This window comes from Azospira sp. (genome assembly GCF_030247495.1).
Lineage (GTDB): Bacteria > Pseudomonadota > Gammaproteobacteria > Burkholderiales > Rhodocyclaceae > Azospira > Azospira oryzae.
In genome coordinates, this window is sequence record NZ_JAOTRW010000008.1 from 165,913 (window position 1) to 220,905 (window position 54,993).

The 54,993-nt window shown below is 65.7% G+C and carries 61 protein-coding genes (2 of these 61 cut by a window edge); 7 read left to right on the forward strand and 54 right to left on the reverse strand.

The annotated features are described in order from the left end of the window. The 10 genes from OEL49_RS13270 to OEL49_RS13315 form a co-directional block, all read right to left on the reverse strand. Window positions 1-55: the beginning of a hypothetical protein gene (locus OEL49_RS13270; RefSeq protein WP_287875108.1), read on the reverse strand. Its footprint begins 728 nt before the window's first position; 55 of the gene's 783 nt are visible here — the first part of the coding sequence; it begins with the start codon at window positions 53-55; its stop codon lies off the left edge, out of view. A gap of 250 nt (window positions 56-305) precedes the next feature. Continuing rightward, the gene (gene sfsA, locus OEL49_RS13275) at window positions 306-1,025 is read right to left on the reverse strand and encodes a DNA/RNA nuclease SfsA (protein ID WP_287875110.1); all 720 of its coding nucleotides are present in this window, start codon (window positions 1,023-1,025) and stop codon (window positions 306-308) included. Window positions 1,026-1,089: 64 nt separating this feature from the next. Next, window positions 1,090-1,968: an ion transporter gene (locus tag OEL49_RS13280; RefSeq protein WP_287875112.1), complete on the reverse strand. Its 879-nt coding sequence runs from the start codon at window positions 1,966-1,968 to the stop codon at window positions 1,090-1,092. Window positions 1,969-2,044: 76 nt separating this feature from the next. Continuing rightward, on the reverse strand, window positions 2,045-2,539 hold the full coding sequence (locus OEL49_RS13285; protein WP_287875114.1) for a GNAT family N-acetyltransferase: 495 nt from the start codon (window positions 2,537-2,539) through the stop codon (window positions 2,045-2,047). Between the two features lie 4 nt (window positions 2,540-2,543). Beyond that, on the reverse strand, window positions 2,544-4,169 hold the full coding sequence (locus tag OEL49_RS13290) for a tetratricopeptide repeat-containing response regulator (RefSeq protein ID WP_287875116.1): 1,626 nt from the start codon (window positions 4,167-4,169) through the stop codon (window positions 2,544-2,546). A 31-nt stretch (window positions 4,170-4,200) separates the two neighbouring features. Beyond that, window positions 4,201-4,890 (reverse strand): sensor histidine kinase, encoded by a 690-nt coding sequence (locus OEL49_RS13295; RefSeq protein ID WP_130459209.1) that lies wholly within the window; start codon window positions 4,888-4,890, stop codon window positions 4,201-4,203. A gap of 160 nt (window positions 4,891-5,050) precedes the next feature. Further along, on the reverse strand, window positions 5,051-6,526 hold the full coding sequence (gene ubiD / locus OEL49_RS13300; protein WP_205230461.1) for a 4-hydroxy-3-polyprenylbenzoate decarboxylase: 1,476 nt from the start codon (window positions 6,524-6,526) through the stop codon (window positions 5,051-5,053). Between the two features lie 7 nt (window positions 6,527-6,533). Continuing rightward, the gene (gene ubiA, locus OEL49_RS13305; protein WP_014235423.1) at window positions 6,534-7,445 is read right to left on the reverse strand and encodes a 4-hydroxybenzoate octaprenyltransferase; all 912 of its coding nucleotides are present in this window, start codon (window positions 7,443-7,445) and stop codon (window positions 6,534-6,536) included. Between the two features lie 36 nt (window positions 7,446-7,481). After that, complete coding sequence (locus OEL49_RS13310) at window positions 7,482-7,730, reverse strand: hypothetical protein (protein ID WP_287875120.1); 249 nt, start codon at window positions 7,728-7,730, stop codon at window positions 7,482-7,484. 53 nt (window positions 7,731-7,783) lie between these two features. After that, window positions 7,784-8,677, reverse strand: coding sequence for a LysR family transcriptional regulator (locus OEL49_RS13315; protein ID WP_130459212.1), 894 nt, complete (start codon window positions 8,675-8,677; stop codon window positions 7,784-7,786). Window positions 8,678-8,814: 137 nt separating this feature from the next. On the opposite strand from OEL49_RS13315, the gene OEL49_RS13320 reads away from it, so the two are divergent. Continuing rightward, window positions 8,815-9,603, forward strand: coding sequence for a sulfite exporter TauE/SafE family protein (locus OEL49_RS13320; RefSeq protein WP_287875123.1), 789 nt, complete (start codon window positions 8,815-8,817; stop codon window positions 9,601-9,603). 30 nt (window positions 9,604-9,633) lie between these two features. On the opposite strand, the gene OEL49_RS13325 is transcribed toward OEL49_RS13320, so the two are convergent. The 6 genes from OEL49_RS13325 to OEL49_RS13350 all read right to left on the reverse strand — a co-directional run bounded on the left by OEL49_RS13325 (window position 9,634) and on the right by OEL49_RS13350 (window position 17,159). After that, window positions 9,634-11,241, reverse strand: a complete 1,608-nt coding sequence (locus OEL49_RS13325) for a methyl-accepting chemotaxis protein (protein WP_205230447.1) — start codon at window positions 11,239-11,241, stop codon at window positions 9,634-9,636. Between the two features lie 132 nt (window positions 11,242-11,373). After that, window positions 11,374-12,702 carry an MFS transporter gene (locus OEL49_RS13330; RefSeq protein WP_287875126.1) on the reverse strand — a complete coding sequence of 443 codons (1,329 nt, stop codon included), beginning with the start codon at window positions 12,700-12,702 and terminating at the stop codon, window positions 11,374-11,376. A 2-nt stretch (window positions 12,703-12,704) separates the two neighbouring features. Next, on the reverse strand, window positions 12,705-14,057 hold the full coding sequence (locus OEL49_RS13335; protein ID WP_287875128.1) for a DEAD/DEAH box helicase: 1,353 nt from the start codon (window positions 14,055-14,057) through the stop codon (window positions 12,705-12,707). 29 nt (window positions 14,058-14,086) lie between these two features. After that, a complete protein-coding gene (locus OEL49_RS13340; protein WP_205230445.1) occupies window positions 14,087-14,587 on the reverse strand; it encodes an acyl-CoA thioesterase in 501 nt (166 codons plus the stop codon). A 101-nt stretch (window positions 14,588-14,688) separates the two neighbouring features. Further along, window positions 14,689-16,764: an ATP-dependent DNA helicase RecG gene (gene recG, locus OEL49_RS13345; RefSeq protein ID WP_287875130.1), complete on the reverse strand. Its 2,076-nt coding sequence runs from the start codon at window positions 16,762-16,764 to the stop codon at window positions 14,689-14,691. 14 nt (window positions 16,765-16,778) lie between these two features. Then, the gene (locus tag OEL49_RS13350) at window positions 16,779-17,159 is read right to left on the reverse strand and encodes a RidA family protein (protein WP_014235432.1); all 381 of its coding nucleotides are present in this window, start codon (window positions 17,157-17,159) and stop codon (window positions 16,779-16,781) included. 45 nt (window positions 17,160-17,204) lie between these two features. Here OEL49_RS13350 and OEL49_RS13355 point away from each other — a divergent pair, with 45 nt between their 5' ends. After that, window positions 17,205-17,558 carry a tetratricopeptide repeat protein gene (locus OEL49_RS13355; RefSeq protein WP_014235433.1) on the forward strand — a complete coding sequence of 118 codons (354 nt, stop codon included), beginning with the start codon at window positions 17,205-17,207 and terminating at the stop codon, window positions 17,556-17,558. Window positions 17,559-17,767: 209 nt separating this feature from the next. Here OEL49_RS13355 and OEL49_RS13360 read toward each other — a convergent pair whose 3' ends face one another. The 6 genes from OEL49_RS13360 to OEL49_RS13385 form a co-directional block, all read right to left on the reverse strand. Then, window positions 17,768-18,613, reverse strand: a complete 846-nt coding sequence (locus OEL49_RS13360; protein WP_287875133.1) for an SPOR domain-containing protein — start codon at window positions 18,611-18,613, stop codon at window positions 17,768-17,770. Window positions 18,614-18,654: 41 nt separating this feature from the next. Then, on the reverse strand, window positions 18,655-19,221 hold the full coding sequence (locus tag OEL49_RS13365; RefSeq protein ID WP_287875135.1) for a DUF2802 domain-containing protein: 567 nt from the start codon (window positions 19,219-19,221) through the stop codon (window positions 18,655-18,657). A 92-nt stretch (window positions 19,222-19,313) separates the two neighbouring features. Next, on the reverse strand, window positions 19,314-19,817 hold the full coding sequence (locus OEL49_RS13370) for a DUF4442 domain-containing protein (RefSeq protein WP_014235436.1): 504 nt from the start codon (window positions 19,815-19,817) through the stop codon (window positions 19,314-19,316). A 170-nt stretch (window positions 19,818-19,987) separates the two neighbouring features. Beyond that, window positions 19,988-21,187 carry an acetyl-CoA C-acyltransferase gene (locus OEL49_RS13375; protein ID WP_130459221.1) on the reverse strand — a complete coding sequence of 400 codons (1,200 nt, stop codon included), beginning with the start codon at window positions 21,185-21,187 and terminating at the stop codon, window positions 19,988-19,990. Between the two features lie 17 nt (window positions 21,188-21,204). Continuing rightward, on the reverse strand, window positions 21,205-23,592 hold the full coding sequence (locus OEL49_RS13380) for a 3-hydroxyacyl-CoA dehydrogenase/enoyl-CoA hydratase family protein (protein WP_287875139.1): 2,388 nt from the start codon (window positions 23,590-23,592) through the stop codon (window positions 21,205-21,207). A gap of 16 nt (window positions 23,593-23,608) precedes the next feature. After that, entirely contained in the window at window positions 23,609-25,252 is a 1,644-nt protein-coding gene (locus OEL49_RS13385) for a fatty acid--CoA ligase (RefSeq protein ID WP_287875141.1), read from the reverse strand. Window positions 25,253-25,513: 261 nt separating this feature from the next. Between OEL49_RS13385 and OEL49_RS13390 the strand changes: the two genes are divergently transcribed. Further along, window positions 25,514-26,521: an AraC family transcriptional regulator gene (locus OEL49_RS13390; RefSeq protein ID WP_287875143.1), complete on the forward strand. Its 1,008-nt coding sequence runs from the start codon at window positions 25,514-25,516 to the stop codon at window positions 26,519-26,521. A 159-nt stretch (window positions 26,522-26,680) separates the two neighbouring features. On the opposite strand, the gene OEL49_RS13395 is transcribed toward OEL49_RS13390, so the two are convergent. The 7 genes from OEL49_RS13395 to OEL49_RS13425 all read right to left on the reverse strand — a co-directional run bounded on the left by OEL49_RS13395 (window position 26,681) and on the right by OEL49_RS13425 (window position 35,854). After that, window positions 26,681-27,979: an OmpP1/FadL family transporter gene (locus OEL49_RS13395; protein WP_287875145.1), complete on the reverse strand. Its 1,299-nt coding sequence runs from the start codon at window positions 27,977-27,979 to the stop codon at window positions 26,681-26,683. A 63-nt stretch (window positions 27,980-28,042) separates the two neighbouring features. Beyond that, complete coding sequence (locus OEL49_RS13400) at window positions 28,043-28,441, reverse strand: acyl-CoA thioesterase (protein WP_014235442.1); 399 nt, start codon at window positions 28,439-28,441, stop codon at window positions 28,043-28,045. Then, window positions 28,434-30,365: a 3-hydroxyacyl-CoA dehydrogenase NAD-binding domain-containing protein gene (locus tag OEL49_RS13405; protein ID WP_414635388.1), complete on the reverse strand. Its 1,932-nt coding sequence runs from the start codon at window positions 30,363-30,365 to the stop codon at window positions 28,434-28,436. Before OEL49_RS13405 ends, OEL49_RS13400 begins: the two co-directional genes overlap by 8 nt. A gap of 15 nt (window positions 30,366-30,380) precedes the next feature. Beyond that, window positions 30,381-31,325, reverse strand: coding sequence for a DegV family protein (locus tag OEL49_RS13410; RefSeq protein ID WP_014235444.1), 945 nt, complete (start codon window positions 31,323-31,325; stop codon window positions 30,381-30,383). A gap of 7 nt (window positions 31,326-31,332) precedes the next feature. Beyond that, window positions 31,333-32,631, reverse strand: a complete 1,299-nt coding sequence (locus OEL49_RS13415; RefSeq protein WP_130459227.1) for an acetyl-CoA C-acetyltransferase — start codon at window positions 32,629-32,631, stop codon at window positions 31,333-31,335. Window positions 32,632-32,732: 101 nt separating this feature from the next. Then, on the reverse strand, window positions 32,733-35,069 hold the full coding sequence (locus OEL49_RS13420; RefSeq protein ID WP_287875151.1) for an acyl-CoA dehydrogenase: 2,337 nt from the start codon (window positions 35,067-35,069) through the stop codon (window positions 32,733-32,735). An 86-nt stretch (window positions 35,070-35,155) separates the two neighbouring features. After that, window positions 35,156-35,854: a TetR/AcrR family transcriptional regulator gene (locus OEL49_RS13425; protein ID WP_287875153.1), complete on the reverse strand. Its 699-nt coding sequence runs from the start codon at window positions 35,852-35,854 to the stop codon at window positions 35,156-35,158. Window positions 35,855-36,136: 282 nt separating this feature from the next. Here OEL49_RS13425 and OEL49_RS13430 point away from each other — a divergent pair, with 282 nt between their 5' ends. The 4 genes from OEL49_RS13430 to OEL49_RS13445 are packed head-to-tail and all read left to right on the forward strand — an operon-like array spanning window position 36,137 to window position 43,149. Beyond that, window positions 36,137-37,966 (forward strand): ABCB family ABC transporter ATP-binding protein/permease, encoded by a 1,830-nt coding sequence (locus OEL49_RS13430; RefSeq protein ID WP_014235448.1) that lies wholly within the window; start codon window positions 36,137-36,139, stop codon window positions 37,964-37,966. A 49-nt stretch (window positions 37,967-38,015) separates the two neighbouring features. Next, window positions 38,016-40,724, forward strand: a complete 2,709-nt coding sequence (locus tag OEL49_RS13435) for a CHASE domain-containing sensor histidine kinase (protein ID WP_287875155.1) — start codon at window positions 38,016-38,018, stop codon at window positions 40,722-40,724. After that, a complete protein-coding gene (locus OEL49_RS13440) occupies window positions 40,721-41,614 on the forward strand; it encodes an ATP-binding response regulator (RefSeq protein WP_287875156.1) in 894 nt (297 codons plus the stop codon). The genes OEL49_RS13435 and OEL49_RS13440 overlap by 4 nt, the downstream gene beginning before the upstream one ends. Then, entirely contained in the window at window positions 41,611-43,149 is a 1,539-nt protein-coding gene (locus OEL49_RS13445) for a SpoIIE family protein phosphatase (protein ID WP_014235451.1), read from the forward strand. The genes OEL49_RS13440 and OEL49_RS13445 overlap by 4 nt, the downstream gene beginning before the upstream one ends. Before the next feature lie 94 nt (window positions 43,150-43,243). Here the strand turns inward: OEL49_RS13445 and rplQ are convergent, their stop codons facing one another. From rplQ to rplB, 25 genes are all read right to left on the reverse strand, one after another. After that, entirely contained in the window at window positions 43,244-43,642 is a 399-nt protein-coding gene (gene rplQ, locus OEL49_RS13450; RefSeq protein WP_014235452.1) for a 50S ribosomal protein L17, read from the reverse strand. A 28-nt stretch (window positions 43,643-43,670) separates the two neighbouring features. After that, on the reverse strand, window positions 43,671-44,645 hold the full coding sequence (locus tag OEL49_RS13455) for a DNA-directed RNA polymerase subunit alpha (protein ID WP_014235453.1): 975 nt from the start codon (window positions 44,643-44,645) through the stop codon (window positions 43,671-43,673). A gap of 37 nt (window positions 44,646-44,682) precedes the next feature. Then, window positions 44,683-45,312: a 30S ribosomal protein S4 gene (gene rpsD, locus OEL49_RS13460; RefSeq protein WP_014235454.1), complete on the reverse strand. Its 630-nt coding sequence runs from the start codon at window positions 45,310-45,312 to the stop codon at window positions 44,683-44,685. Window positions 45,313-45,322: 10 nt separating this feature from the next. Further along, on the reverse strand, window positions 45,323-45,712 hold the full coding sequence (rpsK, locus tag OEL49_RS13465) for a 30S ribosomal protein S11 (protein WP_014235455.1): 390 nt from the start codon (window positions 45,710-45,712) through the stop codon (window positions 45,323-45,325). Between the two features lie 11 nt (window positions 45,713-45,723). Beyond that, a complete protein-coding gene (rpsM, locus tag OEL49_RS13470; RefSeq protein WP_014235456.1) occupies window positions 45,724-46,086 on the reverse strand; it encodes a 30S ribosomal protein S13 in 363 nt (120 codons plus the stop codon). Window positions 46,087-46,184: 98 nt separating this feature from the next. After that, on the reverse strand, window positions 46,185-46,298 hold the full coding sequence (rpmJ, locus tag OEL49_RS13475) for a 50S ribosomal protein L36 (RefSeq protein ID WP_014235457.1): 114 nt from the start codon (window positions 46,296-46,298) through the stop codon (window positions 46,185-46,187). A 79-nt stretch (window positions 46,299-46,377) separates the two neighbouring features. Continuing rightward, window positions 46,378-46,596, reverse strand: coding sequence for a translation initiation factor IF-1 (infA, locus tag OEL49_RS13480; RefSeq protein WP_014235458.1), 219 nt, complete (start codon window positions 46,594-46,596; stop codon window positions 46,378-46,380). Between the two features lie 27 nt (window positions 46,597-46,623). Further along, the gene (secY, locus tag OEL49_RS13485; RefSeq protein ID WP_014235459.1) at window positions 46,624-47,949 is read right to left on the reverse strand and encodes a preprotein translocase subunit SecY; all 1,326 of its coding nucleotides are present in this window, start codon (window positions 47,947-47,949) and stop codon (window positions 46,624-46,626) included. Window positions 47,950-47,981: 32 nt separating this feature from the next. Continuing rightward, a complete protein-coding gene (gene rplO / locus OEL49_RS13490) occupies window positions 47,982-48,416 on the reverse strand; it encodes a 50S ribosomal protein L15 (RefSeq protein ID WP_014235460.1) in 435 nt (144 codons plus the stop codon). Between the two features lies 1 nt (window position 48,417). Next, window positions 48,418-48,600: a 50S ribosomal protein L30 gene (gene rpmD, locus OEL49_RS13495; protein ID WP_014235461.1), complete on the reverse strand. Its 183-nt coding sequence runs from the start codon at window positions 48,598-48,600 to the stop codon at window positions 48,418-48,420. Between the two features lie 3 nt (window positions 48,601-48,603). After that, on the reverse strand, window positions 48,604-49,128 hold the full coding sequence (rpsE, locus tag OEL49_RS13500; RefSeq protein ID WP_014235462.1) for a 30S ribosomal protein S5: 525 nt from the start codon (window positions 49,126-49,128) through the stop codon (window positions 48,604-48,606). 29 nt (window positions 49,129-49,157) lie between these two features. Further along, entirely contained in the window at window positions 49,158-49,511 is a 354-nt protein-coding gene (rplR, locus tag OEL49_RS13505) for a 50S ribosomal protein L18 (RefSeq protein ID WP_043798613.1), read from the reverse strand. A 12-nt stretch (window positions 49,512-49,523) separates the two neighbouring features. Continuing rightward, window positions 49,524-50,054, reverse strand: a complete 531-nt coding sequence (gene rplF / locus OEL49_RS13510; RefSeq protein WP_014235464.1) for a 50S ribosomal protein L6 — start codon at window positions 50,052-50,054, stop codon at window positions 49,524-49,526. A gap of 9 nt (window positions 50,055-50,063) precedes the next feature. Continuing rightward, a complete protein-coding gene (gene rpsH, locus OEL49_RS13515) occupies window positions 50,064-50,459 on the reverse strand; it encodes a 30S ribosomal protein S8 (protein WP_014235465.1) in 396 nt (131 codons plus the stop codon). A 15-nt stretch (window positions 50,460-50,474) separates the two neighbouring features. Continuing rightward, the gene (rpsN, locus tag OEL49_RS13520; RefSeq protein ID WP_014235466.1) at window positions 50,475-50,780 is read right to left on the reverse strand and encodes a 30S ribosomal protein S14; all 306 of its coding nucleotides are present in this window, start codon (window positions 50,778-50,780) and stop codon (window positions 50,475-50,477) included. A gap of 7 nt (window positions 50,781-50,787) precedes the next feature. After that, window positions 50,788-51,327: a 50S ribosomal protein L5 gene (gene rplE, locus OEL49_RS13525; RefSeq protein ID WP_014235467.1), complete on the reverse strand. Its 540-nt coding sequence runs from the start codon at window positions 51,325-51,327 to the stop codon at window positions 50,788-50,790. A gap of 9 nt (window positions 51,328-51,336) precedes the next feature. Then, on the reverse strand, window positions 51,337-51,657 hold the full coding sequence (gene rplX / locus OEL49_RS13530) for a 50S ribosomal protein L24 (RefSeq protein WP_238526322.1): 321 nt from the start codon (window positions 51,655-51,657) through the stop codon (window positions 51,337-51,339). Between the two features lie 6 nt (window positions 51,658-51,663). Further along, a complete protein-coding gene (gene rplN / locus OEL49_RS13535) occupies window positions 51,664-52,032 on the reverse strand; it encodes a 50S ribosomal protein L14 (RefSeq protein WP_014235469.1) in 369 nt (122 codons plus the stop codon). A gap of 161 nt (window positions 52,033-52,193) precedes the next feature. After that, complete coding sequence (rpsQ, locus tag OEL49_RS13540; protein ID WP_014235470.1) at window positions 52,194-52,460, reverse strand: 30S ribosomal protein S17; 267 nt, start codon at window positions 52,458-52,460, stop codon at window positions 52,194-52,196. After that, window positions 52,457-52,651 (reverse strand): 50S ribosomal protein L29, encoded by a 195-nt coding sequence (rpmC, locus tag OEL49_RS13545; protein ID WP_014235471.1) that lies wholly within the window; start codon window positions 52,649-52,651, stop codon window positions 52,457-52,459. The genes rpsQ and rpmC overlap by 4 nt, the downstream gene beginning before the upstream one ends. Before the next feature lie 3 nt (window positions 52,652-52,654). Further along, on the reverse strand, window positions 52,655-53,068 hold the full coding sequence (rplP, locus tag OEL49_RS13550) for a 50S ribosomal protein L16 (RefSeq protein WP_014235472.1): 414 nt from the start codon (window positions 53,066-53,068) through the stop codon (window positions 52,655-52,657). After that, window positions 53,055-53,891: a 30S ribosomal protein S3 gene (rpsC, locus tag OEL49_RS13555; protein WP_014235473.1), complete on the reverse strand. Its 837-nt coding sequence runs from the start codon at window positions 53,889-53,891 to the stop codon at window positions 53,055-53,057. Before rpsC ends, rplP begins: the two co-directional genes overlap by 14 nt. Before the next feature lie 9 nt (window positions 53,892-53,900). Next, entirely contained in the window at window positions 53,901-54,230 is a 330-nt protein-coding gene (gene rplV, locus OEL49_RS13560; protein ID WP_014235474.1) for a 50S ribosomal protein L22, read from the reverse strand. 10 nt (window positions 54,231-54,240) lie between these two features. Then, window positions 54,241-54,516, reverse strand: a complete 276-nt coding sequence (rpsS, locus tag OEL49_RS13565; protein ID WP_014235475.1) for a 30S ribosomal protein S19 — start codon at window positions 54,514-54,516, stop codon at window positions 54,241-54,243. A 13-nt stretch (window positions 54,517-54,529) separates the two neighbouring features. Continuing rightward, window positions 54,530-54,993 carry the 3' portion of a 50S ribosomal protein L2 gene (gene rplB / locus OEL49_RS13570; protein ID WP_014235476.1) on the reverse strand. Its footprint extends 364 nt past the window's final position, so 464 of the gene's 828 nt are visible here — the last part of the coding sequence; its start codon lies beyond the right edge, outside the window — the gene reads right to left on this strand; its stop codon occupies window positions 54,530-54,532.

Below are 54,993 nucleotides of genomic sequence, written 5' to 3' on the forward strand. Positions count from 1 at the left end.
CCAGCAGGGCAAGGCAAAGGGAATGGCGGAAGGCGGCGATGGCAGAGGGATGCATGGCGTTCTCCTTGGCAGCGAATGGGCCGACGGGTCGGGAAAATCCATTATGGATAACCGTAAGGGTTTTTCCATTAAGCCATTTGGCATAGCCAAAGAATCACGGCGTCAGCCGCCGGCCGCCGGGCCAGTCCCGGAGCGACTTTCCCCGCACCGCCCCAGGAAGCGCGCCCCTATTGAATGAAAAAGCCCCGCCATCCCTTTAGGGACGCGGGGCCTGGCCCAGCATAGAAATTTCTGCTGACGCCGGTTCAGCACACCACCGTCAGGGGCCGCCACAGCCGGATGCCCTCGGGGCGGACGTCAGCGCCGTAGGCCAGCACCTCCACTCCCAGCCCCAGGACCCGGCGCAGGGTGCGGCCGTATTCCGGGTCGATGTGGTCCGCCGGCCGCACTTCATCCACGTCGCCCCGCTGCACGCAGAAGAACAGCACGGCCCGGTTGCCCTTGGCCACCTCGTCGGCCATTTCGTTGAGGTGCTTGGTGCCGCGCTCGGTGACGGCGTCGGGAAAATAGCCGATGCCGCCGGCGACGGCGGCGGTGACGTTCTTCACCTCCACATAGCATGGGGGACGACCTTGTTCCGTCAGCAGCAGGTCGATGCGGCTGCGCTTGCCGCCGCGGCCGTTGTCGCCGCCGTAGGGCACCTCGCCGCGGATCGCCCCATAGCCCGTCAGCTCGGCCACCGCGCCGGCCTCGATGGCCTCCCGCACCAGGGCATTGGTGCGGCCGGTGTGCAGGCCCACCAGGACGCCATCCGCCTCCACCAGTTCCCAGGTCCAGGCCAGCTTGCGCTGGGGGTTGTCGCTGGGGGACAGCCAGACCCGGCTACCCGGATCCTTGCAGCCCTGCATGGAGCCGGTGTTGGGGCAGTGGGCGGTGACCACGCTGCCGTCGGCCAGTTCGACGTCGGCGAGAAAACGCTGGTAGCGCCGCAGCAGGCGGCCTTCGGTGAGCAAGGGCAGTTGCATGGGGAATGCTCCGGCGGCGGCTCCGGGGCCGCGGCGTGGGCGGGTGGCAGAAAAGGGAAAAGGCTCAGGCCGGATCGCGCCGGTATTCCGGCAGGCGGGCGCCGCAGGCCTGGCAGTAGGCGGCCTCCGGCGCCAGCCCTTCGGTCAGGCAGTCCGGACAGGTGCGACTGGTGGGCGTGACCTGCAGGCGCTGGGCGGTGATCTCGGAGGTGACGATGCCGGTGGGCACCGCCAGGGTGCCCCAGCCGAGCAGCATCATGGCCGAGGAGATGAGACGGCCCACGTCGGTCTTGGGCGTGATGTCGCCGAAGCCGACGGTGGTCATGGTGGTGATGGCCCAATAGACGGCGGTGGGAATGCTGGTGAAGCCGTTGGCCGGGCCTTCCACCACATACATCAGGGTGCCCATGACCAGCACGATCATGAGCACCACCGAGAGGAACACCAGGATCTTGCGCCGGCTGGCCAGCAGGGCGCTGCCCAACATCTGGTACTCGCCCAGGTAGGCGGTGAGCTTGAGCACCCGGAACATGCGCAGCAGGCGCAGGATGCGCACGTCGATGAGCAGGTGGGCCTCGGGCACCAGCAACGCCAGGTAGGTGGGCAGGATGGCCAGCAGGTCCACCAGGCCGAAGAAACTCAGGGCATAGCGCCAGGGCCGGCGCAGACAGGCCAGGCGGGCCAGGTATTCGGCGGTGAACAGCAGGGTGAAGCCCCACTCCAGGGTGGCGAAGAGGTCCTGGTGGCGGACGTTGAGGCTATGCACGCTGTCGGCCATGACCACCGCGACGCTGGCCAGGATGGCGAAGATGAGGCACTGGTCGAACAGGCGACCGGCCCGGGTCTCCGACTCGAATACCACCGAGTAGAGGCGCAGGCGCCAGCCGGCGAGGGGCTTGCCCAGGGAATCGGCGGCGGAATGGACGGCGGCGGCAGGGCTCATGGGCGGTCGCTTCGGGAATTCGGGAAATCAGCCTGCCATCTTAGCGCCGGCCGCCCGCCCGGGGAACCGGCCGGCCCTACAGCAGCTTCTGCAGGAACAGGGCCTGGCCGGCGGCCGGATCGAGCACGTAGGGGGCGAAGCCGGCCCGCTCGTAGGCGGCCAGGGCGCGCCGGTTGTTGGACAGCACTTCCAGGGTCAGCTTGCAGCAGCCCAGTTCCCGGGCCCGCCCCTCGGCCCAGGCCAGCAGAGCCTGGCCGATGCCGGCACCGCGGCGGGCGTCGCGTACGGCGATGTCGTGGATGTTGAGCAGGGGCTTGGCGGCAAAGGTGGAAAAGCCGGCGAAGCAGTTGATCAGGCCCACCGCCTCTTCCCCCTGCCAGGCCAGGGCGCTGTGGAAATGGGGCACGCCGGCCAGGGCCGGCACCAGGGCCTGCCGCACCGCCGGGTCCAGCCCGCTGCCGCCGCCCATGGGGTCCCGGGCGTAGTGGTCGAGCAGGTCGAGCCAGGCCGAGGCCTGCTGCGGCTGGCTCAGGTCGGTGAGGCGAACCTCCACGGGCGGCATGGTCGGCATGGCGTCAGCCGGCCAGGGACTTGAGTTTGCCCAGCAGCTGGGGATAGCGCTTGTCGGCGGGAGCCAGGCGGTGGGCGGTTTCCAGGTACTGGCGGATTTCCTCCACCAGGGCGGGGCTGACCACGGTGCGCTGCATGAAGGTGATGCCCATGTGGGCGAAGTTGAACAGCACCCGCACGTTGCCCGGCAGGCGCTCGCAGGCGGTGCGCATGGCTTCCATGGCCTCGTCGAACTTGCCGTCCCGGGCCAGCAGCACGCCCTGGTTCATCAGCTGCACCGCTTCCTTGCGCGAGGCTTCCACCAGGGCCACGCCCTCCTCGCTCATGGCGCCGGTGTCGAACACCTGCTGGATGCGCTGCAGCAGGATGGCGTCGTCCGGGTTGTTGCGCACTTCGCCCTGGAGCAGGGCGGCGGCCTTTTCCTTCTCGCCGGAGACCATCATCAGTTCGGCCATCTCCACCACCGCGGCGCTCTCCAGGCGGGGCGCGCCGGGCTGGGCCAGCACCTCGTCCAGCTTGAGGGCCACCTTGCGCGCGGATTCCAGGTCGCCGGCCCGGTGGTAGACCATGCCTTCGGTGGCCATGGCCTTGACCTTGACCTCCTCGGCGTCGAACTGCTTGGTCAGGGTGGACAGCACCTGCAGGGCTTCCTTGCTGTTGTTCTGGGCGCTGCAGGCCCGGGCCAGGCCCAGGTAGGCGTCCGGCGTTTTCAGCACCGAGTGCTCGCCCAGGGCCACGCTCTTGCGGAAGGCCTTTTCCGCGTTTTCCACCTTGCCCAGCTGCAGGGACACTTCGCCCAGGTTCTTCTGCCGCATCACCGACAGGGGCGAGAGGCGGGCGGCGTTTTCCAGCACCTCCTCGGCCTTCTGCAGGTCGCCCCGGGCGTTGTGCACATTGGCCAGCCAGTCGTGGGCTTCCAGGTAGGTGCGGTTCTCCGCCACCAGGGTTTCCAGCAGGGCCTGGGCGTGGTCCAGCTCGCCGGCGGCCACATGCACCCGGGCCAGGCCCAGCTGGGCCCAGGGCACGTCCCGCTTGGCCAGCAGGGCGTTGTAGAGCAGGCGGGCCTGCTCGTGTTCGCCGGACACCAGCAGCAGGTGGCACTTCAGGCGCAGCAGTTCGCCCGCATTGGCCTTGTCCACCGCCAGGCGCTCGTCGCAGAGGCGGATGGCCAGGGGGAAGTCCATGGCCATGACGGCCTGGTCGATGTCCACGAAGGCGGCCTTCTTCACCCAGATCTTTTCCAGGCGCAGGCGCAGGGTGGATTCGGTGATGGGTTTGAGCAGGTAGGCGTCCGGCTGGTATTCGGCGGCGCCCATGACCACGTCGGCGGTCTTCTCGGCGGTGATCATGACCCAGGCGCAGCTGGGTCCCACCAGGTTGCGGTACTTGGCCTCCTCCAGCACCTGCTGGCCGTTCTTGCCGGCGCCCAGGTTGAAGTCGCAGAGGACGCCGTCGAAGCGGGTCTGGCTGAGCTGGCTGATGGCCTCGTTGCCGTTGGCGGCGGTGGCGATGACCTTGGGGTTCACCCCCATGGAGCGCAGGATGTCGCGCAGCACGGTGCGCATGCCCTGGAAGTCGTCGATGACGAGGAAGCTCTTGCTGCCGAAGTCGATGTTCTGGAAGTTGCTCATTGTTGTTCTGTTTTCCCTGGAGATGGGCCGCTCAGGGCAGGGTCAGGACGAAACAGCCGCCGCCCCAGGCGCCGCCGTTTTCCAGGCGAATGGCGCCGTGGCGCCCCTTGTTGCGGTGCAGCCGGGCGGCCATGGCGGAGAAGTAGAGGCCCAGGCCGGTGCTGCCGCCCTGGAAGTCCACCCCGTTCATGGCAGCGACGCCGTCATCCAGCATCTTCTGGGGATAGCCGCGGCCGTCGTCCTCGACGCGCATTTCCAGGCCCTCCTCCGTCTCCCGCACCACCAGGCGCACCTTGCCCTTGGTGTAGTGGATGGCGTTGTTGAGGGCGTGGCCGATGATGCCGCCCACCAGGTCCGCATCGAAGGGCCACACCAGGTCCGACTCCACCACGGCCTCGAATTCCAGGCCGCGGAAACGCAGCAGGGGCAGGTGCTGGGACACGGTCTCGGCGACGAAGTCCTCCAGCACCCAGTCCTCCGGAGCGAAGGGATAGAGGTGGTTGCCCAGCTTGTAGAGGGCCAGCAGCTGGATCAGGTTGCCGTTGATCCGCTTGGTCTCGTACATCATGTGGGTCATTTCGCCGAACTCGGGCCGGCTGGGGTCGCTGTCGGCCAGCAGCTTCTCCATGCTGCCGATGAGAATGCTGATGGAGTTCTTCATGTCGTGCACCGACGAAGCGAGGAACACCGACAGGTCGGGGGAAGTATCGGGCGGGTTCATGGGCAGTATCCTGGCGTCACCGGAAGCGGAAAAATGCCAATTTTGTCACAGAGCAGCACTAATACCAAAGTAATATCGAACGCCCTGCACCGGACCGGACCGCGCCGCCTCCCCGGGCTCTGGGGCCCAGGCGGGGCGCGGCCCTGCCCTCAGCGGCCGCTTACAGCCCGAGGCGCTGCCACAGTTCGTCCACCCGGGTCTTCACCGCCTCGTCCATGACGATGGGGCGGCCCCATTCCCGGCTGGTCTCGCCGGGCCACTTGTTGGTGGCGTCCAGGCCCATTTTGGAGCCGAGGCCGGCCACCGGGGAGGCGAAGTCCAGATAGTCGATGGGGGTGTTGTCCACCAGGGTGGTGTCCCGGGTGGCATCCATGCGGGTGGTGAGGGCCCAGATCACTTCCTTCCAGTCCCGGATGTTCACATCGTCGTCCACCACGATGATGAACTTGGTGTACATGAACTGGCGCAGGAAGCTCCAGATGCCGAACATCACCCGCTTGGCGTGGCCCGGGTACTGTTTCTTGATGCTGACCACGGCCAGACGGTAGGAGCAGCCTTCCGGCGGCAGGTAGAAATCGACGATCTCGGTGAACTGCTTCTGCAGCAGGGGCACGAACACCTCGTTCAGCGCCACGCCCAGCACCGCGGGCTCGTCCGGCGGTTTGCCGGTGTAGGTGCTGTGGTAGATGGGGTTCTTGCGCATGGTGATGCGCTCGACGGTGAACACGGGAAACTCGGCCTGCTCGTTGTAGTAGCCGGTGTGGTCGCCGTAGGGCCCTTCCAGGGCCGTCTCGCCGGGGTGGATCACCCCTTCCAGGACGATCTCGGCGGAGGCCGGTACCTGCAGGTCGTTGCCGATGCATTTGATCAGCTCGGTCTTGGCGCCCCGCAAAAGGCCGGCGAACTGGTATTCGGAGAGGCTGTCCGGCACCGGCGTCACGGCGCCGAGAATGGTGGCCGGATCGGCCCCCAGGGCCACCGCCACCGGATAGGGCTGGCCGGGATTTTTCTGGCAGTGGTCCCGGTAATCCAGGGCCCCGCCCCGGTGGGCCAGCCAGCGCATGATGAGCTTGTTGCGGCCGATCACCTGCTGCCGGTAGATGCCCAGGTTCTGCCGCTTCTTGAAGGGGCCCCGGGTGATGGTCAGGCCCCAGGTGATCAGGGGTGCCACGTCGCCGGGCCAGCAGTGCTGGATGGGCAGGCGGGAGAGGTCCACCGCGTCGCCCTCCCACACCACCTCCTGGCAGGGCGCGGAGGACAGCACCTTGGGCGCCATGTTGAGCACCTGCTTGAAGAGGGGGAATTTCTCCCAGGCATCCTTCAAGCCCTTGGGCGGTTCCGGCTCCTTCAGCATGGAGAGCACCGTACCCACCTCGCGCAGGGCCGAGACCGAATCCTGGCCCATGCCCATGGCGACGCGCCGGGGGGTGCCGAAGAGGTTGGCCAGCACCGGAATGGTGAATTCGCCGTTAGGCCCCACCGGCTTCTCGAAGAGGATGGCCGGCCCCTCGGCCCGCAGCACCCGGTCGCAGATTTCGGTCATTTCCAGGCGGGTGTCCACGGGCACGCTGACCCGCTTCAGTTCGCCCTGCTGTTCCAGTTGCGCGATGAAGTCGCGCAGGTCGCGGTATTTCATGGGAAGCCTATTTCAGGGGCAGCACGCCGAAGGGGTGAAGCCAGAAGTCCACGGCGATGCCGGCGAAAATGCTGGCACCGACCCAGTTGTTGTGCAGGAAGGCCTTGAAGCAGGGGCCGCCCTCCCGGGTGCGGATCAGGGTGTAGTGGTAAATGGCCAGGGCCACCGCCCCCAGCAGGCCGGCGTAGAAGGCCCAGCCCCGCTGCAGGCCGTAGCCGACCCAGGCGATGAGGGCGAAGGTGGCGCCGTAGCAGAACATCACCGCCGCCACGTCGAAGCGGCCGAAGGTGATGGCGGAGGTCTTGATGCCGATCTTCAGGTCGTCGGGCCGGTCCACCATGGCGTACTCGGTGTCGTAGGCGACGGCCCAGAAGACGTTGGCCAGCAGCAGCCACCAGGCTTCCGCCGGCACCACGCCGAGCTGGGCGGCGTAGCTCATGGGGATGCCGAAGCCGAAGGCGATGCCCAGGTAGGCCTGGGGAATGGCGAAGAAGCGTTTGGTGAAGGGGTAGCTGGCGGCGAGGAACACCGCCACCGCCGCCAGGGCGAACACCAGGGGCGTCAGCAGGGGCAGCAGCAGCAGGAAGGAGAGCAGCACCAGGACGGCGAAGAGGCCCAGGGCCTCCCGCGGTGACACCGTCCGGGCCGCCAGGGGGCGGCTCTTGGTGCGGGCCACGTGGGGATCGAAATCCCGGTCGGCGTAGTCGTTGATGACGCAGCCGGCGGAGCGCATCAGCAGGGTGCCCAGGGCGAAGATCCACACCACCCACCACTGGGGCTGGCCCACGGCGGAAAGCCACAGGGCCCAGAGGGTCGGCCACAGGAGCAGCAGGGTGCCGATGGGCTTGTCCAGCCGCATCAGCTTTTCGTATTGGTCGAGACGGTGGCGCAGGGAAAGCGGGGCTTGGGAGGTGGTCATGGTCGGCAGAAAATCGCAGTCCGCAAGAACGGGATTTTAGTCCATCGCACCGGGAGCGACGTGCGGCTCCACCTCGCCGCGCCGACGGGCCAGCCACTTGCGGCCAAGGATTTCCCAGAAGACCCAGAGGCCGATGCCGGTGGTGACCAGGGAGAAAATGGTCACCTGGAAGCCCTTCTGGGGATGCTCGCCCAGGGCCAGGACGCCCAACACCAGGCTGGCCAGGCCGCCCACCAGCAAAAAGCCACCAATGGCCAAACCCACAAATCGCAGCAACAGGGACACGGCAGTCCTCCCTCGGCAAAAGCCGCATCCTAACATCCGCCCCCCGCCTGCCCCTAGGCGGACCAGCGGCGCTGCAGCGCGTCGGCGAAGGCGGCGGCCAAGGCAGAAGGCCGGGGCGGCAGCAGCAGGGCGGCCCGGGCCAGGGCGTCGGCATCGGCCAGGGGCACGAAATGGACCCCGGGAGTAGCCAGGGAGGCCATGGCGGCGGGCACCACGGCGATGCCGAAGCCTGCCGCCACCAGGTTGAGCATGGCCGTCTTGCGCGAAGTCACCGGCGCCAGGCGGGGCGCAAAGCCCCGGGCCAGGCAGAGGTCGGTGACCCGCCGCGCCAGGCCGCCCCGTTCCCGGTGCACGGCGAAAACGAAGCATTCGTCGGCCAGATCGCCAAGAGCCAGCACGGACGCGCCTGCCAGGGCATGGCCGGCCGGCAGGGCCGCCCATAGCCGCTCTTCAGGCAGGGGCCTGATTTCGATACCGCCCTCCTGGCGCAGCAGGGGCAGGCGGGCCAGGCCCAGATCGGCCCGGCCCTGGGCCACCGCCTCCTGCTGCTGCTCGGAGGACAGCCGGTCCACATCCACCCGCACCCGGGGCTGGTCCCGGGTGAAGTCCTGCAGGGCCGCCAGCAGGGGGCCGGCCAGGGGCGTGGAGCTGGAGTGCAGCAGGCGCAGCACGCCGCCCTCGCCCCGGTGCAGGCGGCGGGCATCCTCGGCGGCGCTGCGCAGTTCCTCCTCCAGGCCGCCCACCCGCTGGCGAAAGAGGGCGCCGGCCTCGGTCAGGCTGACGCCCCGGGGCTCCCGGCGCAGCAGGGCGAAGCCCAGTTCCTCCTCCAGCTGGGCGATCTGGCGGCTCAGGGCCGGCTGGGCCACGTGCAGGGCAGCGGCGGCCGGGGTGAAGCCCCCCAGGTCGGCGACGCTGAGGAAGTAGCGGATCTGGCGCAGGCTAGGCATAACAAATCGGCATGGATGGCTGACAAATTTGATATTGGCGTTATAGCCAGACGCCGACCATCATGCAAGCCATCCGGGCCCACCCTGTTTCGCGGCCAGCCGCCGCCGGGGAGCCCGCCAGACAAGGATTCCACGCCATGCCTTTCGATACCCTGCTGCCGGCCGCCCTCCACAGCGCCCTGGCAGACCAGTTGCCCGCCCCCGCCGCCCTCACCTTCGCCGCCCTGGCCCTGGTGGCGGCCTATGCCATCTTCGCCCTGGTCGGCTTCGGCTCGGCCATGGTGGCCTCCGGCCCCCTGGCGGCGGTGATGCCGGTGCCCCGCATCATTCCCCTGCTGGCCCTGCTCGACTGCGTCGGGGCCGCCGGCCGGGGCTGGCGCCAGCGCCGCCACATCGACCGAGCCCAACTGCTGCGTCTGGTACCGACCATGGCCCTCGGCCAAGCCCTGGGCATCGCCCTCCTCGGGCGCCTGCCGGGCCACTGGCTGGCGGCGGCCCTGGGGCTCTTCATCCTGGCCTACGGTCTGTGGGGATTGTGGCAGCCCCGGCCGCCGGCGCTGCTGCTGCGCTGGGGCGGGGTCTGCGGTGTGATCGGGGGGATTTTCGGCGGACTGTTCGGCAGCGGCGGCTTTCTCTACGCTGCCTATCTCAGCCGCCAGCCCCTGGAGCGGGAGGTGTTCCGCGCCACCCAGGCGGTGCTGATGGCCCTCAGCACCGGGCTGCGGGTGATCCTGTGCGCCCTGGCCGGGCTGCTGGACCCGAGCCTGCTGTTGCTGGCCCTGCTGGCGGTGCCGCCCATGCTGCTCGGCACCTGGCTGGGCCACCACCTGGACCTGCGGCTGTCGCCGGAGCGCTTCCTGCGCCTGCTCAACGGCACCCTGGCGGCCGCCGGCCTGGGCCTGCTGGCCCGGGCCGCCCTGGGCTAGGAACGGCAGCCCCGGGCCGGCGCTCCTCCGTCAGGTGCGGAAGTGGTGCACCGAGTCGCTCAGGCTGCGGGCCAGCTGCTGCAGCTGGGCCACGGCGCCGGCACTGGCCTGGACGGCGGAACTGTTCTGCTCGCTGATCTGGGCGATGAGCTCGATGCGGCGGGCGATCTCGGTGCTGGCGGCGCTCTGCTCCTGCAGGGCATCGCCGATTTCGTGCACGGCGCCGACCACCTTGTCGGCATAGCCGTGCAGGGCGGAAATGGTGCTGCCGGCCTCGGCCACCTTGCCTGACTCGCCCTGGACCAGGGTCACACCCCGTTCCATGTGTTCCACCGCCTGCTGGATGCCGTTGCGCACCACATCGACGGTGACGCCGATTTCCACGGTGGACTGGGCGGTGCGTTCGGCCAGCTTGCGCACCTCGTCGGCCACCACGGCGAAACCGCGCCCCTGTTCGCCGGCCCGGGCCGCCTCGATGGCGGCATTGAGGGCCAGCAGGTTGGTCTGGTCCGCCACTTCCTTGATCACGCCGACCACGGCGGCGATCTTTTCCGACTCGTGTTCCAGGGTGGCGATGCCCTGGGCCGACTCGGTGACGGAGGAGGCCACCCGTTCCATGCCTTGCACCACATTGCCCACCACCTCGTTGCCCTGGTGCGCCATGCGCCCCGATTCCTGGGCGTAGGAGCGGGCCTCGGCAGAATGGTCGCGCACCTGGGAGATGCCCACGGTCATCTCTTCCATGGCCGCGGCCACGGCGGACACCGCCTCGGTCTGTTCCGAGGTGCGCCCCACCACTTCCTCGGAGCTGCGCGCCAGGGTCTCGGCGGAGGCCAGGAGGGAATCGGCGTTCTGCCGGATCTGGGCCACCATGGCGGCCAGGCGGGTCTGCATGGAAGCCATGGCGGCCATCACGCTGCCCTCCTGGGGATGGGCGATGTGCAGGGTGAGGTTGCCGGCAGCCACCTGTTCGGCCACCTGCATCACCTCGGAAGGATCGCCGCCCAGCTGGCGCCCCACCACCTGCAGCACCCGGGCCAGAAGGACGATGGCGATGACGATACTGGCCAGGGCCAGGCCGATCACCAGCCGCTCGGTACGCTCGATCTCGGCGATGCCCGCTTCCTTGCTCTCGTCCAGCTGGGTCTTCATGGCCTTCATCTGGTCCAGCAGATGGCCGCGGATCTTGCGCCAGAGGGGCGTCTCGCTGCTGTTGATGAGGGCCACCGCCTCGCTGCCGGCACCGCCCACCGCCGTCTCCACCACCTTGTCGATGAGGCTGCGCCGCTCCGCCGCCAGAGCCGCCACTTCCTGCAGCACCTTGGCCACCGGTGCCTCCGCCGGCACCAGGGCGCGGGCGTTCTGATAGTAGCCGTCGAACTCTTCCAGGGCCTTCTTCAGGTTGCCGTGACCGGTCTTGTTGGCCGGGTCCAGCACCACATTACGCAGGGCCTGGCCGCTCTGCAGCCCCTGGGCGTACATGCCGACGATGGCCCGTTCCAGGGCCATGTCCACCTCCACGTGGCGGATGAAGGTCTCCTTGGTCTGGTGCAGACCGTAGAGGCCGAAGCCGGTGGACAGCAAAAAAATGGCAAACACCACCCCCATGGCCCGTGCGATACGCGCTTTCAATCCCATGCCAGATATTCCATTCGATTATTAGAGTATTGGAAGATTAGAACTTGCCAGCGGAATGATAGGGGCAAGCGCCTGGATTAACCAAGTGCCACTCATCCCGACGGGAGTGCCGTACGGCGCACCCCATAATACTCAGACAGAGGGTTCGCCAGGCTTCCGCCACAGCCAGTTACGGCAGGCGAGCAGGAAATCAGGCGCCCGCAGGCAAAGGAAGATACAGACCACGCCATTGAGCAGGGCCGCCAGCAGGAACAACCGGGGAATAGAGAGGCCGGCACCCAGCAGGGCACCGGCGGCGAGGGAGCCGACCACCATGAACAGGGCATTGAGGATGTTGTTGGCGGCGATGATGCGGGCCCGGTGGGCCGGTTCGCCTCGCACCTGCAGCAGGGCGTAGAGGGGCACGATGAAGAGGCCGCCGAAGACACCGATACCGAACAGGGCCAGCACCACCGGCAGCAGGCCGGCACTGGCCAGCAGGGCGCCCAGGGCCAGGGGCGCACCGGCCGGCGCCGCCGCCGGGGAGACCAGGGCAACAGCTACGCCGAACAGGGTCAGCCCCAGTCCGCCCAGGGGCACCAGGCCCAGCTCCAGGCGGCGGGCAGAGAGGCGTTCACAAAGCAGGGAGCCGACGCCGATGCCGACGCTGAAGGTGGCCAGCAGCAGGGTCACGGTGGACTCGCCGCCCCCCAGCACCTGCTTGGCGAAGGCCGGAAACTGGGCCAAAAACAGGGCGCCGTAGAGCCAGAACCAGGAGATGGCCAGGATGGCGAGGAACAGCCGCCCATCCTGCCGGGCAAAGCCGATGTTGCGCCAGGTCTCCGTGAAAGGATTGGGGTTGAGCCGCAGCCCGGGTACCGGCGCCGGCGCCGACGGAATGGCCCGGCTGCACAGATAACCGGCCACGGCCACCACCAGGCCGCCCAGGCTGATCCAGCCGGGAGCGTTGCCGAGCCCGGCCAGGATGCCGCCGGCCAGGGTACCGAGCAGGATGGCGACGAAGGTGGCCGCCTCCACCAGGGCATTGCCGCCCACCAGCTCCTCCGGATAGAGATGCTGGGGCAGGATGGCGTACTTCACCGGTCCGAACAGGGTGGAATGGCAGCCCAGCAGGAACAGGGCCCCCAGCAACACGGGCAGGCTGTGCAGGACGAAGCCCAGGGTGGCCACCGCCATGATGGCGATTTCCAGCAGCTTCACCAGGCGGGCCAGGGCCGCCTTGTCGTACTTGTCTGCCAGCTGGCCGGCGCTGGCGGAGAAGAGGAAGAAGGGCAGGATGAAGATGCCTGCCGCCAGGTTGGCCAGGAGGCCCGGATCGAGGGCCGTCCAACTGGCGGCCTGGAAGGTCAGCAGCACCACCAGGGCGTTCTTGAACAGGTTGTCGTTGAAGGCTCCGAGGAACTGGGTACCGAAGAAGGGCAGGAAGCGGCGTTGCCGCAGCAGGCCGAACTGGCCGGCCATGCTCAGCGGCCCCGGGCCTTGGGCGCGGCCTTACCTCCCGGCCGCCCGGCCCCGCGCCGGCCGCCCGGGGCCTTGGCACTGCCGGGGCCCTTGCCCCGGCTGGGCCCGCTGCCGATGCCGTAGTCCAGGTGCTTGGGCATTTTCGGCTTCTTCGGCTTCTTGATCACCTGGCCGGCGGGGCCGGTCTCTGGCACCCGGTGGTCCGGCTCGAAGCCGTGCTGTTCGATACGGGAAAGGGGCTGGCCGATCAGCACCTCGATGGCACCGAGCAGGTTCACCTCGTCGGCGCAGACCAGGGACACGGCCTCGCCGCTGGCGCCGGCCCGGGCGGTGCGGCCGATGCGGTGCACATAGTCTTCGGGGACGATGGGCAGGTCGAAGTTGACCACCCGGGGCAGGTCGTCGATGTCCAGGCCGCGGGAGGCCACGTCGGTGGCCACCAGCACCCGCACCTGGCCGGCCTTGAAGCTTTCCAGGGCGCGCAGGCGGGCCGGCTGGGGCTTGTCGCCGTGGATCGATTCGGCAGCGATGCCCTTGGCCGTGAGGGTCTCCACCAGCTCATCGACGCCCTTGCGCGTCTTGACGAAGACCAGCACCTGGTCCCACTTCTTGTGCTTGTAGAGATGGCAGAACAGGGCGCTCTTGCGCTTCTTGTCCACCGGCACCACCCACTGCTTGATGCCCCGGGCGGTGGCGTTGGGCCGGGCCGTCTCGATGGAGAGGGGCTTTTTCAGCAGCTGGTTGGCCATGCTGCGGATGGCGTCGGAGAAGGTGGCGGAAAAGAGCAGGGTCTGGCGCTGCTTCGGCAGCAGGGCGAAGAGGGCATTCAGCTCCCGGGCGAAGCCCAGGTCCAGCATGCGGTCGGCCTCGTCCAGCACCAGGGTGCGCACCTGGTCGAAACGCACCGCGTTCTGCCGGTGCAGGTCCAGCAGGCGGCCCGGGGTGGCCACCAGGATGTCCACGCCCTTGCGCAGCTTCATCATCTGGGGATTGATGCTGACCCCGCCATAGACGGCGTAGCTGCGCAGCACCAGGAACTGGCCGTAGGCGATGAAGCTGTCGCACACCTGCTGGGCCAGCTCCCGGGTCGGCACCAGGATCAGGGCCCGGGTGCTGTTGCTGACGGTGGGCTCCGGATCGTGGGCCAGCCGCTGCAACAGGGGCAGGGCGAAGCTGGCGGTCTTGCCGGTGCCGGTCTGGGCCGCGGCCATCAGGTCGCCCCCGGCCAGGACGGCGGGAATGGCTTTCTCCTGGACCGGGGTCGGAGTCTGGTAGCCGAGCACGTCGAGGGCTTCCAGCAGGGGCGGCACGAGGTCGAGATCGGCGAAGGTCATGGGCGGTGTTTGGCTGGACATAGGGATTGCAGAATAAGGGGCGGCGCGGCTCAGTCGGCCAGGGGGCCGGCATGGGCGCCGTGGGTGGCCTCGAAGCGGCGGGCCAGTTCCTGGCGCAGCTGGCGGCGGGTGCAGGCGGCCTCGAAGCGGCGATGCTCGTCCGGCGTCCGGGGCTCCAGGGGCGGCACCGGGGTCGGCTTGCCCTGGTCGTCCACCGCCACCATGGTGAAGAAGCAGCTGTTGGCGTGGCGCACCACCTGGGAGCGGATCTCCTCCGCCACCACCTTGATGCCCACTTCCATGGAGGAGGTGCCGGTGTGGTTCACGCTGGCCAGGAAGGTCACCAGCTCGCCGACGTGGATGGGCTGGCGGAACATCACCTGGTCCACCGAGAGGGTCACCACATAGGCGCCGGCGTAGCGGCTGGCGCAGGCGTAGGCCACCTGATCGAGCAGCTTGAGGACGGCGCCGCCGTGGACCTTGCCGCTGAAGTTGGCCATGTCCGGCGTCATCAGCACGGTCATCGACAATTGGTGGTTGGGCAGGTTCATGGCAGGACTCGCGAGGCAGAATGAGAAAGCGGGAAGCGGGACGAAACGGCTGGCGCGGCACCGCGGCGCTATTGTACCCGGGGCCGCAGCAGGCCGCCGGCTCAGGCCTTGAGCAGCTCTTCCCGGCTGCCCAGCCAGCGCCGCAGATGGCGCTCGGCCCGGGGCGGATCGTCCCGCAGCAGGCGTTCGGCCAGGTCCCGCGCCAGTTCCACCAGGTCGGCGTCCATTTCCAGGTCGGCGTAGCGCAACAGGGGCACGCCGCTCTGGCGGGCGCCGACGAACTCGCCGGGGCCGCGCAGCTGCAGGTCCTGACGGGCGATCTCGAAGCCGTCGGTGTTCTCGTAGATGATTTTCAGGCGGGCCCGCCCGGTCTGGGACAGGGGCGTGGCGTAGAGCAGAACGCAGGCCGACTCGTGGGCGCCCCGGCCCACCCGGCCCCGCAGCTGGTGCAGCTGGGCCAGGCCGAAGCGCTCCGCATGCTCGATCACCATGAGGCTGGCGTTGGGCACGTCCACCCCCACCTCGATCACCGTGGTGGCCACCAGCACCTGGATATCCCCGGCGGCGAAGGCGGCCATGGTGGCGGCCTTCTCGTCGGGCTTGAGACGGCCGTGCACCAGGCCCACCGACAATTCTTCCAGTTCCTCGGCCAGGATGGCGTGGGTGTCGATGGCGGCCTGCAGGTCCAGCTTCTCGCTTTCCTCGATCAGGGGACAGACCCAGTAGGCCTGGCGTCCGCTTTCCACGGCGTGGCGCACCGCCCCCACCACCTCGTCGCGACGGGCATCGGAGACCAACTTGGTGCGGATGGGGGTGCGCCCCGGCGGCAGCTCGTCGATCACCGAGACATCCAGGTCGGCGTAGTAGCTCATGGCCAGGGTGCGGGGGATGGGCGTGGCGGACATCATCAGCTGGTGCGGGATGCCGGCCTTGCCCTTCTTGCGCAGTTCCAGGCGCTGGGCCACGCCGAAACGGTGCTGCTCATCCACGATGGCCAGCCCCAGGCGCAGGAAATCCACATCGGCCTGGATCAAGGCGTGGGTGCCCACCACCAGCTGGGCGCCGGCGGCGGCCTCCTGCTGGGCGGCTTTTTTCTTCGCCGACTTGAGGCTGCCGGAGAGCCAGGCGACGGTAATGCCGAGGGGCTCCAGCCAGGCCGAGAGCTTCTTGTAATGCTGCTCGGCGAGGATTTCCGTGGGCGCCATGAAAGCCGCCTGCCAGCCGCACTCGATGGCCTGGCAGGCCGCCAGGGCGGCGACGATGGTCTTGCCGCTGCCCACGTCCCCCTGCAGCAGGCGCTGCATGGGATGGGCCTCGGCCAGGTCCCGGGCGATCTCCTGCCACACCCGCTGCTGGGCCCCGGTGAGCTGGAAGGAAAGCTGGCCCAGCAGCTGCCGCGCCAGGGCACCGGGGGCGTTCAGCCGGGGCGCTCCCTTTTCCCGCCGCGCCAGATAGGCCCGGCGCAGGGACAGTTGCTGGGCCAGCAATTCGTCGAACTTGATGCGGCGCCAGGCCGGGTGGCGGTGGTTCTGCAGGGCGAATTCATCGACCCCGGGGGGCGGCGCGTGCAGCAGGCGGGCGCTGGCGGCGAAGGGTTCCAGGGCCAGGGCCCGCAGCTGCGTCTCGTCCAGGGTGTCGGCCAGGTCGGACTCGGCCAGGGCCTTACCGATAAGCTTGCGCAGGGCGGACTGGGCCAGGCCGGCGGTGGTGGGATAGACCGGCGTCAGGGACTGGGGCAGGGCACTCCCCTCCTCCACCGACTTGTAGCGGGGATGGACCATCTCGCTGCCAAAGAAGCCGCCCCGGATCTCGCCGAAGACCCGCAGCTTGCGGCCCTCGTCCCGGGCCGTTTCCAGCTGCTTGACCTGGCTGCCGTAGAAATTGAGGAAGCGCAGCCACAGCTCCCCCGAGTCGTCCTCGCAGCGGGCCACCAGCTGGCGCCGGGGGCGGAACTGGATGGAGACGTCGGTGACCCGCACCTCCACCTGCACCGGCTCGTCCCAGGGCGCCTCATTGACCGGCACCACCGCCGTCTCGTCCTCGTAGCGCAGGGGAAAATGCAGCAGCAGATCGTTGCGCGAGTGCAGCCCCAGCTTGCCCAGCTTCTGCTGCAGGGCGCTGGCCCCCTTGGCTGGCGCCTTGGCGGCCTTGGCCGGCCCGGCCTTCTTTTCCGCCAAGACGGTTCTGCGCTTTAGCCGAGCACCAGCACGGCGTCGGCTTCCACCAGGGCGCCCCGGGGCAGGGAGGCAACGCCGACGGCGGCCCGGGCGGGATAGGGCTGGCTGAAGTAACGGGCCATGACCTCGTTCACCTTGGCGAAATTGCCCAGATCGGTGAGGTACACATTGAGCTTGACGGTGTCGGCCAGGGAGCCGCCGGCGGCCTCGGCCACGGCCTTGAGGTTGTCGAAGACGCGCACGATCTGGGCGTCGATGCCTTCCACCATCTGCATGGAAGCCGGGTCCAGGCCGATCTGGCCGGAGAGATAAACGGTGTCGCCAGCCTTCACTGCCTGGGAGTAGGTGCCGATGGCGGCGGGAGCCTTGTCGGTGGCGATGATCGTTTTGGCCATTTTGCTGTCCTTTAGAATGAAGCCTTGGAAAAAAGGAAATGGTAAATGACGACAGCGATCATCGCCAATCTGGAAAAGCTGCTGGACGGTCCCCGGGACGGGGCCCTGCTGCGCTATTCCCTGGGCAACGAGTGGCTCAAGGCCGAACAGTGGGAACAGGCCGCGGCCCGCTTCCGGGAAGCGGTGGACAAGGACCCCAAGTACTCCGCCGCCTGGAAGCTGCTGGGCAAGGCCCTGGCCGAGGGCGGCCGGCCGGCGGAAGCCCTGGCCGCCTACCGGCAGGGCATTACGGTGGCGGAAGGACGGGGGGACGTGCAGGCGGCCAAGGAAATGACGGTCTTCGCCCGCCGCCTGGAGAAACTACTGCAGTCGCCCGACGCCGGCCCGGATCAGACCTGAGGCGAACCTGCCGCAGCATCCGGCCTGGAAGGCAGAAAGGACGCTGCTCCCAGCCATGGCATGGCCAGGAGGCTCGCCCCGCCTGCCTCTCCCGGCAGGTCGTTTTCAATCTTGAGGCAATGCCGGCACCGCGACGGGCGCCGGCTGCAACTTGTATCAGGCAGCAGCGGCCGGCCCGGCAAGGTGGGCGCCGGGACCGCCGCCCGCCTTTAGCGGCGGTTGCCGGCGGGGGGCACCAGCACCGAGTCGATGCCCAGGGCCTTGAGCTTGGCCCGGGCCGCGTCGGCCTCTTCCTTGGACTTGAAGGGCCCCACGTTCACCCGGGATTCGATATTGGAGGGAATGCCGTTCAGCTGCAGCTTGGCGTGCAGTTCCTCGGCCCGCTCGGTGCTGCTGAAGACGCCGGCCTGCACCACGTAGCCGGAGAACAGGCGGGGCGGCAGGGGCTGGGGCCGTACCGGCATCGGCTGCACGTTGGCCGGTGCCGCCGCCGGGGCCGGCTGGGCGGCAGGCGTGGTGCCGGCCGGCGCCGCAGCGGCAGGCGCGGGCGTGACGCTGGCCACGGTGCCCTGACGGCCCTGGGCCGGCTGGCGGCCGTTGCTCACCGGGCCGGAGGTGGCGCCGCGGATGGGCTGGGCGGCATGGGGCGTCGTTTGCAGGGCCGGTTTGGCGGCCACCTGGGGCGGCGGCGGCAGCTCGGGGGCCGGCTGGCCCTTGGTCACCGGCGCGGCGGACAGTTCGGGCTCGGCCGGCTTTTCCTCGGCCTTGGCTTCTTCGGCGGGCGGCGCCACGGGTTCCACCGGCTTCACCGGCTGGGCCACTTCCTTCGGTGCCGGTGCCGGCGCCACGGCCACTTCCTCTTCTTCCGGGGCCTTGGAGAGATGGTCGAACAGGGCCAGGGCGGCCAGCAGCACGGCGATCATGACGCCGGCGAAGGCCATGCGCCGCCCCAGGCGCTGCTTGATCTCGTCCTGGGGATCGACGGCGGGCGCTTCCTTGCGCTTGGCGGCCGTCTTGGCGCCGGTCGCCTTGGCCGCCGGTTTCTTTTCTGCCATGGTGGTCCCTTTCCCTGGTTATCGGTGTGCGGCGCCCGGCCTCAATCGCCCTGGTTGCGGGCCAGGGCGACCACCAGGTCAGCCTCGGCCCGGGCGATGCCGCAACGCTCGGCAATGGTTTCGGCGTCGTGCCCCAGCATGGCCATCTGCATGGCGTCGCTGTAGAGGGGCGACATGTTCTGGGAAGCCTTGATCTGGCCGACCTGGCCGCGCATCTCTTCGCGCAGGGTGGCGAACTCGTGGCGCAGCACCGCCACTTCCTCCCGCAGCTGGCCCAGTTCGAGCTGGACCGCCTTGTAGTACTGCTCTTCGGCAAAGTCCTTGGCCGGCGGTTCGTTCCAGGCGAAGGCGGGCTTTTCGGGGCGGCTGTAGACCGGGTCCGGATGCTCGTCGCCGGCCTCGTCGCCGGCCTCGTCGTCGCCATCGTCCCCGACCTCGCCCAGGCTCGGCGCCTTGGGTGCCGGCGCGGCCGCCTCCTGGCGGCGGCGGGCCAGACGCTTCAGGCGCAGCAGCACGAACAGGATGTACAGCCCCAGGAGGGCAATGATGCCCACCACGGCTTCACGCCAGCCCATGCCGGCAGCCGCCAGCCAGGTGTCGAGATTCATGGGGTATGCCGCGCCTTGTCAGTCATGGGGCCGTATTATGCCAGAGGGCTCGTGCCGGCGCGGGCTCTTAACGCGGTCGCTCCAGGCCCCGCCTAGGCCGCCACCTTGTTGCGGTAGAAGGCCTTGTCGGCGATGTACACGGTGCGCTCGACGATGGTGTGCACCACCCCGTGACGGTCCTTCAGTTCCACCGTATAGGTGCGTTCGCACTCCCCGTCCCGGGCGACGATCTCGCGCACCAGTTCGGTCTCCGCATCGTCGATGTGGAATTCGGCAAAAAGGGGCGCCCGGCCCGGCTTGCGGTAGCGGATGGCGCCGGCCTTGTCCCAGATGATGTAGTCGTGGCCCAGCTGCAGGGCCAGCAGGGTGGGATGGAGGCCGTCGGTGGTGGCGAACAGGGCGCCGCCGAAAATGGTGCCGACGGCGTTGCGGGTGCCCCGGTTGAGGGGCAGCTTGACCACAATGCGCTTCAGATCGGCGGAAACGTGGATGACCCGGCCACCGGTGGCGCGCCAGGCGGGAAACCAGTTGAAACCCCAGCGCAGGATGGCCGGGCGCCAGGCGGGGGGCAGCTTTTTCCACCATTTGGGCAGCATGGTCGGGAATCTCCTTGGGGAATGGCGTGGCACAACGGGTGCGGCGCCGGCCGGCGCCCGCCCCGTGGCCTTTGTCGGGGATGCAGCTTACAACAAGTCGGTAAACGCAAAAATGCCCCGGCCGGCACCGCCCCTGGAGGAGAACGGCACCGGCCGGGGCGCGCTGCGCCTTACAGGGCCTCGAACAGGCCCGCGGCACCCATGCCGGTGCCGATGCACATGGTGACCATGCCCCACTTCTTGTTTTCCCGGCGCATGCCGTGCACCAGGGTGGCGGTGCGGATGGCGCCAGTAGCGCCCAGGGGATGGCCGAGGGCGATGGCGCCGCCCTGGGGATTGATCTTGGCCGGGTCCAGACCCAGCTCCCGGGTCACCGCCAGGGCCTGGGCGGCGAAGGCCTCATTCAGCTCGATCCAGTCCAGGTCGTCCTGCTTGATGCCGGCCTGGGCCAGGACCTTGGGAATGGCGGCGATGGGGCCGATGCCCATGATCTCCGGCGGCACGCCGGCCACGGAGAAACCGGCGAAACGGGCCAGGGGCTGCAGGTTGAACTGCTTGAGGATCTTCTCGGAGACCAGCAGCACGGCACCGGCGCCGTCGGACATCTGGGAGGAGTTGCCAGCGGTGACGCTGCCCCGGGCGTTGAACACGGGCTTCAGCTTGGCCAGACCCTGCAGGCTGGAATCGGGACGGGGGCCTTCGTCGGTGTCGCAGACCTTCTCGACGATGCGCACGGTGCCGCTCTTCAAGTCCGGCAGGTGGGCACGCACGGTGTAGGGGCTGATCTCGTCCTTGAACTTGCCGGCGGCGATGGCGGCCACGGCCTTCTGGTGGGAGGCCACGGCGAAGGCATCCTGGTCGTCGCGGCTGATGCCCCACTTCTGGGCCACCTTCTCGGCGGTGAGGCCCATGCCGTAGGCGATGGCCACGTTCTCGTCCTTCTCGAAAATGGCCGGGTTGAGGGACACCTTGTTGCCCATCATCTGGGACATCAGGCTCATGGTCTCGGTGCCGGCAGCCAGCATCACGTCGGCCTCGCCCAGGCGGATGCGGGCGGCGGCATCGGCCACGGCCTGCACGCCGGAGGAGCAGAAGCGGTTGATGGTGATGCCCGGCACGGTGTCCGGCAGGCCGGCCAGGAGCAGGCCGATGCGGGCCACGTTCATGCCCTGCTCGGCTTCCGGCATGGCGCAGCCGACGATCACATCTTCCACCAGGGCCGGGTCCAGCTGGGGCACCTGGGCCATGACGGACTTGAGGGCGTGGGCCAGCATGTCGTCGGGACGGGTGGTCTTGAACATGCCGTTGCGCTTGGCCACCGGCAGACGGGTGGCGGCGACGATGTAGGCGTCTTGGATTTGTTTGGTCATTGTTTGTCTCCTTCCCCTTAATTACGCAGGGGCTTGCCGGTCTCAAGCATGTGCTTGATGCGGGCCTGGGTTTCCGGGGTCTTCAGCAGTTCGACGAATTCGCGGCGCTCCACGGTGAGCAGCCATTCGTCGTCCACCCGGCTGCCCTGCTCCACGTCGCCGCCGCACAGGGCGATGGCGGCGGAGCGGGCCACCCGGTAATCGTGGGCGGAGATGAAACCGCCCTCCTTCATGTTCACCAGCATCATCTCCAGGGTGGCAATGCCGGGACGGCCGGCCACCGGGATGTTGCGGGCCCGCAGGGGCGGACGGTAACCGGCCTGGGCCATGGCCCGGGCGCGGCCCAGGGCCACGTGCAGCAGTTCGTGGGCGTTGAAGACCACGTCGTCCGACTCCTTGGCGAAGCCCATTTCCTGCACTTCCAGGGCGCTCTTGGCCACCTTGGCCATGGCGATGGTCTGGAACACGTTCTGCAGGAAGGGGAACAGTTCACCACCGGCCTGGCGGGCACCGAACTGGGCGGCGCGGATGGCGAATTCCTTGCAGCCGCCGCCGGCGGGAATCAGGCCGACGCCCGCTTCCACCAGACCGACGTAGCTTTCCAGGGCCATGACCCGGTGGGCCGCATGCATGACGAACTCGCAGCCGCCGCCCAGGGCCATGCCCTGCACAGCCGCCACGGTGGGCACCTGGGCGTGCTTGAAGGCCATGGAGGCACGCTGGAACTTGGCCACGGTGGCCTCCAGCTTGTCGAACTCGCCCTTGGCGCAGGCTTCGCCCACCTGCTGCAGGTTGGCGCCGACGGCGAAGGGGGCTTCGTGCCAGATGACCAGGCCGTCGAAGTCCCGCTCGGCCCGGCTGACTGCTTCGAGCACGCCATCCAGCACCTCGTCGCCGATGGCGTGCATCTTGGAGGTGATGGAGAGAATGGCGATCTTGGGTTCCTGGGCATGGGTCCACAGGCGCACCCCGACGTTTTCCCAGACGGTCTCGCCCTTGGCGGCGGGGGCTTCGCCCAGCACGGTCTCGGGATAGAGCTGGCGGCCGTACACCGGCAGGGCGGAACGGGGCTTGAGGCCCTGTTCGGCGGCGGACCAGGAGCCGGCGGGTTCATGCACCCCGTCCCGGGCCATGACCCAGGCGGGCAGGGGCGCCGTGCTCATGGCCAGGCCGGCGTCGATGTCGGCCTGCACGGCGGCGGCAATGGCTTTCCAGCCGGCCGCCTGCCAGGTCTCGAAGGGGCCCATGGCCCAGCCGAAGCCCCAGCGCATGGCGAAATCCACATCCCGGGCGTTGTCGGCGATGGATTCCAGGTGGAAGGCGCAGTAGTGGAAGACGTCCCGGTAGATGGCCCACAGGAACTGGGCCTGCTTGTGGCCGGAGGCGCGCAGGGCGGCGAACTTCTCGGCCGGGTTCTTGATCTTGAGGATCTCGGCCACTTCCGGGGCAATCTCGCCGGCGGAGGTACGGTAGTCCTGCTTGGCCAGGTCCAGCACCTGGATTTCCTTGCCCTGCTTACGGAAGATGCCGCACTTGGTCTTCTGGCCCAGGGCGCCCTTCTCGATCAGGGCGGCCAGCCAGGCCGGGGCCTGGAAGTGGCTGTGCCAGGGGTCGCCGGGCAGGGTGTCCTGCATGGTCTTGACCACGTGGGCCAGGGTGTCCAGGCCCACCACATCGGCGGTGCGGTAGGTGGCGCTCTTGGGCCGGCCGATCTTGGGGCCGGTCAGGGCATCCACCTCGTCGAAGCCCATCTCCAGGCGCTGGGTGTGGTGCATCACCGCCAGGATGGAGAAGACGCCGACCCGGTTGGCGACGAAGTTGGGGGTGTCCTTGGCCCGCACCACGCTCTTGCCGAGGCGGGAGACCAGCCAGGTTTCCAGGCGGTCCAGCATGGCCGGATCGGAGTCGGTGGTGGCGATGATTTCCACCAGGGGCATGTAGCGCGGCGGATTGAAGAAGTGGATGCCGCAGAAGTTGGCCCGCTTCTCCGCCGGCACGGTGGAGGACAGCTTGTTGATGGACAGGCCCGAGGTGTTGGAGGCGACGATGGCGCCGGCCTTCAGGTGGGGCGCGATCTTGCGGTAGAGGTCTTCCTTCCACTCCATCTTCTCGGCGATGGCCTCGATCACCAGGTCGCACTCGCCCAGCAGGGCCAGGTGCTGCTCGTAGTTCGCGGCATCGATGTGGGCCAGGCGCTCCTTGCTCGCCAGGGGGGCCGGGTCCAGCTTCTTCAAGCCGTCCAGGGCCTTCTTGACGATGCCGTTGGGGTCGCCCTCCTTGGCCGCCAGGTCGAAAAGCACCACCGGCACATCGGCGTTGGCGAGATGGGCGGCGATCTGGGCCCCCATCACGCCGGCGCCGAGCACGGCAGCCCGGCGGACGATCAGTTTGCTGTTCTCACTCATGGTCTTCTTGTCTCCTTCACTTCACTAGTTGTTCCCGCATGGCGCGCTTGTTCAGCTTGCCAACGCTGGTTCGAGCCAGACTCTCGAGGAATCTGACGTTTTCCGGTACACCGTACTTGGAAATATGGCCCTGGTCGGCAAAGACCTTCACATGGGCTTGGATATCTGCGGCCGACACCTGGTCGGCGAATTCGGGCTTGAGCACCACCAGGGCCAGGGGGCGTTCGCCCCACTTCTCGTCGGGCACGCCGATGACGGCCACTTCGCTGACCCCCGGGTGGCGGCCGATGAGGTCCTCCAACTCGAGGGAGGAGACCCACTCGCCGCCGGTCTTGATCACGTCCTTGATGCGGTCGGTGACCTGCAGGTAGCCCTGGGGGTCGATGTGGCCGATGTCCTGGGTGTGCAGCCAGCCGCCGTCCCACAGATGCTCGGAGGCCTCCGGGTTGTAGAGGTAGCCCTGGGTCAGCCAGGGGGCGCGCACCACCACCTCGCCGGCGCTCTTGCCGTCCCGCGGGCAGTCGCCCATCTGGGCATCCACGGTGCGCAGGGCCACCAGGGGCACGGGCCGGCCGGTCTTGACCCGTACCGCCACGTTGGCATCGGCATCGGCCAGCAGCGCCGGATCTTCCATCTGGGCCAGGGTCAGGATGGGACAGGTCTCGGACATGCCGTAGCCGGTGAACACATCGATGCCCCGATCCAGGGCCGCCTTGGCCAGACCCGTGGTGAGGGCGGAGCCGCCGATGATGACCTTCCACCGGGAAAGGTCCACCTGCTTGCCGTAGGGCGTCAGCAGCAGCATGTGCAGGATGGTGGGAACACAGTGGGAGAAGGTGACCTGCTCCTTCTCGATCAGCTTGAGGATGGCCTCGGGCTGGTAGCGCCCCGGATAGACCTGCTTCACCCCCGCCAGGGTGGCGATGTAGGGCATGCCCCAGGCGTGCACATGGAACATGGGGGTCAGGGGCATGTAGATGTCGTCCCGGTGGAATCCCCCCTGTTGCGGCGCCAGGGCCAGGGCAGAGCAGACGGCCAGGGTGTGCAGCACCAGCTGGCGGTGGCTGAAATAGACGCCCTTGGGCAGGCCGGTGGTGCCGGTGGTGTAGAAGGTGGTGGCCCGGGTGTTTTCGTCGAAATCGGGAAAGTCGTAGTGGTCCGGGCAGTCGGCCAGCAGGGCTTCGTACTCGCCGGCAAAGCCTTCCGGCAGGTCGCCGCCTTCGTCGTCCAGCAGAACGAAGCGTTTCACCGTGGCCAGCTCGCCGCGGATTTGCGCCAGCACCGGCAGGAATTCCCGGTTCACCAGCAGCACGCTGGCCTGGGCATGGTTCAGGGTGTACAGGATCTGGTCCGGCGACAGGCGCACATTCACGGTCTGCAGCACGGCACCCAGCATGGGCACGCCGAAGAAGCATTCCAGGTAGCGGTGACTGTCCCAATCCATGACCGCCACCGTGTCGCCGCCCTGGACCCCCAGGCGGCTCAGGGCATGGCCCTGGCGGTTGATGCGCAGGGCCAGGTCCCGGTAGGTGTGGCGCACCTTGTCCCCATAGACGATTTCCTGCTGCGGCGCCGTCGCCAGGGGAGTATGCAGCAGCTGCTTGATCAGCAGGGGATAGGTGTAAGCGGAGGGTGTGACCTGGATGGGTTGCATGGACATGGCGGAAGTCTCCCGGCGTTGTTCTGGCTTATCGCCCGCCGGCGGCCGCGCCTGCGACCCTGGCAATAGACCTATCGCGCCGAAAGAGTGTCTTTCCGGCAGGTACGACCCGATGCCCAGCGGACTCCTTGAAACAAGACAGAGTCTTTGTTTCCGCGACGATTCTACGAACAATCGCCGCTCCGCCGGATTGCCGGTTGCGCCTATTTACTTGCATAATCGGCCATTCCTCATGCCGCAGCGCACAAGAAATCCCAGGCCATGGCCGCCCCGTCATCGAGCACCGTCCCCATCAGCTTCGTGCACCACCTGCTGGCCGGCACCGCCATCGAGCCCCCTCGACGTACGGCCCTGGTGGAACAGGCCGGTATCGCGCCGGCCTTGCTGGCAGCCGATACCGCCCGCGTCACCACGGAGCAGTTCGCCACCCTTTACCGCCTGCTGGCGCGGGAGCTGGACGACGAACTGCCCGGCATGTTCTCCCGCCCGGTGCGGGCCGGCGCCTTCAAGTTCCTCTGCCTGAGCCTGCTCGAATCGGCCAACCTGCAGACTGCCCTGTTCCGCTTCACCCGCTTCTTCCATCTGCTGCTGGACGACTTCGCCATCGACCTCTCGCGCCAGGGCGGCCTGGTGCGCATCGCCCTCATCCCCCAGACGCCGGCGGCGCCCGCAAACACCTTCGGCCAGGAGATCATGCTCAAGCTGATCCACGGCGTCGCCTCCTGGCTGACCGGCCACAAGATGACCCTGGCCCGGGTGGACTGCGCCTATCCGCGACCGCGCCATGCCTCGGAGTACGTTTTTCTCTATCCGGGGCCGGTGCATTTCGACCAGGGGCAGTCGGCCCTGTACTTCGAGGCCAGCGCCCTGGCCACACCGATCCGGCAGGACAAGAACTCCCTCGGCACCTTCCTCAGCAAGGCGCCGGGCGGCTGGCTCTTCGTTTCCTTTGCCGAGCGCCTGGTCAGCCAGAAGGTGCGGGAGACCCTGGAAAAGCAGCTGGAACGCTCCCTTTCCATCGAAACGGTGGCGCGCAGCCTGCACACGTCGGTGCGCAGCCTGACCCGCCACCTGGCGACGGAAGGCACCACCTTCCAGGCCATCAAGGATGAACTGCGCCGGGACGTGGCCATCCAGCGCCTGACCCAGACCGACATGCCCATCGCAGTGATCGGCACCGCCGTAGGCTTCGACGACCCGACCACCTTCCACCGCGCCTTCCGCAAATGGACGGGCAGCACGCCGGGCGCCTACCGGCTGCGGCGCTGACAGGGGAACGGGAAAGATCGGCATCGGCCTCGCCTATAATTCAAACGAACGTTTGAATTATAGGCTTTGACATGCTTCCGTCAAGAGGCATGCGCCGCTGTGCCGCAAAAGAAAAACGCCCCGGCAAGCCGGGGCGTTTTCACGGGGAGACGAGGCCGCTCAGAAGTTCATGGAGTACTGGACGCCCAGCACCTGCACGGAGCTGTCATAGTCGCCGACCAGACGGCCGGTGACGGCGGGGCTGGCACTGGTCTCATTGGCATGGGCGCTCTTGGCCTTGACGTAGGCATAGCCGACGTCAAGATTGCTGCCCTTGTTCAACTTGTACTGGGCGCCAATGGTGTACCACACCCGATCCTGGTCAGGCAGGCGCGGGGTGCGCAGACCTTCCTTCACCGGAGACTGGTCGAAAGCCAGGCCCAGACGCAGCTTCCAGGCATCGGTCACCTGATAGTTGGCGCCCATGGCCACACGCCAGGTATCGCGCCAGTCGTACTTGCTGACCTTGTCGGCGGAACCGTTGGAGAACTGGACGCGCAGTTCCGGCACATCGGACCAGCTGGTGCGGCTGATGTCGCCCAGCAACTCCCACTTGTTGTTCAGCTGGTGGGTGGCACTGATGATGAAGGTGTCCGGCAGCTTGATATTCACCTTGCCATTGCCGGTGGCGGCAGTGAAACCGTAAGTTGCCAGCGCCACGCCGGCGCCGGGACCGGTGAAGCCGGAAACACTGTACTTGCCTTCCAGCTCATGCTTGACGGCGGAGCGGTAGGAGACGCCGACCTTGGTCGCGGCGGAAGGCTTGAAGATCACACCCAGGTTGTAGCCCCAGGCCCAGCTGTCACCGGCTACGGCAAAATTGGCGTCGCGGGAACCGGCGAAGGGAGCGCCGTTGAGGGCCGTCTCGATCTGGGCATCGAATTTCTGATAGTTGATGCCGCCGCCGATGGAGAACTGATCGTTCACCTTGTAGGCCAGGTTGGCGTTGAAGTTCATCGCCTTCACGTCGGTGATGGTGGCGTAGTACTGGCCGATCCAGTCCTTGCTCCAGGCCGTGCGCATGCCGAAGGGAGCATTGAGGCCGAAGCCGAAGGTCAGGTCCTTGCTCAGGGGCAGGGCCAGGTAGAAGTTGGGCACGAAGGCCGCATCACCGCCATTGACGCCATTCTTGCCCAGGTTGGGATGGCCGGCAGGATTGGTGGAAGCGGAATTATTGAAAGTGGACTCCAGCTCGATGTAGTTCACACCGGCGGAAAACTGACGGCCCTCCAGATCCGCCAGGTTGGCGGCATTGAAATACTGGCCGGAGGCGTTCTCTGACGTCACGGCAGAACCGGCGTAGGCATTGCCGAGGCCGGTGGCGTTCTGTTCCAGCAACTGGAAGCCGGCAGCGGAAGCGGTACCGGAAACAGCCCCCAGGACCAACAACGGCAACAACTTCATGGAAGTCTTCAACATCGTTTTGTCTCCTATTTATGATTGTGGTTTGGGAGGCGAACCTCCCGGGTAAAACACCTGCTCTCAGCCCTCGGGCGGCACTTCCCGCTTGTTGCCGCTGACATCGATGGCCACGTAGGTCAGGGTGGCCTCCGTCACCTTGACGGTGATGGGCTTGAAATAATTGCGCTCGGCATAGACTTCCACACTGAGGGTGATGGAGGTGCGGCCGACCTTGACGATGTCGGTGTAGAAGCTGACGACATCGCCGATGGAAATGGGCTGCTTAAACTGGAAGGCATTGACGGCGACCGTGGTCACCCGTCCGCGGGCCCGACGCATGGCGGCGACGCCGCCGGCAATGTCCACCTGGGACATGACCCAGCCGCCGAAGATGTCGCCGTTCGGATTCATGTCCGACGGCATGGTCATCAGGCGCAGGGTGGGTTGCTTTTCGGGCAGTTGGACGGGGATTTCAGGCATGTCGGCTCCTAGCGTAGTTGAGCGGTCCGCCCGTGAAGGGGGCGAAACCGGTGCCGAATATTACGCCGGCGTCCGCCAGCTCGGCATCCGCTACGACACCTGCATCGACCAATTGTTGCGTCCGCTGCAGCAGGGGCTGCACCAGCCGTTCGGCCAGACCGGCCGGCACTGCGCCCGCCGCCCCCTTCTGGATCTTGCCGGCCGGATAGGCGTAGAAACCCTTTCCGCTCTTCCGCCCCAGATCGCCGCGCTCGAAGCGCTGCACCAGGCACTTGGGCGGCTCCGTACCGTTGCCGGCCAGGGCCTTGCCGGCCGCCATGGCAATGTCCAGGCCGACGGTATCGGCCAGCTCGATGGGGCCCATGGGCATGCCGAAGGCCAGGGCCGCTTCATCCACCGTCTCCGGGGCGATGCCTTCATCCACGCAGCGCATGGCTTCCAGCAAGTAGGGACCGAGCACGGCATTGACCAGGAAGCCGGGGGTGCTCTGCACCGGCAGGGGCAGCTTGTCGATGCCGCGCACGAAGGCGCAGGCCTGGCGCGTCACTTCCGCATCGCCGCCCGCGGCCGTCACCACCTCCACCAGGGGCATCTTCGCCACCGGGTTGAAGAAGTGGATGCCCACCAGGCGTTCCGGCCGCTGCAAGACGGTACGGATGTCCTCCAGCTTCAGGCTGGAGGTGTTGGTGGCCAGCACGGCATCGGGCTTCATCCGGGCCTCCAGGCCCTTGAGCAGGCTGTGCTTGGCTTCCAGGTTCTCGAAGATGGCCTCGATAACCACGTCGGCGTGGGCGGCACCATGGCCTTCCGGATCGGGAATGAGCCGGTCCATGACGGCGCGCAGCTGCAGCTTGTCCCTGATGCGCCGGGCAAAGCCGGCGTGGGCCCGCTTGATGGCCGGAGCGATGCGCTCCACGTTCTGGTCCTGCAGGGTCACGGTGAGGCCGCGGCCGGCGCACCAGGCGGCGATGTCGCCCCCCATGACGCCGGCCCCCACCACATGCACCCGTTTGGCGACGAAAGCGGAATCCTTGCCGAAAGCCTTCAGCCGCTCCTGCAGGTGGAATACCCGCACCAGGTTGCGGGCGGTGGCGGAACGGACGATGCGATCGGTGATCTCGGGCGCCGCCAGGGCGTTGCCGTCGTACTTGGCCCACAGGTCAATGATGGCGTAGGGCGCCGGATAGTGCTCGGGACGGGCCCGCTTGGCCACCTGCTTGCGCGCCTGGCCCGCCACCACGCCGCGCAAGGGGCCCAGGAAGAGGCGCTGCAGCAGCGGCAGGGGCTTGCGGGACGGCGGGTTGAGGGCCAGCTGGCGGGCAGCGGATTCCATCACCCGGGGCGGCACGCACTCGTCGGCCAGACCCAGGCGCTTGGCCTTTTTCGCATCCACGGTCTTGCCGGCCAGCATCAGGTCCAGGGCCACGGCGGGACCGACCCGCCGGGGCAGGCGCAGCATGCCGCCCCAGCCGGGGAAGATGCCGAGCATGACTTCGGGCAGGCCCAGCTTGGTGCCCGGCTCGTCCACCACCAAAAGGGTACGGCAGGCCAGGGCCAGTTCCAGGCCGCCGCCCAGGCAGTGGCCCCGCACCAGGGCCAGGGTCGGATAGGGTACGGCAGCGAGGCGGTTGAACAGCTCCCAGCCCCGGGCCACCATGGCCTTGGCGGCCTCCGGCGAATCCAGCTGGTCGAATTCGGAAATGTCGGCCCCGGCGATGAAGCCGGCGCTCTTGGCGGAGCGGATGATGAGGGCCTTGGGCGGCTGGCGGTCGAGCTCGTCCAGCACGCCGGAGAGTTCGGCCATGACGGCCTTGGACAGGGAGTTGGCACTCTCCCCGGCCTTGTCCAGGGACAGCCAGGCGAGGCCGTCGGCCTCCCGGGTGAGGTGCCAGTGCTGTTGGGTCAGGGAGGTTTGGGTATGCATGTTCATGGTCTACCTTCAGTGAAAGGTATGGCTACCGGCGGCAAAGGCCAGGGATACCGCCCCCGTGCCCACGTTGACCGCGGCGGTGTTGCTCATCATGGAAATCAGGATCTCGGCGCCCTTCTCCTGCACCGCCGCCGCCAGGTCGGCATAGCCGGGCAGGCCGGGCACGGTGGCCGGATCGCCGCCGTAGCTGATGCAGACATGGGGCGACTCCAGGCCGGCCCGCACCTGCCGCGCCGCATTGGCGAAGAGGCGCTGCACGCCGGCCTCGAAGCCGCGCACCTTGGCGATGGAGCGGGTGACGTCCCGGTTGCAGTGCAGGATGGGCTTCATGTCCAGCATCTGGCCGAGCTTGTAGGTGCCCCAGTTGATGCTGCTGTCGCCCTTCTTGGCGGCCCGCTTGTAGATGTGGAAGAGGTCCGCCGGCACCAGGTAGGTGTGGATGTGGTCCACCAGCTGGCGCAGGCGGGTGCCGATCTCGCTGGGCGTGCCGCCGAGACGGATCAAACGCACCGCTTCCGCCGCCAGCACGGCCTGGCCGGTGAACAGGTTGCGGCTGGAGAGCACGCACAGGCCGAAGCGGCCCGGCTTGCCGATTTCCCGGCGCGGATCCTTGTACTTGGTGAGGACGGTGCGCGAGGCCTGCATGGCATGGTCGTAGATGGGGCTGCGCTCGCTGGTGATGGTGAGGACGAAGACGTAGTCGTAGTCGATCACCATCTTGTCCAGGAACACCTGCTCGATCTGGGCCGGGCTGTAGGGGAAGGACTCGGCGAAATCCTCGCTGCGCCGGTCCACATGGGTGGCGTAAAAGCGATGGGTCTCGTCCGGGTCGCGCCGGTCCTGGATCACCGCGCCGCCGATGCGCAGGGAGATGGGCAGGACCACGATCTCGTGCTCGTCGAGGAACTGCCGGGGCAGGTCGCAGCAGGAATCGACAATGATGCCGATGCGCATGGCGGCCTCAGCAGGTTTCCACCAGCATGGCGCCGCCCTGGCCGCCGCCGATGCAGATGCTGGCGACGCCCCGCTTGCCGCCCCGGGCTTTCAGGGCATGCAGCAGGTGCAGCACGATGCGGGCGCCGGAGGCGCCCACCGGATGGCCCTGGGCCACGGCGCCGCCATCCACGTTGAGCTTGTCCTGATCCAGGCTGCCCAGGGCGCCGGGCAGGCCCAGTTCCTCGCGGCAGTAGGCATCGTCTTCCCAGGCCTTGAGGCAGCCCAGCACCTGGGCGGCGAAGGCCTCGTTGATTTCCATCAGGTCCACATCGTTGAGCCCCAGGCCGTGACGCTGCAGGATGGGGGTCACCGCATGCACCGGGCCCAGGCCCATCTGGGAAGGATCGAGGCCGGCCCACTGGGCGTCCACGATGCGGCCCAGGGGCTCGAGCTTCCAGCGCTTGACGGCGCTTTCGGAAGCCAGCAACAGCCAGGCGCCGCCGTCGGTGATCTGGGAACTGTTGGCCGGAGTGACCCGGCCGTATTTCTTGTCGAAGAAGGGCTTGAGCTTCTTCATCCCATCCATACTGGCATCGGCCCGCACGCCATCGTCCTCGGCATAGACGGTGCCGTCGTTGCCCACCAGGGGCACGATCTCGCCGAAGGCCTGCTTGGCCCGGCCGGCCATGACCCGCTGGTGGGAGCGCACGGAAAAGGCATCCATCTCTTCCCGGCTGATGCCGAAGCGCCAGGCCAGGTTTTCCGCCGTCTGGCCCATCAAGAGGCCCACCACCGGGTCGGTCAGGCCCTTCATCAGGCCGATCACCGGATTGAGCAGCACGCTGGGGCGCAGCTTGAGGAAGTGCCCGGCCTTCTGGCCCAGGGTCTTCATCTGCATCATGCCGGCGAACCACAGCACCATGGCGTCGTTGTAGAGCAGGGGCGCCCGGGACAGGGCGTCCACGCCGCCGGCCAGGACCAGTTCGGAACGGCCGGACTGGATGTTGGCCATGGCCGAATCCAGGGCCTGCATGCCGGAGGCGCAGTTGCGCATCACCGTCCAGCCCGTCACCTTGTTGCCGCAGCCCAGGCGCAGGGCTGCCACCCGGCCGATATTCACCTCGTCCGGGCTGGGACTGGCACAGCCCAGCACCACCTCGTCCAGATCCTCCGGGGCGAAGGGCTGGCGGGCCAGAAGGGCCCGCCCGGCCTGCACGGCAAGATCGGCGGCAGAGAACGGGCCGGGCCCGTTCTTCGCCTTTAGGAACGGGGTGCGCGCCCCATCCACCACGTAGACCGGCTCAAATGCTTGCTGCTGGGCCATGTCTCTCTCCTTTGGTTTTGTCTTTTACGTTTCTGCTTGTAATCGTCCCGGGGTCACCCACAAGGGGCGCCCCGGGATCGTGGGTCCTGCTGGCAGGGCGTTCAGGCCGCCTTGCGCACTTCCGGCTTGTTGAGGGCCGTGGCCACACCGAAGTCGGGGGCAAAGTCGTCCACACGGATGACGATGTCCCGCAGCTCGTTGCGCCGCTTGATCACTGCGTACTCGGCAGCAGAGAGGACGCCGGCCTCGTAGGCGGCCAGGGCCACGTCGCGCACATTGGCGAGGGGGTTGCCGTCGAACTTGCCGCTCTTTTCCGCCTCCCGGATCTTGGCCTCGATGGGCTCGGCTTCCAGGGTGGCGGCCAGGGCCAGCTCGATGGCGCCCACGGCATCCGCTTCCGTCTTGGCGACGAAGCAGCCGGCGGTGAGGCGCTCCCGGGTGGCGCTGGGAGAGATCAGGGCCTTGGCCACCTGATGGCCGATGTCGTCGGACGGCACCACATGGGGACGGCCGAAGGGGAAGATGACCTTCTTCAGGAACCAGCCCACCAGCGGGCTCGGGTAGTTGGCGAGGACGCCGTCAAAGGCTTCCTGGGCCTGCACCAGGGAATCCTGCACCGACCAGTGCATGAGGGCCGCATCGGCCTGCTGCCGGCCTTCCGCCTCGTAGCGCTTCAGGGTGGCGGAGATCAGGTACATCTGGGCCAGGATGTCGCCGAGACGGGCGGAGATTTTTTCCTTGCGCTTCAGACCGCCGCCCAGGACCAGCATGGAGACGTCGGAAAGGAAGGCGAAGGCAGAGGAGAAGCGGGTCAGCTGCTGGTAGTAGCGGCGGGTCTCCGGCGCCACGTCGGCACCGACGCCGGCGAAGCGGGCACCGGTCAGGCCCAGCAGCAGGGCGCGCACGCCGTTGCCGATGGAGAAGCCCATGTGGCCGAACAGGGCCTTATCGAAGCCGACCAGGTCGTTCTTCTGGGCGGCCTGCATTTCGGCCAGCACGAAGGGATGGCAGCGGATGGCGCCCTGACCGAAGATGATCAGGCTGCGGGTGAGGATGTTGGCGCCTTCCACGGTGATGCCGATGGGGATCTGCTGGTAGGCACGGCCGAGGAAGTTGGAGGGGCCGAGGCAGATGCCCTTGCCGCCGATCACGTCCATGCCGTCATTGACCACCTTGCGGGCCCGTTCGGTGACGTGGTACTTGGCGATGGCGGAGACCACGGAGGGCTTCTCGCCCAGATCGACGGCGCCGGCGGTCATGACCCGGGCGGCGTCCATCATGTAGGTGTAGGCGCCGATGCGGGTGAGGGCCTCTTCCACGCCTTCGAACTTGCCCACGGCCATCTTGAACTGGCTGCGGACCCGGGCGTAGGCGCCGACGGCGCGGGCGGTGAGCTTGGCCATGCCGGTGTTGGAGGACGGCAGGGAGATGGAGCGGCCGGCAGCCAGGCACTCCATCAGCATGCGCCAGCCCTGGCCGGCCATCTTGGGGCCGCCGATGATGAACTCCAGGGGCATGAAGACTTCCTTGCCCCGGGTCGGACCGTTGTGGAAGGCGGCGTTCAGAGGGAAGTGGCGGGTGCCGATTTCCACGCCGGGGTGGTCGTTGGGAACCAGGGCGCAGGTGATGCCGATATCCTTCTTGTCGCCCAGCAGGCCCTGGGGATCGTAGAGACGGAAGGCCAGGCCGAGTACGGTGCACACCGGGCCCAGGGTGATGTAGCGCTTGTCCCAGGTGACCTTCATGCCCAGCACTTCCTGGCCCTGCCACATGCCCTTGCAGACCACGCCGTAGTCGGGGATGGAGGCCGCATCGGAACCGGCCCAGGGGCTGGTGAGGGCGAAGGCGGGCACGTCGACGCCCTTGGCCAGGCGGGGCAGGTAGTGGTTCTTCTGCTCGTCGGTGCCGTAGTGCAGCAACAGCTCGGCCGGGCCGAGGGAGTTGGGCACCATGACGGACACGGCCAGGGCGGAGGAACGGGTGGACAGCTTGGTCACCACCTGGGAATGGGCGTAGGCGGAGAATTCCAGGCCGCCGTACTTCTTCGGGATGATCATGCCGAGGAAGCCCTTGTCCTTGATGTACTGCCACACATCGGGCGGCAGGTCATACAGCTCGTGGGAGACCTTCCAGTCGTCGGTCATGGCGCAGGCCTGATCGACCTCGTTGTCCATGAAGGCCTGTTCTTCGGCCGTCAGCTTGGGCTGGGGATAGGCCATCAGCTTCTGCCAGTCGGGCTTGCCGCGGAACAGCTCGCCCTCCCACCAGACGCTGCCGGCTTCCAGCGCCTCCCGCTCCGTGTCGGACATCTGGGGCAGGATGCGCTTGTAAATGGAGAAAAGAGGCCGGCTGATCAGGGCCCGACGCAGAGGACGGACACTGATCAGCACGGCTAACGTCAAGAGTGTTGCCACACTCAACAGAGGGATGATGCTCATGGATGCTGTCTCCTTTTATGGTCTCGCGGCCAATCTGTGTCGGCTCTTCGAGTTGTTATTCCGTGGTTACTACAAGGTTTGCAACTTCAGCTTTCGAACTGGGGCAACTGGGCACGCAGGCCGCCGAGGAGGAAGGACATGAGCCGGGGCAGCAGCTTGTCCAACCCCTCGTCCGCCTCCTGGGGCTCGATGCCCCAGTCGGTGACGATGCGCAGGGCGTCCGTACCGGCGATGGCGTAGTACGTGGCGCCGAGCATGAAATGGAAGCGCCAGACGATTTCCGCCTTCGGCACATCCGGCAGGGCCTTGAACAGGGCCTGCTTGTAACGGTCCACCACCCCGGCGTATTCCTCGGCGAAGAAGGCGCGGATGAAACCGGAGGGTTCAGTCATGGTGCGGCCGATCAGGCGCAGGAAGGTGCGCCCGCCCAAGGCCTCATGCTCGGCCATGCGGATCAGGGTGCCAAAGAAGGCATCGACGATCAGGGACGGCTTGAGGGGCTTGCCGGCGGCTTCGGCCTCCAGCTCGTCGAGGATGCGCAGGCGCTCCTGGTTGAGCCAGGTGAGACGGCGGCGGAACACTTCCTGGATCAGCTGTTCCTTGGAGCCGAAGTGGTAATTCACCGCGGCCAGATTGACCCCGGCGGCGCCGGTGATCATGCGCATGGAGGTCCCTTCGAACCCGTTCTCGGTGAACAGGTGTTCGGCGGCGTCAAGAATGCGCTCCCGGGTATCGGCGCTGTTCTTGGCATCGGCGGGCGGCAGGGACTGGGCAGCTTGGGTCATGTTGGGGCGAGCTAAATTCAAACGAGTGTTTGAATCATATGTTTAAAAAAAATGAAGTGCAATAGATTCGGTAAAGTTTTTTCAAGAGGTCTTTACACGGCCACCGGCACCGGTCTGAATGCCAATAGGGACGCCACTTTCCAGGCACGGCAGTCCATCAGGCCCGTCCCTTCTGCCTCCCGGGCCGGCACCATTGCGGCGCCACACCCCCGCCCGTCCCGCTGTCAGGAAATCCCGCACAAGTGCCGGGGCCCGGCGGCGGCCCCCTGCTAGAATTGGGCCATGCGCCGCTCATCCTCTGCCCACCTGCCCCGCCCTGCCGGCGAAGTCCATGCCTGGCCCACCATCCGCACCCTGTTTCCCTACCTGTGGCAGTACAAGTGGCGGGTTTCCGCCGCCCTGATCGCCCTGGTCAGCGCCAAGCTGGCCAGCGTCGCCGTGCCCCTGGTGTTCAAGCAGATGATCGACAGCCTGTCGCCCCAGGAGACGGCCCTGGCCCTGCCGGTGCTGCTGCTCCTGCTCTACGGCGGTCTGCGCTTCGGCACTGCCCTGTTCACCGAGCTGCGGGAAATGCTCTTCGCCCGGGTCACCCAGCGGGCGGTGCGGCGCATCGCCCTGGAGGTGTTCCGCCACCTGCATTCCCTCTCCCTGCGTTTCCACCTGGACCGCCAGACCGGCGGCGTCTCCCGGGACATCGAACGGGGCTCCCGCTCCATCTCCAGCCTGATCAGCTACACCCTCTATTCCATCCTGCCCACCCTGGTGGAGCTGGGCCTGGTGCTGGGCATCCTGCTGACCCACTACGACTGGGTCTTCGCCGCCATCACCGCCGCCTCCCTGGTGGCCTACATCGTGTTCACCGTTCAGGTGAGCAACTGGCGCATCGGCATCCGCCGCGCCGTCAATGAAATGGATTCGGCCGCCAACTCCCGGGCCATCGACAGCCTGCTCAACTACGAGACGGTGAAGTACTTCAACAACGAGGACTACGAGGCCAGGCGCTACGACAGCCAGATGCAGCAGTGGGAGGATGCCGCCACCCGCAGCCAGGTCACCCTCTCCTTCCTCAATCTGGGGCAGCAGGCCATCATCGCCGCCGGCGTCACCCTGATGATGTGGCGCGCCACCGCCGGCGTGGTAGCCGGCACCATGACCATCGGCGACCTGGTGCTGGTCAATGCCTTCCTCATCCAGCTGTACATGCCCCTCAACTTCCTCGGCGTGGTGTACCGGGAAATCCGCCAGGCCCTCACCGACATCGAGCGCATGTTCAAGCTGCTCGGCGAAAACCGGGAAGTGGCCGACGCCCCGGACGCCATCGCCCTGCCACCGGGCCCGGCGGAGGTGCGCTTTGAGGCGGTGGATTTCGCCTACGATGCGGCCCGCCCGATCCTGCACGACCTCTCCTTCACCATTCCCTCGGGCCACACCCTGGCGGTGGTGGGACACTCCGGCGCCGGCAAGTCCACCCTGTCGCGCCTGCTCTACCGCTTCTACGACGTCAGCGGCGGCGCCATCCGCATCAACGGCCTGGACCTGCGCCAGATGACCCAGGACAGCCTGCGCAGCGCCATCGGCATCGTCCCCCAGGACACGGTGCTGTTCAACGACACCCTCATCTACAACATCCAGTACGGCCGCCCCGGCGCCACCCGGGAGGAAGCCATTGCCGCCGCCCGGGCCGCCCAGCTGGAGGCCTTCGTCGAATCCCTGCCGGAGAAGTGGGAAAGCCGGGTGGGCGAACGGGGCCTCAAGCTTTCCGGCGGCGAGAAGCAGCGGGTGGCCATCGCCCGGGCCCTGCTGAAGAACCCGCCCATCCTCATTTTCGACGAAGCCACCTCGGCCCTGGACTCCAAGACCGAGAAGGCCATACAGGCCCAGCTGGAGCTGGCGGCCCGGGGCCGCACCACCCTCATCATCGCCCACCGCCTGTCCACCGTGATGGAGGCGGACGAAATCCTGGTGCTGGAGGCCGGCCGCATCGTCGAACGGGGCCGCCACGCCGAGCTGCTGGCCGCCGGCGGCGCCTACGCCCAGATGTGGGCCCTGCAGCAGCAGGAAGAACTGGGCGCCGCCCTGGCAGACGACGCCCCCAGCCTGGAGCCGGCCTGATGCGCCGTACCGTGCCGGCACCGGCGGCGATGACGGCGGCCGCCTGACCATGTCCAGATCCGCCCACCCCAGCCTGCCCTCCCGCGCCCGCCGCCGGCTGCGGCGCCAGCCCCTGCCGCCGCGGCTCACCGCCCTGGTGGTGCTGGTGGTGCCCATGGCCATGACCCTGTTCAGCTGGCAGCAGCTGCGCCACATGGAACAGCAGCAGGCCAGCGCCGCCTTCTCCCGGGAAGCCTCCCGGGTCTCCGCGGCGATGGAGGAACGGCTCAACGACTACGCCCAGGTGCTGCGCGGCGGCTCCGGCTTCCTCCACGCCACTCCCAATCCCTCCCGCCAGGCCTGGCACCAGTTCAGCGAACAGCTGGAACTGTCGCGCAAGGTGCCGGGCATGCTGGTGCTGGGCTACCTGCCCCGGGTCGCGGCAGCCGACTTGCCGGCCTTCACCCAGCGCATGCGGGAGCGGGAAGGCGTCACCGGTTTTTCGGTGCGCCCCCCCGGTCCCCGGGATGAATACTTCCCGGTGGCCTTCATGGCGCCGGAGGCGCCCCTGCGCAGCGCCTTCGGCTTCGACGTGGCCTCCGAGCCGACCCGCCGGGAGGTGCTGCAGGCCGCCCGGGACATGGGCGTGGTGGCCATGTCCGGCCCCATCCGCCTGATGGCGGACCCGGAACATGCTTCCCCCAGCCTGCTCATGGTCGCTCCCCTGTACAGCACCAACGGCGTGCCGACCATCCAGGAGCAGCGGCGGCAGGCACTGCAGGGCTATGTCTTCACCCTGTTCCGGGTGGATGAATTCGTCGACAGCCTCAGCCTCAGCGGCAGCGCCCAACTCAATATCCGCATCAGCGACGACAGCGGCGGCAGCAGCCAGACCAAGCACCTCTACGGCGCCAGCGGCAGCGGCCCCAGCAATCCCCTGTCCGAGGAGCGCAGCTTCTACTTCGGCGGCCGTTCCTGGCAGCTGCACCTGGAAAGCCAGGACCCGCCGGAGCAGGGCCCCGAGCTGCCCAGTTCCCGCATCCTGCTTTTTTCCGGCACCGCCATCAGCATGCTGTTGGCCCTCCTGACCCTGCGTCTGGGCAGCCGGCGCAGCTTCGCCGAACAGCTGGCCCGCCGCCTCAGCCACGAATGGGCAGAGGCCAACAGCCGCCTCACCGGCGTCTTCGCCGCCCTGCCCGACCTCATGTTCGAGCTGGACCGGGACCGCTGCTTCCGCCACTATCACGCCCCCAACGAAGGCGAGCTGTTCGTGCCGCCCCACAGCTTCCTCGGCCGCCATCCCCGGGACATCCTGCCGGCCTCCCTGGTAACGCAGCTGGAGCAGTGCTGCGACCGGATCGATGCCGGCGTGCGCCTGCAGATCATGGAGTACCAGCTGCCCCGCCACGACGGAGAGATCGGCGAGTACGAGGCCCGCATCACGGCCATCGGCGAAGGCGGCTACCTGATGGTGGTGCGCAACGTCTCCGAGGTGCGCCGCACCCAGCAGGCCCTGCTGCAGGCCAACGCCCGCATGAAGTCGGTGTTCGACTCGGCCACCGAAGTCTCCATCATCACCACCGACACCGAAGGCCTCATCACGGTCTTCAACCGGGGGGCGGAGAAGATGCTCGGCTACAGCGCCGCGGCCATGGTCGGCCAGGCCACCCCCGCCATCCTGCACCTGCCGGAGGAGGTGGAAGCCAGGGCTGCCGAACTGAGCCGGGAATTCGGCTGGAAGATCCAGGGCTTCGAGATTTTCGTCACCCGGGCCCGCCTCACCGGAGCGGAGCGGCGCGAGTGGACCTATGTGCGCCAGGACGGCAGCCACCTGACGGTGAGCCTGGTGGTGACGGCCGTCTACGACGAAGCCCACAACGTCACCGGCTTCCTCGGCGTGGCCGTGGACATTACCGCCCTGAAGACGGCGGAGGCCGAATTGCGCCGACACCGGGACCATCTGCAGGAGCTGGTCAGCGAGCGCAGCGCCGACCTGCTGGTGGCCAAGGAGGCGGCCGAGTATGCCAACCACACCAAGTCCGAGTTCCTCGCCAACATGTCCCATGAACTGCGCACCCCGATGCACGCCATCCTCAGCTTTGCCGGCCTGGGCCTGAGTCGGGCCGGCAGCATTCCGGGGGCGGAAAAGCTCAACCACTATTTCCAGCGCATTCGGGAAAGCGGGGAGCGGCTTCTGGCCCTGGTGAACGACCTGCTCGACCTGTCCAAGCTGGAGGCGGGCAAGATGTCCTTCGAGCCGCGGCCGGTGAATCTGCGTCCCCTGATCCGGGAGGCCGCCGGCGAAATGGAGTCCCTGCTGCAGGAGAAGAGCCTGCATCTGGTGCTCGACGAACGAGGGCCGGCAGAGGTTTACTGCGACCCCCTGCGCTTCGGCCAGCTGATCCGCAACCTGCTCTCCAACGCCATCAAGTTCTCCCCCGTGGGCGGCGTCATCCAGGTGGGCTTTGCCCCCACCACGCTCTCTTCGGGCCGCCGCAGCGGCGACCGGGGCAATCGCAGCGCCGTGGAGATGACGGTGCGCGACGAAGGGGTCGGCATTCCGGTGGACGAACGGGAACTGGTCTTCGACAAGTTCGCCCAGAGCAGCAAAACCAAGACCGGCGCCGGCGGCACCGGCCTCGGGCTGGCAATATGTCGCGAAATCGCCCTGGCCCATCGCGGTACCATTGTGGCCAGAGGCAACGACGGCCCCGGCACCTGCCTCGCCGTGACCCTGCCGACCCCGGAAGCCAGCCCCTCCATCGAGGATAGAGCATGACCCATCACCTGCTGATAGTGGACGACGAGCCCCTCAACCTGGAAATCCTGTCCGAGTATTTCGACGGCCAGGGCTACCGCCTGAGCATGGCGGAGAACGGCGAGGCGGCCTGGGCCATGCTGAGGCAGCATCCGGATGTGGATCTGGTGCTGCTCGACCGCATGATGCCCGGCATCGACGGCGTCGAGTTGCTCAAGCGCATCAAGGCCGACCCGGAACTGAAGCCCATTCCGGTCATCATGCAAACTGCCGCCTCCGCCCCAGAACAGGTGCGGGAAGGACTGCTGGCCGGCGCCCTGTACTACCTGACCAAGCCCTACGAGCGGGACTCCCTGCTCTCCATCGTGCGCGCCGCTCTCACCGACGGCAACACCCGCCGCGATCTGCAACAGCGCCTGCGCGAGCACACCAATGCCCTGCGCCTGATGGAGTCGGCCCGTTTCAGCCTGTCCACCCTGGACGAAGTCGGCTGCCTGGCCGTCTTCCTGGCCCAGGCCTGTCCCGAACCGGAAGGGGCCGTCCTCGGACTGTCCGAATTGCTGGTCAATGCCATCGAGCACGGCAACCTGGGCATTTCCTATGAGGAGAAATCATCCCTGAAACGCAGTGACCGCTGGCAGGAGGAAATCAGCCGCCGCCTGCAATTGCCGGAGAATGCAGGCAAGCGGGTGGATGTCACTTTCGAACGGGACGGGAGCACCATCCGCATCTGCATCACCGACCAGGGCGAGGGCTTCGACTGGAACCGCTACCTGGATTTCGATCCGGCCCGGGCCTTCGACCCCAACGGCCGCGGCATTGCCATGGCCCGCCTGGGCAGCTTCCAGGACCTGCAGTACCAGGGCAAGGGCAACGTGGTCCTGGCCACCATCGGCGAGACGCTCCCGTGACGCGCAAGAGCCCGCCCCTGCGCATTCTGGTGGCCGACGACTCCCCCAGCATCCGCCAGATTCTGCTGGCCCTGCTGGGACGCCAGGGACACCAGGTGATCGCAGCCGAGGACGGCCAGCAGGCCCTGGATCTGTTCCACCGCCACCAGCCCGACCTGCTGCTGCTCGACATCATGATGCCCGTCCTCGACGGCATGGAGGTGGCACGGCGTATCCGGGCAGAAAAGCTGGATCGCTGGGTGCCCATCATTTTCCTCTCGGCCCTGGACCGGCGCGAGAATCTGGTGGCGGGCCTGGAGGCCGGCGGCGACGACTTCCTCGCCAAGCCCCTGGATTTTGCCCTGCTCGATGCCCGCATCCGCTCCATGCACAAGGCCCTGGACCTGCAACGCCAGGCGCGGGAGTCCTATCGGCAGTTGAAGGCCATTTCCGACAACGTCCTCGATGCCATCGTCACCATCGACGTCCACGGCCGCATCCTCTCCTGCAACCAGGCCACCGAACGGATTCTCGGCTGGCGCCCGGAGGAACTGCGGGGCCAGAACGTCAATGTGCTGATGCCCGAGCCCTATCACTCGCGCCACAACGACTACATGCGGGCCTACGTGGAAGGCGGTCCGCCCAATGTCTTCGGTTACGGGCGCGAACGCCCCGCCCTACGCAAGGACGGCACTGTCTTCCCCGCCGAGCTGGCGGTCACGGAAATCCGCGACGGTTCCCAGCGCATTTTCATCGGCCTGCTGCGGGACGTGACCGAACGCAAGAATGCCGAAATGAAGCTGATGGAGAATGCGGCGGCCCTACAGCAGTACTACGATCAAGCAGAAGAGGAAAACCAGCTGGCCGCCCGCCTGCTGGACAAGCAGATGCTGCGCCCGGGATTGCAGGATAGCCATGTGCACTACTGGCTCAGCGCCGCCAAGAACTTTAGCGGCGACGTGGTTGCCGCCACCCGCACCCCGGATGGTTCTCTGGTAGCCCTGCTGGCAGATGCGACGGGCCATGGCCTGACGGCGGCCATCAGCACCCTGCCCCTTCTCACCGTCTTCTATGGCATGGCGAATCGGGGCCTGCCCCTGGAAAGCATGGTAGGGGAGATGAACCGGCACCTGAAGGCATCCCTGCCCACCGGCCACTTTGTGGCGGCCAACGTGGTTCTCCTTGATCCAGCTACCGGCACCGGCCAGGCCTGGTGTGGAGGCATGCCGGAATCGTTGTTGTTGGACGGCGACGGGGAAGTCGTCCGGACCTTCGCCTCCCGCCACCTGCCATTCGGCATCCTCGGCACAGATGAATTTGAGGCAAGCATTGACACCTTCCCGTGCACACCAGGGCATCAGCTGATGCTCTATTCCGACGGCTTTAAGGAAGCGGAGGGGAAGAACGGTGCCCAACTTGGCCACGCCGGCTTGCGCGAAATCCTGCGGGGCGTGCCCCCCGAACAACGGCTAACCGCCCTGCAACAGGCATTGGCCGAACACCTGGCCGGCAGCCCTGCCCAGGACGACATTTCCGTTTTGCTCCTGGATTGCTGACGCAACACGGAGGCAAAAGTGTCGGCCCTGCGGCAAACGCAGGACGAAAAAAAAGCCAGGCAAGCGCCTGGCTTTTTTTTGGGAGACTTCAGCCTTAGGCTGCAGCTTCCTCGGCAACTTCCACAGCTTCGCCTTCCGGGCGATCCAGCAGTTCGACCAGAGCCATCGGGGCGTTGTCGCCCTGACGGAAGCCGCACTTCAGGATGCGCAGGTAGCCGCCGTTGCGGGTGGCAAACCGGGGACCCAGCACGTCGAAGACCTTGACGACCATGTCGCGGTCGCGCAGGCGGTCGAAGGCCAGACGGCGGTTAGCCAGGCTGGGCTTCTTGCCCAGGGTGATGATCGGTTCCACCACGCGGCGCAGCTCCTTGGCCTTGGGCAGGGTGGTCTTGATCACTTCGTGCTTGAGCAGGGAATTGCTCATGTTGCGCAGCATGGCCAGACGGTGGGCGCTGGTCCGGTTCAGCTTGCGAAGACCGTTACGGTGACGCATTTTCTAATCCTCTCTCGTTCGGGCCGCGTTAGACTTTTTCCAGACCCGCGGGCGGCCAGTTTTCCAGCTTCATGCCCAGAGTCAGGCCGCGGGCGGCCAACACTTCCTTGATTTCATTCAGCGACTTGCGACCCAGGTTCGGGGTCTTCAGCAGCTCGTTCTCGGTCCGCTGAATCAGATCACCGATGTAATAGATGTTCTCGGCCTTGAGGCAGTTGGCGGAGCGCACCGTCAGTTCCAGGTCATCCACCGGGCGCAGCAGGATCGGATCCACCTGCACCGGCTTCTGGGCCTCGACCATGGGGGCAGTGCCTTCCAGGTCGGCGAACACAGACAGTTGCTCCATCAGGATGCGGGCCGCAGTGCGGATCGCTTCCTCGGGCTCGATAACACCGTTGGTCTCGATGTCCATGACCAGCTTGTCCAGGTCGGTACGCTGCTCGACGCGAGCGCTTTCAACCAGATAGCTGACACGACGGACCGGGCTGAAAGAAGCATCCAGCACCAGTTGGCCGATATTCTTGGTATCACCCAGATTGCGCATGGTACCGGGGACATAGCCGCGGCCCTTTTCCACCTTGATCTCCATGGACAGCTTGCCGCCGGAGGAGATGTGGGCGATCACGTGATCGGGGTTGATGATCTCGACGTCGTGGGTGGTCTCAATATCGGAGGCGCGGACAATGCCCTCGCCATCCTTACTGAGCTTCAGCACGACTTCGTCGCGACCGTGGAGCTTGAAAACGATACCCTTCAGATTCAGAAGGATATCAACGACATCTTCCTGCACGCCATCGATGGTCGAGTACTCGTGCAGGACGCCGTCGATGCTCACGTCGGTCGGCGCGTAGCCGGGCATCGAGGAAAGCAGAATACGCCGCAGGGCATTGCCCAGGGTGTGACCGTAGCCGCGTTCAAACGGCTCCATCACAACCCGGGCCTGTACCGGCGACAGGCTCTGCACATCGATGATGCGCGGTTTCAGAAGTCCAGTGCTTTGCATGTGCTGTCCTTTGCCTGTTCAGTCAGCCTGCCTGGCATTACTTCGAATAAAGTTCGATGACCAGGCTTTCGTTGATGGTGGAAGGCAGTTCGGAACGGATCGGAGCAGCCTTGAAGGTGCCCTTGCCATTCTTCGCGTCCACATCCAGCCACTCGGGGAAGCCGCGAGATTCGGCAGCCGCCAGGGCAGCCTTCACACGCAGGGAACCACGGGAGCGCTCGGTCAGCTCCACCACGTCGCCGGGGCGAACTTGGTAGGAGGGGATGTTCACACGCTTGCCATTCACCAGCACGCCGTTGTGACGGACGATCTGGCGGGATTCGGAGCGGGAAGCGCCGAAGCCCATGCGATAGGCCACGGAATCCAGACGGGACTCCAGCAGCTGCAGCAGGTTTTCGCCGGTCACGCCCTTACGACGGTCGGCTTCTTTGTACACGCTACGGAATTGGCCTTCCAGCACGCCGTAGATGCGACGGATCTTCTGCTTTTCACGCAGATGCACGCCGTAGTCGGACAGGCGCTGGCCAGACTTCTGACCATGCTGACCGGGGGCGTAGGCACGGCGCTCAACAGAGCACTTGTCGGTGTAGCACTTCTCGCCTTTGAGGAAGAGCTTTTCGCCTTCGCGGCGGCACTGACGGCATTTCGGATCGAGGTTACGAGCCACGAGTCACTCCTTAAATGCGACGCTTCTTCGGCGGACGGCAGCCGTTATGCGGCACAGGCGTCACGTCGGAGATTGCGGTGATCTTCATACCCAGGGCGTTCAGGGCGCGCACGGCGGATTCGCGGCCGGGGCCGGGTCCCTTGATGCGCACTTCCAGATTCTTCACGCCACACTCTTGAGCAGCCTTGCCGGCAGCCTCGGCTGCCACCTGAGCGGCAAACGGAGTGGACTTGCGAGAGCCCTTGAAGCCAGCACCACCGGAGGTTGCCCAAGACAGGGCATTACCTTGACGGTCGGTGATGGTGATGATGGTGTTGTTGAACGAGGCGTGAATATGGGCAATGCCCTCGGCCACGTTCTTCTTGACCTTTTTACGTACTTTGGCAGCAGTCTTAGCCATTTCCTATCCTCTTATTTGCCCTTTTGGACAGCCTTGCGCGGGCCCTTGCGGGTACGCGCGTTGGTGCGGGTACGCTGACCACGCACGGGCAGACCCTTGCGGTGACGCAGGCCACGATAGCAGCCAAGGTCCATCAGACGCTTGATGCTCATGGTCACTTCACGGCGGAGGTCACCCTCGACAGTGAACTTACCAACTTCATCACGCAGGCGTTCCATCTCGGCGTCGGACAGGTCCTTCACCTTGGTCGAACGAACGACACCCGCTGCGTCACAGATCTTCTGTGCGCGGGTGCGACCAACGCCGAAAATCGCGGTCAACGCGATCTCAGCGTGTTTGTGGTTGGGAATATTTACCCCAGCGATACGGGCCATTAAGTCACCCCGGAAAAGCGAAACCTACAATTATACCGATGAATCGTACTTCGATTCAACCCGAATATCGACGCAACACCAGCTTTCGCCGGTTGCAATTAGCCCTGGCGCTGCTTATGGCGCGGATCAGTGCAAATCACGCGCACAATGCCATTGCGACGAATGATCTTGCAGTTGCGGCAAATCTTTTTTACCGATGCCAGCACTTTCATTTTTAGCTCCTTGATTCAGGGCGCTTGGCGCAGCCAGCCATTAACCCGATTACTTCTTAGCGTAGAGATTCTTGAAACCTTATTTGGCGCGGAAAACGATGCGGGCCCGGGATAAGTCATAGGGCGTCAACTGCACCGTCACCTTGTCGCCTGGCAGGATACGGATGTAATGCATCCGCATCTTGCCGGATATGAAGCCGAGGACCATGTGGCCGTTTTCCAGCTTCACTCTGAACGTCGCATTGGGAAGGTTTTCTACCACTTCCCCCTGCATTTCAATCAGATCTTCCTTCGCCATCCTAGCTCTGGTCTGTCTGGAGCCGGCCTACTTCATTGCCGGGAAGCCACCGCCCTTGAAGTTAGCTTTCTTGAGCAGGCTTTCGTATTGATGGGACATGACATAGGCCTGGACCTGGGACATGAAATCCATGGTCACGACCACGATAATCAGCAAGGAAGTACCACCGAAATAGAACGGCACGTTCCACTTCAAAATCAGAAACTCAGGCAGCAGACACACCAGGGTGATGTAGCCGGCGCCAACCAGGGTCAGGCGCATGAGAATCTTGTCAATGTAGCGGGCAGTCTGCTCGCCAGGACGAATCCCGGGCACGAAGGCCCCGCTCTTCTTCAGGTTGTCCGCGGTTTCCTTGGAGTTGAACACCAGGGCGGTATAGAAGAAGCAGAAGAAGACGATCGCGGCGGCGTAGAGCATCACGTAGATCGGTTGGCCAGGCGACAGGGTGGCGGCAAAGTCCTTCAGCCAGCGCATGGATTCGCCGGAACCGAACCAGCCGGCAACGGTCGCCGGGAAAAGAATGATCGAGGAAGCGAAGATGGGGGGAATGACACCAGCCATGTTCAGCTTCAGCGGCAGATGGGAGCTCTGACCGCCATAAACCTTGTTGCCAACCTGGCGCTTGGCATAGTTGACCAGAATCTTGCGCTGGCCCCGCTCGACGAACACCACAAAGGCGGTGACGAAGAACACCAGAATCGAAATCACGATTGCGGTCAGCGGATGCATGGCACCGGTACGAACCAGCTCCAGCAGGCCGCCGATGGCGTTGGGCAGACCCGCAGCGATACCGGCAAAGATGATGATGGAAATACCGTTGCCCAGACCACGTTCGGTAATCTGTTCGCCCAGCCACATCAGGAACATGGTGCCCGTCAGCAGGGTGGCCACGGTCGTCAGGCGGAACAGGAAGCCAGGCTCCAGGACCAGCCCGGGCTGTGCCTCAAGGGCAATTGCGATGCCCAACCCCTGAAACAGGGCGAGCGCCACTGTGCCATAGCGGGTGTATTGGGTAATCTTGCGCCGCCCGGCTTCACCTTCCTTCTTCAGCGCCTCGAGCTGAGGGCTGGCCACCGCCATCAACTGCATGATGATGGAGGCGGAGATGTAGGGCATGATGCCAAGGGCGAAAATGGTAAAGCGAGACAGGGCGCCACCGGAGAACATGTTGAACATGCCCAGGATGCCGCCCTGCTGGCTTTGGAAGAGTTCGGCCAGCACATTGGCGTCGATCCCGGGAACCGGGATGTGGGCGCCGATGCGATAAACGACCAGGGCACCAAGCAGGAACCATAGACGGCGTTTCAGATCGCCGAACTTGCCGCCTTTGCTGACTACGTTATTGGTCGCCAAAACCGAACTTCCTCGCGCTACGTTAGAAACGATTACTCAGCCACGGAGCCGCCGGCAGCCTCGATGGCGGCCTTGGCACCCTTGGTGGCACCCACGCCCTTGAGCGCAACCTTGCGGCTGATCTCACCGGACAGGATGACCTTGGCGGACAGTGCATTGCCAGCCACCAGACCGGCCTGCTTCAGTACCAGCAGATCGATCTCGTCGACGGGCAGACCCTGGATCTCGGACAGACGAACTTCCACGTTGCGGGCATTCGTCAGGGAGACGAAACCGCGCTTCGGCAGACGGCGGTGCAGAGGCATTTGACCGCCTTCGAAACCGACCTTGTGGAAGCCGCCGGAACGGGACTTCTGACCCTTGTGGCCACGGCCACAGGTCTTGCCCAGGCCGGAGCCGATACCGCGACCGACACGCTTCTTGGCGTGCTTGGCGCCTTCTGCGGGCTTGATGGTATTCAGTTGCATGTTAGCCCTCGCACTTCAGCAGGTACGAAACCTTGTTGATCATGCCGCGCACAGCAGGCGTGTCCTGCAGCACGGAAGAGGAGTTCAGCCGGCGCAGGCCCAGGCCGCGCACGGTGGCGCGGTGGTCCTGCTTGGTGCCGATCAGGCTCTTGACGAGCGTAACCTTGATAGTCTTCTCAGCCATTTCTTACCCCAGGATGTCTTCAACGGACTTGCCGCGCTTGGCAGCAATTTCCGCCGGAGTGTTCATCGCCAGCAGGCCGTTCAGAGTGGCACGGACGATGTTGTAAGGATTGGTGGAGCCGTGAGCCTTGGCCACGACGTTGGTCACACCCATCACTTCGAACACGGCGCGCATGGCACCGCCGGCGATGATGCCGGTACCGTCGGCAGCGGGCATCATCAGAACGGTGGAGGAACCATGCTTACCAACAACGGCGTGCTGCAGGGTGCCGTTCTTCAGGCTGACTTTTTCCATCTTGCGACGGGCTTCGTCCATTGCCTTTTGCACGGCAACGGGCACTTCGCGGGACTTGCCCTTGCCCATGCCAACGCCGCCGTCGCCATCACCCACCACGGTCAGGGCGGCGAAGCCCAGAATCCGACCGCCCTTCACCACCTTGGTGACGCGGTTGATGGAGATCATCTTTTCGCGCAGACCGTCGTCGCGCTCGTCTGCCTGCTGGGGCTTCTTGGTTTGCGGTTTTGCCATAATTAACCTCGAACTTTCCTTCAGGCCGATCAGAACTTCAGACCGTTTTCGCGTGCGGCTTCAGCCAGGGCCTTGACACGACCGTGGTACTGGAAGCCGGCACGGTCGAAAGCGACCTGCTCGATGCCCGCCTTCTTGGCGCGCTCGGCGATGAGCTTACCGATGGCGGCAGCAGCATTCACATTGCCGCCATTCGGCAGATCCTTGCGCACTTCAGGTTCCAGGGAAGAGGCAGCAGCCAGAACCTTGGACCCGCAGGGAGAAATAACTTGAGCATAGATGTGGCTGTTGGTGCGGAACACGCACAGACGGACGGCCTTCAGCTCGGCGATTTTGGCCCGGGTTTTACGGGCACGACGCAAGCGCGACTGTTTTTTGTCAATCATTTCGCCACCTTACTTCTTCTTGGTTTCCTTGAGCGCGACCACTTCGTCGGCATACCGCACGCCCTTGCCCTTATAGGGTTCAGGCTTACGATAAGCGCGAACTTCAGCCGCTACCTGCCCCACCGCCTGCTTGTCCACACCCTTGATGAGGATTTCAGTCTGGCTCGGAGTCTCCACCTTGACGCCAGCAGGCATCTTGTGGGCCACCGGATGGGAAAAGCCGAGGGTCAGGTTCAGGGTGTCGCCCTGGGCCTGAGCACGGTAACCCACGCCGACCAGCGTCAGCTTGCGCTCAAAACCCTTGGTAACACCGGTCACCATATTGTTCAGATTGGCACGCATGGTGCCCCACAGAGCACCAGCACCTTCAACGCCTTCCACCGGGGAGCAAACCAGTTGCTCGCCCTCGACCTTCACGACCACAGCCGGGTTGGCCTTCAGCTTCAGCACGCCAAGGGGGCCCTTGACGGAGATCTCTTCACCCAGAGCAACTTCCACACCCTTGGGCAGCGAAATAGGATTCTTACCTACACGGGACATGGTTCCCCCTTACGCAACGATGCAGAGGACTTCGCCACCCACGTTCTGGGTGCGTGCCTTGCGGTCGGTCATGACGCCCTTGGGGGTGGACACGATTGCCACGCCCAGGCCATTCATAACACGCGGAATATCCTGGCTGCCCTTATAGACACGCAGACCAGGCCGGGAGACGCGCTCGATGCGCTCAATAACCGGGCGGCCGGCGTAGTACTTCAGGGCAATCTCCAGAGAAGCCTTGCCTTCGATTTCGCGCACGGCGAAATCATCAATATAACCTTCGCCCTTAAGGACGTCGGCAATCGCCACTTTCAGCTTGGAGCAGGGCATCGTTACGGATGCCTTCTCGGCCTGCTGGGCGTTGCGGATGCGGGTCAGCATGTCCGCGATCGGATCGCTCATAGCCATCTTTATTCCTCCTGCTTACCAGCTGGCCTTGGTCATACCGGGAATCTCGCCCTTGAAGGCGGCTTCACGGAGCTTGTTGCGGCACAGGCCGAACTTGCGGAAAACACCGCGCGGACGACCGGTTACTTGGCAACGATTGCGCAGACGGGCGGGGCTGGAATTGCGCGGCAGTGCCTGCAGCTTCAGACGAGCCTCGAAGCGCTCGGCGTCAGAAAGGCTCTGATTGTCGATAACGGCCTGCAGGGCAGCACGCTTGGCAGCGTACTTTTCCACGAGCGCGCGACGCTTCTCTTCGCGATTGATGAGTGACAGTTTTGCCATTATCGCCTCAATTCTTGAAGGGGAACTTGAAGGCAGACAGGAGGGCCTTGGCTTCCTCGTCGCTCTTCGCGGTGGTGGTAATGCTGATATTCATCCCGCGCAGAGCATCGATCTTGTCGTACTCGATTTCGGGGAAAATGATCTGCTCTTTCACACCCATGTTGTAGTTGCCACGGCCGTCGAAGCCCTTGCCAGCCACGCCGCGGAAGTCACGCACGCGGGGCAGGGAAACGGTGATCAGGCGATCCAGGAACTCGAACATGCGGGGGCCACGCAGGGTGACCATGCAACCGATGGGGTAGCCGTCACGAATCTTGAAGCCAGCGATGGACTTGCGGGACTTGGTGACAACGGGCTTCTGACCAGCGATCTTCTGCATGTCGCCGACGGCATTTTCCAGGATCTTCTTGTCCTGAACAGCTTCGCCGACACCCATGTTCAGGGTGATCTTGGTGATGCGCGGCACTTCCATAACGGACTTGTAGCCGAACTGCTTGGTCAGCTCAGGCACCACGCTAGCTTTGTAGTAGTCGAAAAAACGCGCCATGACTATTCCTTAAGCGTCCAGGGTTTCGCCATTGGACTTGAACACGCGCACTTTCTTGCCGTCTTCAAGAATCTTGAAGCCAACGCGGTCAGCCTTCTGGGTCGCAGCATTGAACAGCGCGACGTTAGAGATGTGAATGGGCATGTCCTTGTCGACGATGCCACCAACCACGCCCTTGATGGGATTGGGCTTGACGTGCTTCTTGGCACGGTTCACACCCTCGACCACCACATGCTCGGCATCGACACGGCGAGCAACGGTACCGCGCTTGCCCTTGTCTTTGCCGGCGATGACGACAACCTCGTCACCCTTGCGAATCTTTTCCATCACCGCTCCTTACAGCACTTCGGGCGCCAGGGACACGATCTTCATGAAGCGCTCGGTACGCAATTCGCGCGTAACCGGCCCGAAGATACGGGTACCAATGGGCTCCAGCTTGGCATTGAGGAGCACCGCCGCGTTGTTGTCGAACTTGATCAGCGAGCCATCGGGACGACGCACACCCTTGGCGGTACGAACCACCACGGCGTTATACACGTCACCCTTTTTCACGCGACCACGGGGAGCGGCGTCCTTGATAGACACCTTGATGATGTCACCAACGGCCGCATAGCGACGCTTGGAGCCGCCCAGGACCTTGATACACATCACCGAACGCGCACCGGTATTATCGGCGACGTCCAGAATCGTCTGCATCTGAATCATTATTAACTCCAACTTTTCCCGCAACGGATCGCAGGCAGTCTTGGACCCCGAAGGGGGGAGGAACTAAAACAAAGGAGCCCGGCTGACACCGGGCACCTCGAAGAAGCGGGATAGTACACGCTCCTGAGAAAACGCGCAAGCCCTTTCGGGCTTGCCCATCATTAGATGATGGTTGCCTTTTCCAGCAGCTTGGTAACGCGCCAGGCCTTGGTGCGGGACAGAGGACGGGTTTCCTCGATCTCCACCAGGTCGCCAGCCTTGGCTTCGTTGTTTTCGTTGTGCGCGTGATACTTCTTGGACTTGGTCACGATCTTGCCGTAAACCGGGTGCTTCACGCGACGTTCGATCAGGACGGTGACGGTCTTTTCCATCTTGTCGCTGACCACGCGACCGATCAGGGTACGCTTGATGCTGGTGGTCTCGCTCATTGCTGTACCGCCTTTTCACGCATAAAGGTACGAACACGCGCAATATCCTTGCGCACCTTGTTCAGCTGGCTGGTATTGGCCAGCTGCTGCGTCGCAGCCTGCATGCGCAGGCTGAACTGGGCCTTCAGGAGCTCAACCAGCTCCGTGTTCAGCTCTTCGACGCTCTTCGCTTTCAACTCATTGGCTTTCATGGATTACCCCAACTGACGGGTCACGAAGGTGACAGCGAAGGGGATCTTGGCAGCAGCAAGGGCGAACGCCTCGCGAGCCAGAGCCTCATCCACACCGTCCATCTCGTACAGAACCTTACCCGGCTGAATTTCAGCCACGTAGTATTCCGGATTACCCTTACCGTTACCCATACGGACTTCGGCAGGCTTCTTGGAAATGGGCTTGTCCGGGAACACGCGGATCCAGATACGGCCGCCCCGCTTGATGTGACGGGTCATGGCACGACGCGCAGCTTCGATCTGACGGGAAGTCAGACGCCCGCGGGCGATGGCCTTGAGACCGAATTCACCAAAGCTAACCTTGGCACCGCGGGTAGCCAGACCGGTGTTACGGCCCTTCTGCTCCTTGCGGTATTTTCTGCGATTAGGCTGCAGCATCGTTGTTACCTGCCTTTCTTACGCGCTTGGCGGGGGCCTTGTCGCCCTCCACAGCCTTGGCCTCACCTTCAGCCTTGGCCTTCACAGTACGAGTGGTCTTGGGCTTGTCGGCACCTTCGCCAGGCTTGGCGGAGCGACGGGGCTTGCGCTGCTCGTCGGCACCGGCTTCCGGAGCCACGACAGCGGGCTGGCCGTTGGCGGACATTTCACCCTTGAACACCCAGACCTTGATACCGATGATGCCGTAGGTGGTGCGGGCTTCGGAGGTGGCGTAGTCGATGTCGGCGCGCAGGGTGTGCAGGGGCACACGACCTTCGCGGTACCATTCGGTACGGGCGATTTCAGCACCGTTCAAACGGCCGGAGCTCATGATCTTGATGCCCTGGGCACCCAGACGCATGGCGTTCTGCATGGCACGCTTCATGGCACGACGGAACATGATCCGCTTTTCCAGCTGCTGGGCGATGGAGTCGCCGATCAGCTGGGCATCGAGTTCCGGCTTGCGGATTTCTTCGATGCTGACGTGGACCGGCACACCCATGATGCGCTGCAGTTCGGCGCGCAGGTTGTCGATCTCTTCGCCCTTCTTGCCGATAACCACGCCCGGACGGGCGGAGAAGATGGTGACGCGGGCGTTCTTGGCGGGGCGCTCGATGAGAACGCGGCCGACGGACGCATGTGCCAGCTTCTTCTTGAGGTAGTCACGGACCCGGATGTCTTCGTTCAGCATGGTGGCGAAGTTCTGACTGTTCGCGTACCAGCGGGAAGCCCAGTTACGGTTCACGCTGAGGCGGAACCCGGTAGGATTAATCTTCTGTCCCATAACTCTTCCTCAGTTCCCGACGGTCACGAAAATGTGGCAGGTCTGCTTGATGATGCGATTGCCACGACCCTTCGCCCGAGCGGTGAAGCGCTTCAGAGACGTACCCTGTTCGACGTGAATGGTCTTGACCTTCAGTTCGTCGATATCGGCGCCGTCATTATGCTCGGCGTTGGCGATGGCAGACTCCAGAACCTTCTTAACGATCTTTGCGCCCTTTTGGGGAGCAAAGCCCAGGATGTTGAGCGCCTGGCCCACCGGCTTACCGCGAACCAGGTCAGCCACGAGGCGACCCTTCTGGGCGGAGAGGCGGACGCCGCGCAAAATAGCACGAGTTTCCATTTGCACTCCTTTACTTCTTCGCCTTCTTGCCGGCGGTATGACCCTTGAAAGTACGGGTCAGGGAGAATTCGCCGAGCTTGTGGCCGACCATGTTTTCGGTGACATACACCGGAATATGTTGCTTGCCGTTATGCACGGCAATGGTCAGACCGACGAAATCCGGCAGCACGGTGGAGCGGCGAGACCAGGTCTTGATCGGCCGCTTGTCGTTGCCAGCACGAGCGGCGTCGACTTTCTTCAGCAGGTGGGCATCGACGAACGGGCCCTTTTTTACAGAACGTCCCATAGATCTCTACCCCTTAACGCTTGTGACGACGCTGCACGATCATGGAGTTCGTGCGCTTGTTACGACGGGTACGATAACCCTTGGTCTTGGTACCCCAAGGACTAACCGGATGCATACCAGCTGCGGTACGGCCTTCACCACCACCGTGGGGGTGATCGACCGGGTTCATGACCACGCCACGAACGGTCGGACGAACACCGCGCCAGCGCATGGCACCGGCCTTACCGATGGAACGCAGGGAGTGCTCTTCGTTACCGACTTCACCGATGGTGGCCCGGCATTCGACGTGCACACGGCGGATTTCACCGGAGCGCAGACGCAGCTGAGCGTAAGAACCTTCACGAGCCAGCAGTTGCACGGAAGTACCAGCGGCGCGAGCCAGCTGAGCACCCTTGCCGGGCAGCATTTCCACGCAGTGAATAGTGCTACCCACCGGAATGTTGCGAATCGGCAGGGCGTTGCCAGACTTGATCGGAG

Coding starts and splice junctions, on each gene's coding strand:
- OEL49_RS13430 (WP_014235448.1), top strand. CDS start 36,137: ATGCGCCGCTCATCCTCTGCCCACCTGCCCCGCCCTGCCGGCGAAGTC.
- rpsH (WP_014235465.1), bottom strand. CDS start 50,459: ATGGCTATGAGCGATCCGATCGCGGACATGCTGACCCGCATCCGCAAC.
- OEL49_RS13405 (WP_414635388.1), bottom strand. CDS start 30,365: ATGCATACCCAAACCTCCCTGACCCAACAGCACTGGCACCTCACCCGG.
- rpsK (WP_014235455.1), bottom strand. CDS start 45,712: ATGGCTAAGACTGCTGCCAAAGTACGTAAAAAGGTCAAGAAGAACGTG.
- OEL49_RS13420 (WP_287875151.1), bottom strand. CDS start 35,069: ATGAGCATCATCCCTCTGTTGAGTGTGGCAACACTCTTGACGTTAGCC.
- OEL49_RS13315 (WP_130459212.1), bottom strand. CDS start 8,677: ATGCCTAGCCTGCGCCAGATCCGCTACTTCCTCAGCGTCGCCGACCTG.
- OEL49_RS13370 (WP_014235436.1), bottom strand. CDS start 19,817: ATGCTGCCCAAATGGTGGAAAAAGCTGCCCCCCGCCTGGCGCCCGGCC.
- OEL49_RS13390 (WP_287875143.1), top strand. CDS start 25,514: ATGGCCGCCCCGTCATCGAGCACCGTCCCCATCAGCTTCGTGCACCAC.
- rpmD (WP_014235461.1), bottom strand. CDS start 48,600: ATGGCTGAGAAGACTATCAAGGTTACGCTCGTCAAGAGCCTGATCGGC.
- rpsQ (WP_014235470.1), bottom strand. CDS start 52,460: ATGAGCGAGACCACCAGCATCAAGCGTACCCTGATCGGTCGCGTGGTC.
- OEL49_RS13380 (WP_287875139.1), bottom strand. CDS start 23,592: ATGAGTGAGAACAGCAAACTGATCGTCCGCCGGGCTGCCGTGCTCGGC.
- rplN (WP_014235469.1), bottom strand. CDS start 52,032: ATGATTCAGATGCAGACGATTCTGGACGTCGCCGATAATACCGGTGCG.
- OEL49_RS13395 (WP_287875145.1), bottom strand. CDS start 27,979: ATGTTGAAGACTTCCATGAAGTTGTTGCCGTTGTTGGTCCTGGGGGCT.
- OEL49_RS13320 (WP_287875123.1), top strand. CDS start 8,815: ATGCCTTTCGATACCCTGCTGCCGGCCGCCCTCCACAGCGCCCTGGCA.
- rplP (WP_014235472.1), bottom strand. CDS start 53,068: ATGCTGCAGCCTAATCGCAGAAAATACCGCAAGGAGCAGAAGGGCCGT.
- OEL49_RS13290 (WP_287875116.1), bottom strand. CDS start 4,169: ATGAGCAACTTCCAGAACATCGACTTCGGCAGCAAGAGCTTCCTCGTC.
- OEL49_RS13455 (WP_014235453.1), bottom strand. CDS start 44,645: ATGCAAAGCACTGGACTTCTGAAACCGCGCATCATCGATGTGCAGAGC.
- rpsN (WP_014235466.1), bottom strand. CDS start 50,780: ATGGCAAAACTGTCACTCATCAATCGCGAAGAGAAGCGTCGCGCGCTC.
- ubiD (WP_205230461.1), bottom strand. CDS start 6,526: ATGAAATACCGCGACCTGCGCGACTTCATCGCGCAACTGGAACAGCAG.
- OEL49_RS13375 (WP_130459221.1), bottom strand. CDS start 21,187: ATGACCAAACAAATCCAAGACGCCTACATCGTCGCCGCCACCCGTCTG.
- ubiA (WP_014235423.1), bottom strand. CDS start 7,445: ATGACCACCTCCCAAGCCCCGCTTTCCCTGCGCCACCGTCTCGACCAA.
- OEL49_RS13440 (WP_287875156.1), top strand. CDS start 40,721: ATGACCCATCACCTGCTGATAGTGGACGACGAGCCCCTCAACCTGGAA.
- OEL49_RS13325 (WP_205230447.1), bottom strand. CDS start 11,241: ATGGGATTGAAAGCGCGTATCGCACGGGCCATGGGGGTGGTGTTTGCC.
- rplE (WP_014235467.1), bottom strand. CDS start 51,327: ATGGCGCGTTTTTTCGACTACTACAAAGCTAGCGTGGTGCCTGAGCTG.
- rpsM (WP_014235456.1), bottom strand. CDS start 46,086: ATGGCCCGTATCGCTGGGGTAAATATTCCCAACCACAAACACGCTGAG.
- OEL49_RS13365 (WP_287875135.1), bottom strand. CDS start 19,221: ATGAATCTCGACACCTGGCTGGCGGCTGCCGGCATGGGCTGGCGTGAA.
- OEL49_RS13285 (WP_287875114.1), bottom strand. CDS start 2,539: ATGCCGACCATGCCGCCCGTGGAGGTTCGCCTCACCGACCTGAGCCAG.
- rplV (WP_014235474.1), bottom strand. CDS start 54,230: ATGGAAACTCGTGCTATTTTGCGCGGCGTCCGCCTCTCCGCCCAGAAG.
- OEL49_RS13355 (WP_014235433.1), top strand. CDS start 17,205: ATGACGACAGCGATCATCGCCAATCTGGAAAAGCTGCTGGACGGTCCC.
- OEL49_RS13385 (WP_287875141.1), bottom strand. CDS start 25,252: ATGTCCATGCAACCCATCCAGGTCACACCCTCCGCTTACACCTATCCC.
- rplF (WP_014235464.1), bottom strand. CDS start 50,054: ATGTCCCGTGTAGGTAAGAATCCTATTTCGCTGCCCAAGGGTGTGGAA.
- OEL49_RS13330 (WP_287875126.1), bottom strand. CDS start 12,702: ATGGCCGGCCAGTTCGGCCTGCTGCGGCAACGCCGCTTCCTGCCCTTC.
- rplQ (WP_014235452.1), bottom strand. CDS start 43,642: ATGCGTCACCGTAACGGTCTTCGCAAGCTGAACCGGACCAGCGCCCAC.
- OEL49_RS13295 (WP_130459209.1), bottom strand. CDS start 4,890: ATGAACCCGCCCGATACTTCCCCCGACCTGTCGGTGTTCCTCGCTTCG.
- OEL49_RS13350 (WP_014235432.1), bottom strand. CDS start 17,159: ATGGCCAAAACGATCATCGCCACCGACAAGGCTCCCGCCGCCATCGGC.
- rpmJ (WP_014235457.1), bottom strand. CDS start 46,298: ATGAAAGTGCTGGCATCGGTAAAAAAGATTTGCCGCAACTGCAAGATC.
- infA (WP_014235458.1), bottom strand. CDS start 46,596: ATGGCGAAGGAAGATCTGATTGAAATGCAGGGGGAAGTGGTAGAAAAC.
- OEL49_RS13425 (WP_287875153.1), bottom strand. CDS start 35,854: ATGACCCAAGCTGCCCAGTCCCTGCCGCCCGCCGATGCCAAGAACAGC.
- OEL49_RS13400 (WP_014235442.1), bottom strand. CDS start 28,441: ATGCCTGAAATCCCCGTCCAACTGCCCGAAAAGCAACCCACCCTGCGC.
- OEL49_RS13410 (WP_014235444.1), bottom strand. CDS start 31,325: ATGCGCATCGGCATCATTGTCGATTCCTGCTGCGACCTGCCCCGGCAG.
- OEL49_RS13415 (WP_130459227.1), bottom strand. CDS start 32,631: ATGGCCCAGCAGCAAGCATTTGAGCCGGTCTACGTGGTGGATGGGGCG.
- rpsE (WP_014235462.1), bottom strand. CDS start 49,128: ATGGCAAAACCGCAAACCAAGAAGCCCCAGCAGGCAGACGAGCGCGAC.
- rpsC (WP_014235473.1), bottom strand. CDS start 53,891: ATGGGACAGAAGATTAATCCTACCGGGTTCCGCCTCAGCGTGAACCGT.
- rplO (WP_014235460.1), bottom strand. CDS start 48,416: ATGCAACTGAATACCATCAAGCCCGCAGAAGGCGCCAAGCACGCCAAG.
- OEL49_RS13340 (WP_205230445.1), bottom strand. CDS start 14,587: ATGAACCTGCCCAACCACCAATTGTCGATGACCGTGCTGATGACGCCG.
- OEL49_RS13435 (WP_287875155.1), top strand. CDS start 38,016: ATGTCCAGATCCGCCCACCCCAGCCTGCCCTCCCGCGCCCGCCGCCGG.
- OEL49_RS13335 (WP_287875128.1), bottom strand. CDS start 14,057: ATGTCCAGCCAAACACCGCCCATGACCTTCGCCGATCTCGACCTCGTG.
- OEL49_RS13360 (WP_287875133.1), bottom strand. CDS start 18,613: ATGGCAGAAAAGAAACCGGCGGCCAAGGCGACCGGCGCCAAGACGGCC.
- sfsA (WP_287875110.1), bottom strand. CDS start 1,025: ATGCAACTGCCCTTGCTCACCGAAGGCCGCCTGCTGCGGCGCTACCAG.
- rpsS (WP_014235475.1), bottom strand. CDS start 54,516: ATGGGACGTTCTGTAAAAAAGGGCCCGTTCGTCGATGCCCACCTGCTG.
- rpmC (WP_014235471.1), bottom strand. CDS start 52,651: ATGAAAGCCAATGAGTTGAAAGCGAAGAGCGTCGAAGAGCTGAACACG.
- OEL49_RS13280 (WP_287875112.1), bottom strand. CDS start 1,968: ATGAGCCCTGCCGCCGCCGTCCATTCCGCCGCCGATTCCCTGGGCAAG.